General features: G+C 61.0%; 53 protein-coding genes and 3 tRNA genes (1 of these 56 only partly in view). 24 read left to right on the plus strand and 32 right to left on the minus strand.

Features of this window, described 5'->3' with window-relative positions; translation table 11 throughout:
• On the plus strand, positions 1-429 hold the final stretch of the coding sequence (locus J2Z75_RS21915) for a PleD family two-component system response regulator (RefSeq protein ID WP_209854896.1). The gene continues 939 nt to the left of window position 1, outside the view; only the last 429 of its 1,368 coding nucleotides appear in the window; its start codon lies off the left edge, out of view; it ends in the stop codon at positions 427-429.
• A gap of 783 nt (positions 430-1,212) precedes the next feature.
• Here the strand turns inward: J2Z75_RS21915 and rpmG are convergent.
• The 11 genes from rpmG to J2Z75_RS21970 form a co-directional block, all read right to left on the minus strand.
• A complete protein-coding gene (gene rpmG / locus J2Z75_RS21920) occupies positions 1,213-1,380 on the minus strand; it encodes a 50S ribosomal protein L33 (RefSeq protein ID WP_209854897.1) in 168 nt (55 codons plus the stop codon).
• A gap of 94 nt (positions 1,381-1,474) precedes the next feature.
• On the minus strand, positions 1,475-2,659 hold the full coding sequence (locus J2Z75_RS21925; protein ID WP_209854898.1) for an MFS transporter: 1,185 nt from the start codon (positions 2,657-2,659) through the stop codon (positions 1,475-1,477).
• 13 nt (positions 2,660-2,672) lie between these two features.
• Positions 2,673-3,293 carry an NUDIX hydrolase gene (locus J2Z75_RS21930; RefSeq protein ID WP_234937487.1) on the minus strand — a complete coding sequence of 207 codons (621 nt, stop codon included), beginning with the start codon at positions 3,291-3,293 and terminating at the stop codon, positions 2,673-2,675.
• An 86-nt stretch (positions 3,294-3,379) separates the two neighbouring features.
• The gene (locus tag J2Z75_RS21935) at positions 3,380-3,841 is read right to left on the minus strand and encodes a DUF983 domain-containing protein (protein WP_209854900.1); all 462 of its coding nucleotides are present in this window, start codon (positions 3,839-3,841) and stop codon (positions 3,380-3,382) included.
• A 43-nt stretch (positions 3,842-3,884) separates the two neighbouring features.
• A complete protein-coding gene (gene rnr / locus J2Z75_RS21940; protein ID WP_209854901.1) occupies positions 3,885-6,260 on the minus strand; it encodes a ribonuclease R in 2,376 nt (791 codons plus the stop codon).
• 2 nt (positions 6,261-6,262) lie between these two features.
• Positions 6,263-8,941: a type I DNA topoisomerase gene (gene topA, locus J2Z75_RS21945; protein ID WP_209854902.1), complete on the minus strand. Its 2,679-nt coding sequence runs from the start codon at positions 8,939-8,941 to the stop codon at positions 6,263-6,265.
• A gap of 280 nt (positions 8,942-9,221) precedes the next feature.
• A complete protein-coding gene (gene dprA / locus J2Z75_RS21950; RefSeq protein WP_209854903.1) occupies positions 9,222-10,373 on the minus strand; it encodes a DNA-processing protein DprA in 1,152 nt (383 codons plus the stop codon).
• Between the two features lie 7 nt (positions 10,374-10,380).
• Positions 10,381-10,995, minus strand: a complete 615-nt coding sequence (gene plsY, locus J2Z75_RS21955) for a glycerol-3-phosphate 1-O-acyltransferase PlsY (RefSeq protein WP_209854904.1) — start codon at positions 10,993-10,995, stop codon at positions 10,381-10,383.
• A 42-nt stretch (positions 10,996-11,037) separates the two neighbouring features.
• The gene (locus tag J2Z75_RS21960; RefSeq protein ID WP_209854905.1) at positions 11,038-11,298 is read right to left on the minus strand and encodes a DUF7660 family protein; all 261 of its coding nucleotides are present in this window, start codon (positions 11,296-11,298) and stop codon (positions 11,038-11,040) included.
• Positions 11,299-12,597 (minus strand): dihydroorotase, encoded by a 1,299-nt coding sequence (locus J2Z75_RS21965; RefSeq protein WP_209854906.1) that lies wholly within the window; start codon positions 12,595-12,597, stop codon positions 11,299-11,301.
• Complete coding sequence (locus J2Z75_RS21970; RefSeq protein WP_113005646.1) at positions 12,594-13,535, minus strand: aspartate carbamoyltransferase catalytic subunit; 942 nt, start codon at positions 13,533-13,535, stop codon at positions 12,594-12,596. Before J2Z75_RS21970 ends, J2Z75_RS21965 begins: the two co-directional genes overlap by 4 nt.
• A 201-nt stretch (positions 13,536-13,736) precedes the next feature.
• Here J2Z75_RS21970 and J2Z75_RS21975 point away from each other — a divergent pair, with 201 nt between their 5' ends.
• Positions 13,737-15,386, plus strand: a complete 1,650-nt coding sequence (locus J2Z75_RS21975) for an acyl-CoA dehydrogenase family protein (RefSeq protein WP_209854907.1) — start codon at positions 13,737-13,739, stop codon at positions 15,384-15,386.
• Here J2Z75_RS21975 and J2Z75_RS21980 read toward each other — a convergent pair.
• Entirely contained in the window at positions 15,368-16,303 is a 936-nt protein-coding gene (locus J2Z75_RS21980; RefSeq protein ID WP_209854908.1) for an AEC family transporter, read from the minus strand. The two genes, J2Z75_RS21975 and J2Z75_RS21980, sit on opposite strands and share 19 nt — an antisense overlap.
• A gap of 174 nt (positions 16,304-16,477) precedes the next feature.
• On the opposite strand from J2Z75_RS21980, the gene J2Z75_RS21985 reads away from it, so the two are divergent.
• Entirely contained in the window at positions 16,478-16,633 is a 156-nt protein-coding gene (locus J2Z75_RS21985; RefSeq protein WP_209854961.1) for a hypothetical protein, read from the plus strand.
• Positions 16,630-16,974 carry a DUF6105 family protein gene (locus J2Z75_RS21990; RefSeq protein WP_209854909.1) on the plus strand — a complete coding sequence of 115 codons (345 nt, stop codon included), beginning with the start codon at positions 16,630-16,632 and terminating at the stop codon, positions 16,972-16,974. Before J2Z75_RS21985 ends, J2Z75_RS21990 begins: the two co-directional genes overlap by 4 nt.
• Here J2Z75_RS21990 and ruvX read toward each other — a convergent pair.
• Complete coding sequence (gene ruvX / locus J2Z75_RS21995; protein WP_209854910.1) at positions 16,911-17,405, minus strand: Holliday junction resolvase RuvX; 495 nt, start codon at positions 17,403-17,405, stop codon at positions 16,911-16,913. The two genes, J2Z75_RS21990 and ruvX, sit on opposite strands and share 64 nt — an antisense overlap.
• 96 nt (positions 17,406-17,501) lie before the next feature.
• Here ruvX and J2Z75_RS22000 point away from each other — a divergent pair, with 96 nt between their 5' ends.
• From J2Z75_RS22000 to gatA, 3 genes are all read left to right on the plus strand, one after another.
• Complete coding sequence (locus J2Z75_RS22000; RefSeq protein ID WP_209854911.1) at positions 17,502-18,206, plus strand: metal-dependent hydrolase; 705 nt, start codon at positions 17,502-17,504, stop codon at positions 18,204-18,206.
• Between the two features lie 84 nt (positions 18,207-18,290).
• Positions 18,291-18,578 carry an Asp-tRNA(Asn)/Glu-tRNA(Gln) amidotransferase subunit GatC gene (gene gatC, locus J2Z75_RS22005; protein WP_209854912.1) on the plus strand — a complete coding sequence of 96 codons (288 nt, stop codon included), beginning with the start codon at positions 18,291-18,293 and terminating at the stop codon, positions 18,576-18,578.
• Between the two features lie 47 nt (positions 18,579-18,625).
• On the plus strand, positions 18,626-20,107 hold the full coding sequence (gatA, locus tag J2Z75_RS22010; RefSeq protein ID WP_209854913.1) for an Asp-tRNA(Asn)/Glu-tRNA(Gln) amidotransferase subunit GatA: 1,482 nt from the start codon (positions 18,626-18,628) through the stop codon (positions 20,105-20,107).
• Between the two features lie 157 nt (positions 20,108-20,264).
• Here the strand turns inward: gatA and J2Z75_RS22015 are convergent, their stop codons facing one another.
• A complete protein-coding gene (locus tag J2Z75_RS22015) occupies positions 20,265-21,881 on the minus strand; it encodes a calcium-binding protein (protein ID WP_209854914.1) in 1,617 nt (538 codons plus the stop codon).
• Positions 21,882-22,290: 409 nt separating this feature from the next.
• Here J2Z75_RS22015 and J2Z75_RS22020 point away from each other — a divergent pair, with 409 nt between their 5' ends.
• Positions 22,291-22,800 (plus strand): GNAT family N-acetyltransferase, encoded by a 510-nt coding sequence (locus tag J2Z75_RS22020; RefSeq protein ID WP_209854915.1) that lies wholly within the window; start codon positions 22,291-22,293, stop codon positions 22,798-22,800.
• A gap of 78 nt (positions 22,801-22,878) precedes the next feature.
• Here J2Z75_RS22020 and J2Z75_RS22025 read toward each other — a convergent pair whose 3' ends face one another.
• From J2Z75_RS22025 to J2Z75_RS22040, 4 genes are all read right to left on the minus strand, one after another.
• On the minus strand, positions 22,879-23,136 hold the full coding sequence (locus tag J2Z75_RS22025) for a YjhX family toxin (protein WP_209854916.1): 258 nt from the start codon (positions 23,134-23,136) through the stop codon (positions 22,879-22,881).
• A 194-nt stretch (positions 23,137-23,330) separates the two neighbouring features.
• Positions 23,331-24,236 carry an NAD(P)/FAD-dependent oxidoreductase gene (locus tag J2Z75_RS22030; RefSeq protein ID WP_209854917.1) on the minus strand — a complete coding sequence of 302 codons (906 nt, stop codon included), beginning with the start codon at positions 24,234-24,236 and terminating at the stop codon, positions 23,331-23,333.
• A 77-nt stretch (positions 24,237-24,313) separates the two neighbouring features.
• Positions 24,314-24,766 (minus strand): Rrf2 family transcriptional regulator, encoded by a 453-nt coding sequence (locus J2Z75_RS22035; RefSeq protein WP_209854918.1) that lies wholly within the window; start codon positions 24,764-24,766, stop codon positions 24,314-24,316.
• A 72-nt stretch (positions 24,767-24,838) separates the two neighbouring features.
• Complete coding sequence (locus J2Z75_RS22040) at positions 24,839-25,147, minus strand: DUF1294 domain-containing protein (RefSeq protein WP_209854919.1); 309 nt, start codon at positions 25,145-25,147, stop codon at positions 24,839-24,841.
• Positions 25,148-25,296: 149 nt separating this feature from the next.
• Here J2Z75_RS22040 and gatB point away from each other — a divergent pair, with 149 nt between their 5' ends.
• The 5 genes from gatB to J2Z75_RS22065 all read left to right on the plus strand — a co-directional run bounded on the left by gatB (position 25,297) and on the right by J2Z75_RS22065 (position 29,007).
• The gene (gatB, locus tag J2Z75_RS22045) at positions 25,297-26,799 is read left to right on the plus strand and encodes an Asp-tRNA(Asn)/Glu-tRNA(Gln) amidotransferase subunit GatB (protein ID WP_209854920.1); all 1,503 of its coding nucleotides are present in this window, start codon (positions 25,297-25,299) and stop codon (positions 26,797-26,799) included.
• Between the two features lie 62 nt (positions 26,800-26,861).
• On the plus strand, positions 26,862-27,359 hold the full coding sequence (locus tag J2Z75_RS22050) for a GNAT family N-acetyltransferase (protein ID WP_209854921.1): 498 nt from the start codon (positions 26,862-26,864) through the stop codon (positions 27,357-27,359).
• 88 nt (positions 27,360-27,447) lie between these two features.
• A complete protein-coding gene (locus J2Z75_RS22055) occupies positions 27,448-27,921 on the plus strand; it encodes a GNAT family N-acetyltransferase (RefSeq protein ID WP_209854922.1) in 474 nt (157 codons plus the stop codon).
• A gap of 107 nt (positions 27,922-28,028) precedes the next feature.
• A complete protein-coding gene (locus J2Z75_RS22060; RefSeq protein WP_209854923.1) occupies positions 28,029-28,424 on the plus strand; it encodes an NADH:ubiquinone oxidoreductase subunit NDUFA12 in 396 nt (131 codons plus the stop codon).
• A 217-nt stretch (positions 28,425-28,641) separates the two neighbouring features.
• The gene (locus J2Z75_RS22065; RefSeq protein ID WP_234937506.1) at positions 28,642-29,007 is read left to right on the plus strand and encodes a DUF2155 domain-containing protein; all 366 of its coding nucleotides are present in this window, start codon (positions 28,642-28,644) and stop codon (positions 29,005-29,007) included.
• A gap of 42 nt (positions 29,008-29,049) precedes the next feature.
• Here the strand turns inward: J2Z75_RS22065 and J2Z75_RS22070 are convergent, their stop codons facing one another.
• The 6 genes from J2Z75_RS22070 to J2Z75_RS22095 all read right to left on the minus strand — a co-directional run bounded on the left by J2Z75_RS22070 (position 29,050) and on the right by J2Z75_RS22095 (position 33,867).
• The gene (locus tag J2Z75_RS22070) at positions 29,050-29,982 is read right to left on the minus strand and encodes a DUF2167 domain-containing protein (protein WP_209854925.1); all 933 of its coding nucleotides are present in this window, start codon (positions 29,980-29,982) and stop codon (positions 29,050-29,052) included.
• Positions 29,983-30,067: 85 nt separating this feature from the next.
• Positions 30,068-30,682, minus strand: coding sequence for a leucyl/phenylalanyl-tRNA--protein transferase (gene aat, locus J2Z75_RS22075; protein WP_209854926.1), 615 nt, complete (start codon positions 30,680-30,682; stop codon positions 30,068-30,070).
• Between the two features lie 8 nt (positions 30,683-30,690).
• Positions 30,691-32,034 (minus strand): acetyl-CoA carboxylase biotin carboxylase subunit, encoded by a 1,344-nt coding sequence (gene accC, locus J2Z75_RS22080; RefSeq protein ID WP_209854927.1) that lies wholly within the window; start codon positions 32,032-32,034, stop codon positions 30,691-30,693.
• Positions 32,035-32,043: 9 nt separating this feature from the next.
• On the minus strand, positions 32,044-32,508 hold the full coding sequence (gene accB, locus J2Z75_RS22085; protein ID WP_209854928.1) for an acetyl-CoA carboxylase biotin carboxyl carrier protein: 465 nt from the start codon (positions 32,506-32,508) through the stop codon (positions 32,044-32,046).
• Positions 32,509-32,530: 22 nt separating this feature from the next.
• On the minus strand, positions 32,531-32,977 hold the full coding sequence (gene aroQ, locus J2Z75_RS22090) for a type II 3-dehydroquinate dehydratase (RefSeq protein ID WP_209854929.1): 447 nt from the start codon (positions 32,975-32,977) through the stop codon (positions 32,531-32,533).
• 122 nt (positions 32,978-33,099) lie between these two features.
• The gene (locus J2Z75_RS22095) at positions 33,100-33,867 is read right to left on the minus strand and encodes a DsbA family protein (protein ID WP_209854930.1); all 768 of its coding nucleotides are present in this window, start codon (positions 33,865-33,867) and stop codon (positions 33,100-33,102) included.
• A 264-nt stretch (positions 33,868-34,131) separates the two neighbouring features.
• Between J2Z75_RS22095 and J2Z75_RS22100 the strand changes: the two genes are divergently transcribed.
• A complete protein-coding gene (locus tag J2Z75_RS22100; RefSeq protein ID WP_407692803.1) occupies positions 34,132-35,244 on the plus strand; it encodes a pyridoxal phosphate-dependent aminotransferase in 1,113 nt (370 codons plus the stop codon).
• A gap of 164 nt (positions 35,245-35,408) precedes the next feature.
• Here J2Z75_RS22100 and J2Z75_RS22105 read toward each other — a convergent pair whose 3' ends face one another.
• Together J2Z75_RS22105 and J2Z75_RS22110 are read right to left on the minus strand one after the other, a co-directional pair.
• Positions 35,409-35,624 (minus strand): hypothetical protein, encoded by a 216-nt coding sequence (locus J2Z75_RS22105; RefSeq protein ID WP_209854932.1) that lies wholly within the window; start codon positions 35,622-35,624, stop codon positions 35,409-35,411.
• A gap of 161 nt (positions 35,625-35,785) precedes the next feature.
• Entirely contained in the window at positions 35,786-38,626 is a 2,841-nt protein-coding gene (locus J2Z75_RS22110) for an Rne/Rng family ribonuclease (RefSeq protein WP_209854933.1), read from the minus strand.
• A gap of 827 nt (positions 38,627-39,453) precedes the next feature.
• Here J2Z75_RS22110 and J2Z75_RS22115 point away from each other — a divergent pair.
• From J2Z75_RS22115 to prfB, 3 genes are all read left to right on the plus strand, one after another.
• Entirely contained in the window at positions 39,454-40,638 is a 1,185-nt protein-coding gene (locus tag J2Z75_RS22115; protein ID WP_407692804.1) for an N-acetylmuramoyl-L-alanine amidase, read from the plus strand.
• A gap of 373 nt (positions 40,639-41,011) precedes the next feature.
• A complete protein-coding gene (locus J2Z75_RS22120) occupies positions 41,012-43,465 on the plus strand; it encodes a penicillin-binding protein 1A (protein WP_209854934.1) in 2,454 nt (817 codons plus the stop codon).
• A 98-nt stretch (positions 43,466-43,563) separates the two neighbouring features.
• A protein-coding gene (gene prfB, locus J2Z75_RS22125) for a peptide chain release factor 2 (RefSeq protein ID WP_209854935.1) occupies positions 43,564-44,695 on the plus strand; the annotation gives its coding sequence in 2 pieces (ribosomal slippage) (positions 43,564-43,632 and positions 43,634-44,695; 1,131 coding nt in all).
• A 75-nt stretch (positions 44,696-44,770) separates the two neighbouring features.
• On the opposite strand, the gene J2Z75_RS22130 is transcribed toward prfB, so the two are convergent.
• The 5 genes from J2Z75_RS22130 to J2Z75_RS22150 all read right to left on the minus strand — a co-directional run bounded on the left by J2Z75_RS22130 (position 44,771) and on the right by J2Z75_RS22150 (position 48,529).
• A complete protein-coding gene (locus tag J2Z75_RS22130; RefSeq protein WP_209854960.1) occupies positions 44,771-45,319 on the minus strand; it encodes a hypothetical protein in 549 nt (182 codons plus the stop codon).
• A 242-nt stretch (positions 45,320-45,561) separates the two neighbouring features.
• The gene (locus tag J2Z75_RS22135) at positions 45,562-46,335 is read right to left on the minus strand and encodes an NAD kinase (RefSeq protein WP_209854936.1); all 774 of its coding nucleotides are present in this window, start codon (positions 46,333-46,335) and stop codon (positions 45,562-45,564) included.
• 216 nt (positions 46,336-46,551) lie between these two features.
• Positions 46,552-46,627: transfer RNA gene (locus tag J2Z75_RS22140), tRNA-Thr, on the minus strand.
• A gap of 133 nt (positions 46,628-46,760) precedes the next feature.
• Complete coding sequence (locus J2Z75_RS22145) at positions 46,761-47,489, minus strand: YoaK family protein (protein ID WP_209854937.1); 729 nt, start codon at positions 47,487-47,489, stop codon at positions 46,761-46,763.
• Between the two features lie 95 nt (positions 47,490-47,584).
• Complete coding sequence (locus J2Z75_RS22150; protein WP_209854938.1) at positions 47,585-48,529, minus strand: LysR family transcriptional regulator; 945 nt, start codon at positions 48,527-48,529, stop codon at positions 47,585-47,587.
• A gap of 145 nt (positions 48,530-48,674) precedes the next feature.
• On the opposite strand from J2Z75_RS22150, the gene J2Z75_RS22155 reads away from it, so the two are divergent.
• From J2Z75_RS22155 to J2Z75_RS29345, 4 genes are all read left to right on the plus strand, one after another.
• The gene (locus J2Z75_RS22155) at positions 48,675-49,301 is read left to right on the plus strand and encodes an FMN-dependent NADH-azoreductase (RefSeq protein ID WP_209854939.1); all 627 of its coding nucleotides are present in this window, start codon (positions 48,675-48,677) and stop codon (positions 49,299-49,301) included.
• 140 nt (positions 49,302-49,441) lie between these two features.
• Positions 49,442-50,182, plus strand: a complete 741-nt coding sequence (locus J2Z75_RS22160; RefSeq protein WP_209854940.1) for a hypothetical protein — start codon at positions 49,442-49,444, stop codon at positions 50,180-50,182.
• A gap of 83 nt (positions 50,183-50,265) precedes the next feature.
• Complete coding sequence (locus J2Z75_RS22165; protein ID WP_037169534.1) at positions 50,266-50,481, plus strand: alkylphosphonate utilization protein; 216 nt, start codon at positions 50,266-50,268, stop codon at positions 50,479-50,481.
• A gap of 104 nt (positions 50,482-50,585) precedes the next feature.
• Positions 50,586-50,864 carry a hypothetical protein gene (locus J2Z75_RS29345; RefSeq protein ID WP_234937488.1) on the plus strand — a complete coding sequence of 93 codons (279 nt, stop codon included), beginning with the start codon at positions 50,586-50,588 and terminating at the stop codon, positions 50,862-50,864.
• Between the two features lie 4 nt (positions 50,865-50,868).
• On the opposite strand, the gene J2Z75_RS22170 is transcribed toward J2Z75_RS29345, so the two are convergent.
• The gene (locus J2Z75_RS22170; RefSeq protein WP_209854941.1) at positions 50,869-51,750 is read right to left on the minus strand and encodes a TrmH family RNA methyltransferase; all 882 of its coding nucleotides are present in this window, start codon (positions 51,748-51,750) and stop codon (positions 50,869-50,871) included.
• 218 nt (positions 51,751-51,968) lie between these two features.
• Here J2Z75_RS22170 and J2Z75_RS22175 point away from each other — a divergent pair.
• The 3 genes from J2Z75_RS22175 to J2Z75_RS22185 all read left to right on the plus strand — a co-directional run.
• Positions 51,969-52,053 (plus strand) — tRNA-Tyr (locus J2Z75_RS22175).
• A gap of 23 nt (positions 52,054-52,076) precedes the next feature.
• A tRNA-Gly gene (locus tag J2Z75_RS22180) sits at positions 52,077-52,150 on the plus strand.
• A 263-nt stretch (positions 52,151-52,413) separates the two neighbouring features.
• A partial coding sequence (locus tag J2Z75_RS22185; protein WP_018010120.1) for a GTP-binding protein occupies positions 52,414-52,508 on the plus strand: 95 nt, incomplete at its 3' end.

Consider the following 52,508-nt stretch of genomic DNA (forward strand, 5'->3'; position numbering starts at 1 on the left):
CGCGCCCTTGTCCGCGGGCGGCCGCTGTCGATCTGCATCACCGATATCGATCGCTTCAAGAGCGTCAACGATACCTATGGTCATGACGCCGGAGACGAGGTCCTGCGCGATTTCGCCCATCGTGTCCGCTCCACGGTGCGTGGTGCCGACCTTGCGTGCCGGTTTGGCGGCGAGGAGTTCGTCGTCGTGATGCCGGACACGCCAGCCGACGCAGCCGCTGCTATTGCCGAGCGCCTGCGCATGATCGTCGAGGACAGGGCTTTTACCCTCCCGAATTCCGAGACGCCTCTGTCGATAACGGCGTCCCTCGGTATCGCCACGCTCAACCCGGAGGGCGATACGCCGGAGGCTTTGCTGAAGCGCGCGGATACGGCATTGTATCAGGCCAAGAACAACGGCCGGAACCAGGTGGTCGCCGCAGCCGCGTGAACTGTCCTGGCATGAAACTCCGTCTTTTTTGTCGTTTTCCACAGAAAAACGAGAGCCGCGCGCTACAGTTGCTATTTATCTAGCGTAAAAAGTGTAAAATTAAACAATCGCGCCATGGTCGCAAACCAGGTCTGCGGTTTCCGTCGTGGAATCGGCAGGGGAAGTAGCTTATTGTGTCGCAATTAAAAATTGCGTAGCTAAAACAGCCTATTAAACGTATGGAAGTTCTTGCTTGAATCTGTCGCATTGCCAATTCGTCATTTTATAAAACAACAATATCACTTTCGAGAAACAGTCATCCGGGGAACAGTTCAACCTGAAGTCAGTGCTGATCGCATATGAGACAATGGTAAATTAACCATGTCTGGGTGTGGTTGCGCGCCTTGGTTAAGAATTCATTGATTTTTTTTTATTTTCGGTCAATTCTCATCAATAAGGGAGAAACAAACTCCCGCCAGTTACCCCATGATGTCAGGTCCGCCGCATCTCCTGGGTCGTGGGGTTTGTCGGCTGATTTGTAACCAATGCGGTTCCTCGTGCCGCGGTTGCGGTCAGCCGACGCCCATTAAAACGCTGTCCCTGTCATGGGGGCGGCGTTTTTGATTCCTGGCTTTGATTCCTGGCAATGGGAACTGACAAGGCTGGAAAGCGCCAAGGTGCAACAGTCGGCTTCGTCGGCCGGCATTGCCGTTTGGAACCGGCATGGCCGTTTGGAGTAGACCACAACAAAAAGGCGCCGGACTTTTCAGTCGGCGCCTTCGTATTTCAAAAGGGAACCAGATCTTACTTGATCTTGGTTTCCTTGAATTCGACGTGCTTGCGTACGACCGGGTCGTACTTCGTGAACGACAGCTTGTCGGTCTTGGTGCGGCTGTTCTTCGAAGTCACGTAGAAAGTACCTGTGTCGGCCGTCGACAGCAGCTTGATCTTGATTTTTGCAGCTTTCGCCATGGTCGTCCTGCCTTTATAAAAAAACAAAGCCGCGGACTTCCAAGGGAAGGGTCCCGGCAAACTTGGCGCGAAACTACAAATCGCGCCCGAAAAGTCAAGTCCGTTTTGGGTTTAAAACGATTCTCACTACGGAAAGTACCACATAAAGCCCGAAGAAACCGGCGATTGCCCAGGCAAAACCGTCATTGCCGGAGATATCCATCGCGGCGCCGATCGCTTGAGGCCCGGCGACTGTTCCGACCGCATAGGAGAAGATGAAGGCGGCATTGGCGGCCGCGAGATCGGCGCCCGTGAGGCGCGAGCCGAGATGGCTCAAGCCCACGGTATAAAGGCCGGAGACGCTTCCGCCCCAGAACAGCAGCACGATAGCCATCAGCCACCAGTTGCCCTGCAGCAGGGGCAGGCAGAGGGCGCCGATCAATCCGACGACGGTCATCAGCGCGAGAAGATTGCGCCGGTCCTTCATGCGGTCGGACAGCATGCCCAAGGGAATCTGGAAGATCACATTGCCGATGCCCATGACCGTCAAAAGCAGGGCTGCCTGCGATTCGGTGAAGCCGCTGCGGGTTCCATAGATCAGAAAGAGCGAGAGGCCACCCGATTCGACCGCGCCGAAAATGAATACGGCCGCAGTGGCGGTAGGCACCAGGAACACGTAGCGCATGAAATGCAGCTCCGGTTTCTCATCGAGCGCCGGGCTTTCGTTGCGGGCAAGGAAGATCGGGATAGCCGCCAGAAGGATGACGCTGGCGCCAAACGCGAACGGCAGGATGCCGTCGCTGCCGAGGATGGAGAAGAGCAGGGGCCCGGCCGCAAACCCCAGCGACAGCACGGTGCCATAGATGCCGAGAACGAGCCCGCGGCGGCTCGGTGGCGCCGTGGCGTTGATCCAGAACTCGGAGAGCACGAACAGCACCGTGATGGCGCCGTGGAAGACCACGCGGAGCGGAAACCACAGCCAGAAGTTCTCGATGTAATAGAAACCGAGTGCGCTCATTGCGGCAAAGAGGACGGCGAGCAGCATCGTGTTGGCGACGCCGTGCCGATGGGCGATTTTCGCAGTCACGGTGGCTGCCGCCATCGAGGCAAGGCCCGCCATCGCCGAGTTTAGGCCGATCATCGTGGAGGAAATGCCGCGCTTTTCCATGATGATGCTGAGCAGCGGCAGACCGAGACCGATCGCGATGCCAACCGCCGTGATGGCGGCAATGGCGGCAATCAGCGATGGCCAGTGTATCTCCTCAACCGGCGCTGGCGTGCCGGACGGCGGCTGTGACATGCAATGAAATTCCTTAAAGGAGGTCGCGGACAAATCGTCCATGACGCGTGTAATAGAACGGCACCGGCCGTCCAAAGGGCAAAGACGCATCGGATTCAAGGCTTGCCCTCAAATCGCCGAGGATAATCCCGGTTATGTCCGGCATCCGTACCGCCGAAGCATCGTTCACATCAATCCACCTCAAATCTTCGAGCTCCCGGCTGTCACGGATATCGCCCGGCTCTACGCCCGCCTCGTCTGTGAAAACAGCGAAGAAGTGGGTGTCGAACCGGCGCGGATATCCCGGAGGGGTAATCGCCCGTGCCATATAGCGCAAGTTTGTCAGATCGGGAAGGAAAGGTAACGCTGTGTTTCCGCAGTCTTTGGCGCCAATCGCGATACTTGCCTCTTCGTGCAGTTCGCGAAGGGCGGCAAGCGCGAAGGCGCGAAGCCGGCTTTCGGAGGCGCGCTGACCGTAGCCGGTTTTCAGGCGCTCCAGCACGGCCGGGTGGATATCGCCGCTCCAGGGAAGTTTGTGGTCGTCCCTGTCCCGGCGCCCGCCGGGAAATACGTGCAGGTCCGGCATGAAGACATGCGCCTTGTTGCGCTTGCCGACCAGCACGCGAACACAGTCCTGCGAGCGGTCGAGCAGCATGATCGACGCAGCGTCGCGGGGCCGGGGCGGTCGAGGTTTTTGTACCCCTGGAAGCGGGGTGCGGGCCGGCACGTCGCTGGTACCCGTCACGCAGTACGGTCCGTCGCGGGCAAAACGTCTTCCGGCTTGTCGTCCTGGTCGCCGAAGCCATGCATCCGCAGTGCCCATTGCAGGCCGATGACGCCGCCCTTGACGGGCTGCAGCAGCCCGAGCGAGCCAAGGATGGTAACCGGCACCCAGATGGCGAGATGCCCCCAGTTGGACAATGGCAGGATCATCTCCGTCATCATGAAACCGCCGAGAACCAGATGGCCCATGATCGTCACGACGATATAGGGTGGAAAATCGTCGGCGCTGTGCCGGTCGAGATGTTCACCGCAGGACGAGCATGCTTCGACGGATTTCAGGAATCGACCGAAGAGCCTGCCGTCACCGCAGGCAGGGCAACGGTTCAAAAGCCCGCGTTTGATCGAGCGCCATACCGGACGGTCGCCCCGGTGCGTCTGCTCGAAGCGGATTGTCTCCGGATTGCTGCCAGTTGCCTGCATGTCCATATCCTCAACTCTGCGGACGCAGGTAAGCCCGCGTCCTCTATCGCCTGCCGCGCGGTGGCCGCGTTCCGGGAATCTTGCGAGCGCCGCCATGATCCCGGCGTCCGGACTTGTGGAACGACCGCGTTGCCGTCGGCATCTTGCGCCCTTCGCTGATCATTTCGAAGCGGAGCGCGCCGGCAAGCGGCACGGCTTCCACCAGTTTGACGCGGATCTGGTCGCCCAGGCGATAACCAAGCCCGGTCTTTTCACCGGACAGGGCCTGATGGGCCTCGTCATAGATGAAATAGTCGCGGCCCAGCGTAGATATAGGTACGAAACCGTCCGCACCATAGGCCGGAAGGGTGACAAATAGTCCTGCCTTGGTGACGCCCGATACGCGTCCGTCGAATTCCTCGTTGACGCGGCCGCTCAGGTGATGGGCGATCAGCCGGTCGACGGTATCGCGTTCGGCGGCCATCGCCCGGCGCTCGAAGGTGGAAATCTCCGCTGCAATATCGTTGAGCGCGGCTTCTTCGGCCGGCGTGATGCCGCCTTCGCCAAGGCCGAGTGTTCCGACCAGCGCGCGGTGCACGATCAGGTCGGCGTAGCGGCGGATCGGCGAGGTGAAATGCGCGTATTTCATCAGGTTGAGGCCGAAATGGCCGATGTTTTCCGGGCTGTAGATCGCCTGGCTCTGCGAGCGCAGCACCATCTCGTTGACCATGGTCTCGTAGGGCTGGTCCACAGCCTTCGACAGGATGCCGTTAAAGTGGTTGGAACGAAGATTGCCGCCCTTGACGAGCGAGAGGTCGAGCGTGGCGAGAAACTCGCGCAGCGTTTCCTGCTTGGCCAGCGATGGCGCATCATGGACGCGGTAGACCAGCGGCTGGCGCTTGATCTCCAGCGTCTCGGCGGCGGCGACGTTCGCCTGGATCATCATCTCCTCGATCAGCTTGTGGGCATCGAGGCGATCCGGCACGAAGACCCGGTCGACGGTGCCGTCTGGCTTCAGGACGATCTTGCGCTCGGGCATGTTGAGTTCGAGCGGCTGACGACGCTCGCGGCCGCGAGTGAGGGTCGCATAGGCGTCCCACAGCGGCTTCAGGATCGGCTCCAGCAGCGGCCCGGTCTGATCGTCCGGATTACCGTCGATCGCGGCCTGCGCCTGATTGTAGGAGAGCTTGGCGGCACTCCGCATCATGATGCGATGGAAGGTGTGGCCTGCCTTGCGGCCTTCCTTCGAAAAGCGCATGCGCACGGCAAGAGCCGGGCGGTCGACACCCTGCTTCAGCGAGCAGAGTTCGTTGGAAATCCGCTCCGGCAGCATCGGCACGACGCGGTCGGGGAAATAGACGGAATTGCCGCGTTTCAGCGCTTCCTGGTCGAGCGCCGATTTCGGCCGGACATACCAGGAGACGTCGGCAATGGCGACGGTGACGATCACGCCGCCCTCATTGTCGGGGGAGGGATCGGGCTCGGCATGCACGGCGTCGTCATGGTCCTTGGCGTCGGCCGGATCGATGGTGATCAGCGGCAGCGAGCGCCAGTCCTCGCGGTGCGACATGGTCGCAGGCCCTGCGGCGTCCGCTTCCTTGATGACGCTGTCGGGAAAGATATAGGGAATGCCATGGGCGTGGATGGCGATCATCGAGATCGCCTTTTCGGTGGCGACCGAGCCGATGACGGATTTGACCGCCGCGCGCGGCAGGCCGAACCGGCCGGAGCGGACGATCTCGACTTCGACGAGATCCCCATCCTTGGCCGGCCCCTGATGCTCGGCATCGACCTGCATCTCCTCGCCGCGCTTCTCGATCGGCATGATCCGGCCGCCGCCATCCGCGGATGCGCGGAAGACGCCGAGGGCGGCGTTGTTGTTGCGCTTGCGGTCGAGAACCTTGATGATCCGCGCCGTATAGGCCGGGCCGCCGCGATCCTTGGCCGGGAAGATCTTGGCCAGCACCCGGTCGCCGATGCCGCCGACGGGCATCTTGCCCTTGGACTGACCGACGCTCGACTGGCGAATCGACACGGCGGGTGCCACGCCCGCATCGTCGGGCCATTCGGCCGGCCTGCCGATCAGTTCGCCGTCCTTGTCGCGGGTGGTGATGTCGAGAACGGTGACGGGGGGAAGGGCGCCGGGGCGCACCAGTGAATTGCGCTTCTTTTCCAGAAGCCCGTCCTGTTCCATCTCGCGCAGCAGGGCCTTCAGCTCGATACGCGTTTCACCCTTCAGGCCGAAAGCCTTGTAGATCTCGCGTTTCGAGGCCTTGTCCGGATTTTCCGAAATGAAGCGCATCAGCACGTCGCGCGGCGGCACGGCCCCGTGAATGATCACGGTATCGTCTGCCGATGGGATGGCCTTCTTGCCCGCGCGTCCGATCCGGACTGCGGGTTTACCGGGCCGTTCGGGTCGATCGCGTGGGGTTCTGGTCACGTTCAGGCCTTCTTGGCTTTTGCTGCTGCCTTTGGCTTGGCAGCCGTCTTCGGTTTGGCTGCCGCTTTCGGCTTTGCCGATTTGGCTGCCGCGGTGCCTTCTGCTTTTGCAGTCTTCGGCTTTGCAGCCTTAGTCGCCTTGCCCTTGGCCGGCTTGATACCGCCCTTGGCAATGCGCTCGGCAATCAGCAGGAGCGATTCCTCAAGCGTCACCGACGCCGGATCCTTGCCCTTGGGCAGGGTCGCATTGACCTTGCCCCAGTTGACGTATGGACCGTACTTGCCGTCGCGCACGGTGATCGCGCCACCGTCCGGATGGTCGCCGACCTCCTTGAGGGCCGCGGCCGCTGCACCCCGTCCGCCCGGTCCCTTGGCTGCCTTGTCGGCAAGCACGGAGACGGCGCGGTTGAGACCGATCGAGAACACGTCCTCAATGCTTTCGACATTGGCATATTTACCGTCATGCAGGATGAACGGCCCGTAGCGGCCAAGGCCGGACGAGATCATCTTGCCACTTTCCGGATGCGCGCCAATATCGCGCGGCAGCGACAGAAGCGCCAAAGCCTTCTCGTGGTCGATGCTTGCCGGCGCCCAGCCCTTGGGCAGGCTCGAGCGCTTGGCTTCCTTGCCGTCGCCACGCTGGACATAGGGACCGAAACGGCCGGAGCGCAGGGTAATTTCCTCGCTCGTATGCGGATCCTTGCCGAGCGCCAGCGGCTCGTTGCTGACGCCAGCTTCGCCGTTTACCGCTTCCGCGCCGAACGGCCGCGTATACTTGCATTCCGGATAGTTGGAGCAGCCGATGAACGCGCCGTTGCGGCCGAGCTTCAACGACAGCTTGCCTGTACCGCAGACCTGGCAGGTGCGCGGATCGCTGCCGTCCTCGCGCTTCGGGAAGACCAGCGGTGCCAGTTCCTCGTTCAGCGCATCGAGAACATTGGTGACGCGCAGTTCCTTGGTGTCTTCGATCTGGGCGAAGAAATCCTTCCAGAAATCGCGAAGAACGTCCTTCCAGTTCAATTCACCGGCGGATATCTGGTCGAGCTTTTCTTCCAGCGATGCAGTGAAGTCATATTCCACATAGCGTGTGAAAAAGCTTTCGAGGAAGGCGGTGACTAGACGGCCCTTGGCTTCAGGGATCAGCTTACGCTTGTCCATGACGACATATTCCCGGTCGCTGAGCGTCTTCAGCGTCGCCGCGTAGGTGGAGGGACGGCCGATGCCAAGCTCTTCCATCTTCTTGATCAGCGTTGCTTCCGAATACCGCGGCGGCGGCTCGGTGAAGTGCTGGGTCGAATTGATCTTCTGCTTGGCGAGGTTTTCGCGCGCATTGATCTCGGGCAGGCGACCATCCTCGTCGTCGCCATCGCTCTGCTCGCCATCTTCCTTGGTATCGGTATAGGCAGCAATGAAGCCGTCGAAACGGATGACCGAACCGACAGCGCGCAGACCGGCTTTTTCGCCCTTGTTGTCGGCGATGATTTCCGCGGTGGTGCGCTCGATTTCGGCCGATGCCATCTGGCTGGCAATGCCGCGCTTCCAGATCAGGTCGTAGAGGCGCAGCTGGTCGGCATCGAGGAAACGCTTCACCTGATCAGGCGTGCGGGTGAAATCGGTCGGCCGCACGGCTTCGTGGGCTTCCTGGGCATTCTTGGCCTTGGTCGAGTAGAGGCGCGGCTTGTCGGGCACGTAGCGGCTGCCAAACTGGTCGCCGATGGCGCTGCGCGCGGCGTCGATTGCTTCGGCTGCCATCTGCACGCCGTCGGTACGCATATAGGTAATGAGACCGACGGTTTCGCCGCCGAGATCCACGCCTTCATAGAGTTTCTGGGCAACCTGCATGGTACGGGAGGCGGAAAACCCGAGCTTGGAGGATGCGGCCTGCTGCAGCGTCGAGGTGGTGAAGGGCGGCGACGGGTTGCGCTTGACGGGCTTCGCTTCGATGCTTTCGACCGTATAGGCAGCACCATCCAGCAGAGCCTTCAGCTTGCCGGCGTCTTCGCCATTGGTGACGCCCCGGGGCGGTAGGCGCTTGCCATCGGCGGAGACCAGGCGGGCCTCGAATTCATCGCCGCGCGGCGTCTTCAGCAGCGCGGAGAGGTTCCAGTATTCTTCCGAAACGAAGCGTTCGATCTCGGCTTCCCGGTCGCAGACGAGGCGAAGGGCAACGGACTGCACGCGGCCGGCCGAGCGGGCGCCGGGCAGCTTGCGCCACAGGACCGGCGACAGGTTGAAGCCGACGAGATAGTCGAGCGCCCGGCGCGCCAGATAGGCGTCGACCAGCGGCACGTCGATGTCGCGCGGATTGGCCATCGCGTCGAGCACGGCCTTCTTGGTGATGGCGTTGAAGACGACGCGGCTTACTGGCTTGTCGCCGATCAGCTTCTTCTTCTTCAACAGATCGAGCACGTGCCAGGAAATCGCTTCTCCCTCGCGATCCGGGTCGGTCGCGAGAATGAGGCCATCGGCGCTCTTGAGTGCGTCGCCGATGTCCTTCATGCGCTTGGCGGACGCGGTATCGACTTCCCAGAGCATGGCAAAGTCGTCGTCCGGAAGGACGGAACCATCCTTGGCCGGCAAGTCGCGGACGTGACCGAAGGAGGCCAGCACCTTGTAGCCTGGGCCCAGATACTTGTTGATGGTCTTCGCCTTTGCGGGCGATTCCACGACGACGACATTCATGGTCATATTCTCAAAGCAACCGTTCAAAGCTGTGCCAGGCCGGGGAGAGGCGGCACATTGGGAGATATCGATGCCCCGACATGGACAGGGATTCGTCTGCGGTCAAGTGCCGGACCGAAAATAAGCCCGCACGGCGCAATGCAATCTATAAGGGGTATCGTGTTGAATGCAATTCAGGATGGACGTGTTATTGCCTTTGAAGGATCGTTGCCGCGCGTGGGAAAGAGGCAGAAAAGACCTTTGTCGATACCGGCGATATCTTGTCGGGTGACGCCGGCAGTCATTCTCCGCTGCTGAGGGAAACAAGGCCGCCGGCATGCCGGTGCAGCCGTCCGGCGAGATCCAGTTCCAGAAGGAGAAGGTAGACGGCCGATGCGGAAAGTCCGGTATGCCGGATGATGTCGTCGATCTCGACAGGTGTAGGCCCGAGCGCATCGGTGATCCGTACGCGATCCCTCTCATTCGGCGGTGCCTCCGTCGTCCCGGCGTCATGTTCGCCCGGTTCCTCCACCCGTGGCGGCGTGAAGAGATCGATACGGCTGAGCGGGGCCAGCGCCTGCAGGATATCCTGCGGCTCCGTCGTCACGATTGCTCCGTCCTTCAAAAGTCCGTTGGTGCCGTGACAGCGCGGATCGAGCGGCGAGCCGGGCACCGCAAAGACCAGCCGGCCGAAATCGGCCGCGTAGCGCGCCGTGATCAGCGAGCCGGAGCGGGCGGCAGCTTCGACGACGGCAAGCCCGAGGCTGACGCCGGCGATCAGCCGGTTGCGGCGTGGAAAATCGCGGGCGCGCGGTTCCCAGCCGAACGGCATTTCGCTGATCGCCAGGCCGTTGCCCTCGGTGATCTCCTCCAGCAGGCCGACATTTTCCGGCGGATAGGGTTGGTCAAGGCCACCGGCGAGCGCGGCGATCGTTCCTGTGCCAAGGCTGGCGCGGTGCGCCGCCGTGTCGATGCCGCGCGCAAGCCCCGATATGATGGAGTAGCCCGCATGGCCGACGTCGCGCGCAATCATGGCGGCGAATTTCGTGCCGCTGATCGAGGCATTGCGCGAGCCGACGATACCGAGCGAGGGGACAGTGCCGAGGGCGGGATTGCCCTTGACGGCCAGCAGCGGCGGTGCGCCGTCGATCTGGCGCAGGGCAGGCGGATAGCCGGGTTCGCCGATGCCGAGGAAGCGGGCGCCGAAATGATGGGCGCTCGCAAGTTCCTTCTCCGCTTCCGCGACGGATGCGATGCGGATCGCGCGGGTGGAGCCGCCGCGGCGGGAAAGCTCGGGCAGCAGTTCGATCGCTGTCTCGGCCGAGCCGAATTGATTGATGAGATCGCGGAAGGTTGCAGGCCCGACATTGTCGCTGCGGATCAGTCTCAGCCAGGCAATCCTCTGTCGTTCCGTCAGCGCAATCCCGTTTCGTCCTGCGCCGGCGTTCGACATGCTTGTCCTATCCCTTTTCCCCGATCCGGCCTTCCGTGCCGGCCAAAAGCCGCTGGATGTTGGCCCTGTGCTTGATCCAGGTGATGATGCTCATCACCACGAAGAGCAGGCCGACTTTGCCGTATCCCGCTGCCAACAGTACAACCGGAACGACAAGCGTTGCAACCAGCGCCGAGAGGGACGAATAACGGGTGAGCTTGGCCATCGCCAGCCAGACTGCCGCGAACACGAGAACGATGACGGGGGCGAGCCCCAGCAGCACGCCGATATAGGTCGCAATGCCCTTGCCGCCCTTGAAACCGAGCCAGACGGGGTAGAGGTGACCGAGGAAGGCGGCGAAACCAGCAACAATACCGGCCTCCATCCCCCAACGTGAAGCAATTGCCGCAGCGGCAGCTCCCTTCAAGGCATCGAGCAGCAGGGTGGCAGCGGCCAGTTTCTTGTTGCCGGTGCGCAGCACATTGGTCGCGCCGATATTGCCGGAGCCGATCGAGCGGATGTCACCGAGCCCGGCCATGCGGGTAAGGATGAGGCCAAAGGGGATCGAGCCCAGCAGATAGCCGAAAACCAGACAGCCAAGTGTCAGCGGCAGTGCGAGCTGCCAATCAGCTATATCTGTCATCTAATGCCCCTCCCGAAGCGACTACGAAATTACCGGATCTTTTTATTCATACGCTCGTGCGGCAAGCAACATGTCGGCAAACCTTCGCCAGTCCGGTTCGGTCAAATCGACTTTACCCATATTTTGGTAATATCCATCGCTGTCTTTGGTCCAAGCCAGCATCGCCTGCAGGAACTTGGCCAACGTGGCATTTTCCCACTCTTCGCCATTCTCGCGACAATCCTGAAGAAACGAACTCAGAAACGAAACAAATTCGTCCTTCGTCTTTATCTGTCGGCTTTGGTCGCTCCAGTCATCGATCATTCAAAGGGGCTGTCCAGAGTAAACCAGTTTGCCCGCAACATAAGTGGCCACTGCCCGGCCGGTAAAGCGGGCATTTTCGAACGGCGTGTTTTTCGAGCGGGAGACGATCGCTTCTTTTGCGTAAAGCCAGGGCTCGTCGAGATCGATCACGGTGATGTCGGCCTTGGCGCCCGGCTTCAGCGTGCCGGCATCGAGCCCGAAAATCTGCGCGGGCCGCGTCGACAGCGCATCGATCAGGCGCATCAGAGGCACGGTGCCGTTGTGATGCAGGCGCAGGGCGGCTGGAAGCAGCGTTTCCAGCCCGATCGCGCCATCGGCGGCGTCGGCAAACGGCAGGCGCTTGGTGTCGACGTCCTGCGGATCGTGCGACGAGACGATGATGTCGATGGTGCCGTCGGCCAGCGCCTGGGTCATCGCCACCCGGTCGTCTTCGCCGCGCAACGGCGGCGAGAGCTTGAAGAAGGTGCGGTATTCGCCGATGTCGTTTTCGTTGAGCGTCAGATGGTTGATCGAGATGCCGCAGGTGACGTTGGCGCCGCGCTTGCGGGCGGTGGCAATGGCCTCGGCCGATTCGGGCAGCGAGATTTTCGCGGCATGATAGGCGGCCTTGGTCAGCCCGGCGATACGCAGGTCGCGCTCCAGCGGAATGATCTCGGCTTCGCGCGGCACGCCGGAGAGGCCGAGCCAACTGGCGAGCAATCCTTCGTTCATGACGCCGTCGGCGCCCAGATACCTGTCGCGGGTTTCGAGCGAAATGACTGCGCCGAATTCGCGGGCGTAGGTCATGGCACGGCGAAGGACGAGCGTGTCATGTACCGGGCGGCGGCCGTTGGTGAAGCAGACGGCACCGGCTTCGCGCAGCAGGCCGAACTCGGTCATCTCCTCGCCGTCGAGATGTTTGGTCAGCGCCGCCGCCGGATAGACATTGATCAGCGCCTTGTCGCGCGCGGTCTTCTGGACGAACTGCACCAAGGCGATATCGTCTATCACCGGATCGGTGTCCGGCATGGTAATGATCGAGGTGACGCCGCCGGCAGCAGCAGCCCGCGAGGCGGATTCGATGGTTTCGCGATATTCGCCGCCGGGTTCGCCGACGAAGACGCGGGCATCGACCAGGCCGGGCACGGCGACGAGGCCGTTGCAGTCCTTGACGGTTGCACCTTCAGGCATGCCCTGGTTCTGCGCCGTCTTTCCGGCAGCCAGGATCACGCCGTTTTCGACGATGATGGTGCCGATCTCGTCGAGATTACGGGAGGGGTCGATGATGCGAAGGTTTTTCAGGACGAGGGAGTTGGTCATGCGCGCGGCCCCTGGTTCTGCGAAAGAAGAAGCGTTTCCATCACCGCCATCCGCACGGCGACCCCCATCTCGACCTGTTGCTCGATGACGCTCTGCGGTCCGTCGGCGATCTCGGAGGCGATCTCGACGCCGCGGTTCATCGGGCCGGGATGCATCACGAGCGCGTCTTCCTTGGCAGCCTTCAGCTTTTCGGCATCGAGCCCGTAATAGCGGAAATATTCGCGCACTGACGGCACGAAGGAGCCGGCCATGCGCTCGCGCTGCAGCCTGAGCATCATCACGACGTCGGCGTCCTTCAGGCCTTCCTCCATCGAGTGATAGACCTCGGCGCCCATGTCGGCGATGCCGGAAGGCAGCAGAGTGGCAGGTGCGACGACGCGGACGCGGGCGCCCATCTGGTTGAGGAGAAGGATGTTGGAGCGGGCGACACGCGAATGCAGCACGTCGCCGCAGATGGCGACGATGATGCGCGACAGCTTGCCCTTGGCGCGGCGGATGGTCAGCGCATCGAGCAGCGCCTGCGTCGGATGTTCATGCTGGCCGTCGCCGGCGTTGACGACGGAGCAGGAGACCTTTTGCGCGAGCAGTGCGGCGGCACCGGCGGAGGAGTGGCGCACGACCAGCACATCCGGATGCATCGCATTCAGCGTCATCGCCGTATCGATCAGCGTTTCGCCCTTCTTCACCGACGAATTGCTCACCGACATGTTCATCACGTCGGCGCCGAGGCGCTTGCCGGCAAGTTCGAAGGAGGATTGCGTCCGGGTCGAGGCTTCGAAGAACAGGTTGATCTGCGTCAGGCCGCGCAGCGTCGAGGTCTTCTTTTCTCTCTGGCGGGAAATCTTGACGGCTTCGTCGGCCCGGTCGAGCAGGAGCGTGATGTCCTGTTCCGTCAAGCCCTTGATGCCGAGCAGGTGGCGATGCGGAAAGAAATCCATGGGGAGCCGCCTCATTTTTTCAAAGTTGCGTGGGTCTATAATGACTGTAGCGTGAACCGGCAAGGCGGCGGTGGCCCAAACGAGGCACATCCCCATGCTTTTGTGGCGGCTTTACAGCCTTGCGCAAATTGTTGCGGGAAGCATCGTTTATCCCGTCCCGGTGCTGTTCCTAAGCATCGGGACTTGGGTTAGAAACGCCACATGACTCTGAACCGAAATGAACAGAAACTTGCCGATCTGAACCAGCCGAAACCCTGGTCGGGGATCAATGCCTTTAGGTCCGATCCGCTGGTGGTCGATATCGCCGCGTCGATGCCGCGTCCCTTGCGCGACGACTTCGAATCGATCGGGCGCTACGTGACCTCGCCGGAAGCCCAGGATCTGGCGCGCATGGCCAATGAGGGCGTGCCGAAGCTGCGCACCCATGGGCCGCGCGGCGAACGCCTCGACGTGGTCGAGTTTCATCCCGCCTGGCATGCTCTGATGCGCCGGTCGATGACCTCGGGCCTGCATGCGTCCGCCTGGGAAGATCTGGCCGACGAGCGCGGCCGTTCGCACAAGGCGCGCGCCATCCGCTTCTACCTGACGGCACAGCTCGAATGCGGCCATCTCTGCCCGCTCACCATGACCAGCGCGTCGGTCGCGGCAATCTCCGCGTCGCCCGCCGTCCAGAAGGAATGGGCGCCGAAAATCCTGTCGCGCAAATATGATTCGACCAACCGTCCATGGATGCAGAAGTCGTCGGTGACGATCGGCATGGGCATGACGGAAAAGCAGGGCGGCACCGACGTGCGCGCCAATACCTCGACGGCCGAGCGGGTCGGCGAGGGGATCTACCGGCTGAACGGCCACAAGTGGTTCATGTCTGCACCGATGAGCGACGCCTTCGTCATACTGGCGCAGACCCGCGATGGCCTCGGCTGTTTCCTCGTTCCGCGTCTGCTGGAGGATGGATCGGCCAACGGCCTGCGCTTCCAGCGGCTGAAGGACAAGCTCGGCAATCGTTCGAACGCGTCTTCTGAAGTCGAATTCTCCGACACGTTCGGCTTCGTGCTTGGAGCGCCGGACGCGGGTATCCGCACGATTCTCGACATGGTGACGCTGACGCGGTTGGATTGCGCGCTGGCCTCCGCCGGCATGATGCGCGCCTCGCTGGCAGAGGCGGTGCATCACGTGCGCGGCCGCAAGGTTTCCGGCAAGCCGCTGATCGCCCAGCCGATGATGACGCGGGTGCTGGCCGATATGGCGCTCGACGTCGCCGCCGCCAGCGCTTTGTCCTTCCGCCTTGCCGAGGCCTTCGACAAGGCGCGCGATAGCGCCGAAGACGCGGCCTATGCCCGCATCATGACACCTGTTGCCAAATACTGGAGCTGCAAGATCGCGCCCGCGTTGATCGCCGAGGCGATGGAATGCCTTGGCGGCAGCGGTTATGTGGAGGAGCGCCCCATCGCCCGACATTATCGCGAAGCCCCGGTCAATGCGATCTGGGAAGGCTCCGGCAATGTCATGGCGCTCGACGTGTTGCGCGTGCTGACACGCGGCAAGGATCTGTTCGAACTGTTGTTCCAGGTGATCAGCCGCGATCTCGGTCCGGCTGCGAAAAAGACCGTCGATGTGCTGCGGGCGGCGATGTCGCTCTGCGAGCGCGACGAAGGTGCGGCTCGCATGCTGGTCGAGCAGCTGGCGCTGGCTGCCGCCGCCGCCGAACTTTACCGGCTCGGGGCAGGGCGCATTGCCGATGCTTTCCTCGAATCCCGGCTTGCCGCCGGCTGGCGCTCCACCTACGGCATGCTCGATTCGCGCTTCGATTCCGCCTATATCGTCGACCTGCTTTATCCGGCGGCGATATAGCCGGTCACGGTCAGTACCAGCGGAATGCTGAAGAACGAGGCGACGGTCTGGATTGTGGCGACGGCCGCGTAGAGCGGCGCGTCGCCGCCCATCTGCTTGGCGAGCAGGTAACCGTTCATCGCCGTCGGCACGCTGGCGCCGAGCGCGATCACCAGCAGGGCGTCGCCGCGAATACCCAGAAGATAACTCGTGCCGACCATGAAGACCGGCATGATGATCAGTTTCAGGAAGACGGCGAGAAGGGCGACAAGGCTCGGTTTCAGCGCGTCCGACACTTTCAGGCCTGCGCCCACCATGACGAGGCCGAGACTGAGCGAGGCGCTCGCCAGCATCTCGATGGCGCTGAGCACCGGGCCATAGACGGCAATCCCCAGATAATTGAGCGCGATACCCAGCACAGAGGCGACGATCAGCGGATTGGTGGCAATCTTGAAGGCGAAGAACCTGAGCCCCTTCGGTCCGCCATTAAAGCCGATGAGCACGCCGATATTGTAGAGATTGATCGGGATGATCACCAAAGTCATGACCAATGCCGTCAGGCTGAGACCGATCGGACCGTAAAGCTTCTGCGCGATGGCAAGCGCCATGAAGCCGTTCCAGCGTGTGGCCGTCTGGAAGATCGAGGTGAAGGATGCCGACGAAACGTGTCTCGCGCGCAAAACCGGCCAGAGCGACAGCAGTGCCACCGACATCAGCGTGATGCTGCCGATCGTCGCCAGTGCCGTCGCGTCGGGTTTCATGCCGGCGAAATTGGCTGTCGCCAGTGTCGAGAACAACAGAGCCGGGAACAGCACATAGTAGCCGAGCTGCTCCAGTCCTTCCCAGAGTGTGAGGTCGATCAACGGCGAGCGCTTCAGCCAGACGCCCAGCGAGACGAGCAGGAAGATCGGCAGGATGCTTTCGAAGATGATCGTCATGGGGGAAAGGCCTGAAGGAGGGAGGTGTTTCACCGATAGCCCCTTGTCCACAGGCCGGCAACCGGACCACGCGGAAATTAACCTTAACAAATGGTTTACGTTGCGCCGTCAGGGTTAACGGACAAGAGTAGGGCGTGAAGAGAAATTAACGATTTCCGGAATGGAGCACGTTCGGTGAGAACTGGCTTGACGATCATCATGATGATGTTTTTTGCGAGCCTCGCGCTCGATCTGGCTGTCCCGGCCCTTATCCTTGTGGGCCTGCTTGCGCTGGATTGGGCATCGGCCCGGTTCAAGGGCGGCGCGGTCATGCAGGGGAGGCCGGCATGAAGTGGTTCCTGATCCTCTGGGCGTGCCCCATCATAATTCTCACCGGCTGGTACGGCCTTTCCTACTACGACATGAGCTTCGGCATCTTCATGCTGACGCGCCAGGCGCACGATCTAGTCTTCGCCGTTTATGGCAATGTGCTCGGCCTGCCGCCTGAAACCATTCCGCCGCTGGTCGCCCGCGCCATCGCCTTCGATAGTCTGGTCGTCTTTGCGATCATCGCCTATCGCAAGCGCCGTGAAATCCGCGCCTGGTACAACGGGCGCTTTCCGGCAGCTCAGCCTTCTGAATCGAAGGCTGGACCCTTTGCCAAGGATGCCAACCTGTCCAGCGCGCCCTGAAGAATGAAGGAGGCGGCCGCCGAATCGATCCGGTCGGCCCGCTTCTTGCGCGATACGTCCATCTCGATCAGCACGCGTTCCGCCGCCACCGTCGACAGCCGCTCGTCCCAATAGACGAACGGCAGGTCCGTCTTTTGCTCCATGTTGCGCACGAAGGCGCGCGTCGCCTGGGCGCGCGGCCCCTCCGAACCGTCCATGTTGATCGGCAGGCCGATGATGAAGGCGGCGATCTTTTCTTTAGCGGCCATGGCGACCAGCGCTTGCGCATCGATGCCGAATTTCACCCGCCTGATCACCTCGCGCGGTGTTGCGAACCGTCGCCCGAGATCGGACACGGAAATGCCGATCGTCTTGGTGCCGAGATCAAGCCCGCAGATCGCCTGGCTGGGAGCAAGGGTGGATGCGAGATCTTCGACGGTGAGAACAGTCATGTGATTTGCCGATTCTGTCTTTAAGGATTAGTCGGGTGATCCATATCCGCATCCCGCCGGCAAATCATCCCCGCCGCTCAATCAAGGAGTATTTTCATGAAGATCAAATGGCTCGGACATTCCGCTTTTCATCTCGAGACCGCCAAGGCGAAAATCCTGATCGATCCGTTCTTCACCGGCAATCCGTCCTTCGACGAATCGTCCCGCAAGGATGCCGCGGCCGGTCTTACCCATATCCTGCTCACCCACGGCCACGGCGACCATGTCGGCGATACGATTGCGCTGGCGAAGGAAACCGGTGCCACCGTCGTCGCCAACGCCGATCTGGCGGCGTGGCTCGGATCGAAGGGCGTCAAGGCGATCGAGATGGGCAATACCGGCGGCACCATCCATCTCGGCGGCTTTTCCACCACCTTCGTCAACGCCCTGCATTCCTCGGCCCAGTTGACGGAAGACGGCGTGTCGCATTCGCTCGGCAGCGCCAACGGCCTGGTCCTGCATTTCGAGGACGAGCCGACGCTTTATCACATGGGCGATACCGACATTTTCTCCGACATGGCGCTGATCCAGGAGCTGCACCAGCCGGAAATCGGCCTCGTGCCGATCGGTGACCGGTTCACCATGGGCGGTGCCGTGGCGGCGCTTGCCTGCCGGCGCTTCTTCAAGTTCGGCAGCGTTCTGCCTTGCCATTACGGCTCCTTCGGCATCATCGACCAGACGCCGGAGACCTTTGTCGCCGGCATGGACGGCGCATCGACGAAGGTCGAGACACCTGCTGTCGGCGGTATTGTCACCGTCTAAACGGCCCAGGATGCATTCCCCCGTTGCGTGGCAGCAATCCGGCCATTATAGCGGGGGAAAGTTCCTTGAAGACCGGAGACACCCATGTCCGTAGACCTCGCCACCGTGAAGCGCGTCGCGCGCCTTGCCCGCATTGCCGTCACCGAAGAAGACGCACAGCGCATGACCGGCGAACTGAACGGCATCCTCGGCTTCGTCGAGCAGTTGTCCGAGGTCAATGTCGATGGCGTCGAGCCGATGACCTCGGTGACACCGATGGCGATGAAGAAGCGGGCGGACGTCGTCACCGACGGCAACAAGGCCGACGATATCGTCGCCAATGCGCCGAACGAGGACCGGAATTTCTTCCTTGTCCCGAAGGTTGTCGAATAAGCCTTCACTGCCGCCGCCCGAACGCACCCGATTGTTGAAAGCCTGCCATGACCGACCTGACCCGCCTGACCATCGCCGAAGCGCGCACCAAACTCGCCGCCAAGGAAATTTCCGCCGTCGAACTGACGGAGGCCTATATCGGCGCGATCGATGCGGCCAATGGCGCGCTGAATGCCTATGTCGTCACCACGCCGGACAAGGCACGCGACATGGCAAAAGCGTCTGACGCCCGTATTGCTGCCGGCAAGGCCGGTGCGCTTGAAGGCATTCCGCTCGGGATCAAGGATCTGTTTGGTACCGAAGGTATCCACACCCAGGCCTGCAGCCATATTCTCGACGGCTTCAAGCCGAAGTATGAATCCACCGTTACCCAGAACCTGTGGAACGATGGCGCCGTCATGCTCGGCAAGCTCAACATGGACGAGTTTGCCATGGGCTCGTCGAACGAGAGTTCCTATTACGGCCCGGTGAAAAACCCCTGGCGCGCCAAGGGCTCTAACGTCGATCTGGTTCCCGGCGGTTCCTCCGGCGGTTCGGCCGCAGCCGTTGCCGCGTTTCTCTGCGCCGGTGCCACGGCAACCGATACCGGCGGCTCGATCCGCCAGCCGGCCGCGTTTACCGGCACGGTCGGCATCAAGCCGACCTATGGCCGCTGCTCGCGCTGGGGCATCGTCGCCTTCGCCTCGTCGCTCGACCAGGCCGGCCCGATCGCCCGCGACGTGCGCGACGCGGCGATTCTTTTGAAGTCCATGGCGAGCGTCGATGCCAAGGACACGACCTCCGTCGATCTCCCGGTGCCGGACTATGAGGCGTCGCTCGGCCAGTCGCTGAAAGGCATGAAGATCGGCATTCCGAAGGAATACCGTGTCGACGGCATGCCGGAAGAGATCGAAACCTTGTGGCAGCAGGGTATTGCCTGGCTCAGGGACGCCGGTGCCGAGATCGTCGATATCAGCCTGCCGCACACCAAATATGCGCTGCCGGCCTATTATATCGTCGCACCCGCCGAAGCCTCATCCAACCTTGCCCGCTACGACGGCGTTCGCTATGGCCTGCGCGTCGATGGCAAGGACATTGCCGACATGTATGAGAAGACCCGGGCGGCCGGCTTCGGCACCGAGGTCAAGCGCCGTATCATGATCGGCACCTATGTGCTGTCTGCCGGCTATTACGACGCCTATTACCTGCAGGCCCAGAAGGTCCGCACCCTGATCAAGCGCGATTTCGAACTGGCCTTCCATGCCGGTGTCGACGCGATCCTGACGCCTGCGACCCCATCCTCCGCCTTCGGCATCGCCGACGAGGACCTCGCGTCCGATCCGGTCAAGATGTACCTCAACGACATTTTCACCGTGACGGTCAACATGGCGGGTCTGCCGGGCATCGCTGTTCCCGCCGGCCTCGACCACAAGGGCCTGCCGCTCGGCCTGCAGCTGATCGGCAAGCCGTTCGAGGAGGAAACGCTGTTCAGGACGGCGCATGTCATCGAGCAGGCCGCCGGCAAGTTTTCGCCTTCAAAGTGGTGGTGATTGGCGGATAACATTCGCTTCACAGGCTTGAGTTCGCATCGAAGGGACGTGTTTGGATTGCAACACGGCCCTTCGTCACTTCTACGGTGCGCGACATTGCGTTTGCAGCAATCCGTCACGGCGAATGAACCTGCGCTTGCGGGTGGACATTATGCAGTCACGCAAACCAGAAGTCGCTCGCACTCAGATCATTCACGCCGGCGATGGTGAGATCATTGTCAACATCGAAGTGAATGATGCTGCTCCCCCCGGATGAATCGATGTCCAGATCGGCAAAATTGTGAATGTCGATTGCCCCAAGGGCCTTTAGGTCGATGATATCCTTGCCCTTTTGAAAGTCGGCCATGTCGTGCCCATTTTGCGGGGCGAAGACGAACCGGTCGGCACCGCTTCCGCCGAGCAGGGTGTCGTTGCCAATGCCGCCAGTCAGCGTGTCGTTTCCGTCTCCACCCTTGAGGACATTCTGCGAGCCGCCGAAAACGGTGAGATGATCATTCCCCGAACCGCCATCCAGAAAGCTCGCTCCGACAGAGTTGCGCGCGACGGTGGCCAAGAGTGTGTCGTTGCCGGAGCCGCCGAACAGATGGTTTTCCGCTTGAGAACCATCTGTCACATCGGCTTCGGCCTTCACTGAGAGAAGGGCCTTGAGATGATCGTTGCCGGAACCTCCGTCCAGGACATTCGAAACGTCGTACAAGCTACGGTGTGGAAAGCTCGGCCCGCCGTGAGCATCGGCATCGAGGCACGCCGTCAGAGCGTCCTTTCCATCGCCGCCCTTCAGCTGGTTTAGCGCCTTGACAAATCCGCCACGCGCGGTGGAGGCTGCACTGAGACTGTCATCTCCCTTGCCTCCATCCAGGCGGTTGGTGACATCCGTGGCGGCGTTCTCGCCATCGGTGGAATGCGTCGCCTTCAGGACGTCATTGCCTCCATCACCCCAGAGTTCGTTGATGCCCACCGGTGCCCGCGAGTTTGAATCTGTCAGATTGTATGCTCGCAGCACGTCATTGCCCGTACCCCCGTGAAGGGCGTTCGACACCAGTTCGGTGGCATTGGACACCCCCATGGCTGAGGCATCGAGAACATCGTTACCGTTCCCGCCGCTGAGAGTGTTGATGGCCTTGGCGATGAAGCCGTTGAACTCTGTCTTGGCCAGAGCGGTGATGCGATCGTCACCCGAACCGCCTGCGACGGAATTCATCGCGATGTTGCCGTCAAGTGCGCCACGGGTGTCGGCAACGACATGGATCGTGTCGTTGCCGCTCCCGCCGAGAACGCGGGTCGCTACGGTCACATTGCCGAATACGGCGAACACGACATTGGCCTTTGCGGTGATAACATCGTTGCCCTGGCCGCCGTCGAGCAGGAGCTTCGCGGTCAAATCGTGATCCTGAATGGTCGCGTCTCCGCCCCGAAGGCTTACAATAGCATTGAGAGTATCGTTGCCTGCGCCGCCGCTCTGGATTGCACGTCCATGAACAGGTTGAGTGCCTTGTAGTGGTACGACGATTTTGGTCGTCAGCGTGTCGTTACCGCTGCCGCCGAAGAGCGTCGTTCGGTTGAACGTGCTCCTCAGTTCGTCATTGCCGCCAAGGCCGAAGACAATGTCGCCTCCTGCCTGTGCGCTGAGCGTGTCGTTGCGATTGGTGCCAACGATCACATTGTCTGGATCGATAAGGAATGGCCACTCAATCGTCGCAAGATCTGCAAGGCGCTGGTTGGTGCTCGCTGCCCGTTGAGCGAACAGGCTTTTCGTTTCGCTTAAAACCACCATCTTCTTCTCCGTCTTGGTAAATGCTGCCGGTATCCCAAACACTTCCCGAGCCTCCGGGGGTATGATCGTGTCTCTGGCAGGGGGCGGGATAGTTAGCGCTATGCAGGCAGGCCGAAGAGAGAATCATCGCCTAAAGCAGCGATGGTTTCCAGCAGCGCAATGGTTCTCATTTGGGTGCAATTTCATCTGAATTGATGAGCCGTGTAGGTCAAAAGTACTCAGTTCTCGGATGAGCCAAATGGAGAAAGCCGTAATGATAACGAATTGCGAGAAAATCTGAGGCGTCAGATTGGTCGATTGCGAGAACGGTGATGGCGTACGCGCGGCGGCTTCTGGAATAAAACCAGGACGTGTCTGCGACTCGCCAAGAATCGATTCGGATGGTTTCATGGGATGAGAGAGGTGCTTCATGATTGTCACCCGCCATGCCCGGCAGGAAGATGTATCCGCGCTCGTCGACATAGGTCTGCAGGCGTGGGAGAGGGCCGTGTCCGGCCTTGTCGACGCGCAGGGCATGCGCCGTGTCGCGGAACTGTCGTTTCTGTCCTTCCTGAGATCGAGTTGGTTTTCGGTCAGTGTCATCGAGAGTGGCGGTACCGTCGTCGGCTGGGCGGCCCGTGAAGATCGCGATGGCAACATCTCCGATCTCTGGATAGAGCCCGCGGCCCAGCGCAGCGGTCTCGGCTCTGCGCTGCTTGCGGAGCTGGAGAGCAGGATCCTTGCCGAGGGCTTTGGCGCTGCCGTCATCAAGACGCATGCGCAGAACACCCAGGCGATCGGGTTCTTTCGCAAGCATGGATATTCGATCAGCTCGCTCTCAACTGCCTACGCGCCCAAACTCGACAGGGACGTCGAAACGGTCGGCATGACCAAAACTCTGGAAGAGCCTGTTGTCCAATTGGGGCAGCAGTGGTTTTGAGCAGAACGCTCATATGCCCGGAATCATGTATCGATGTCCCGGCGAGAGCGTTCATCCGCTCCCGCCGGGATATCTCCGTCAGCGGTTGTTCAACTGCGCCCGCACAAGAACGAGGCCGCGTTGGGTGATCCGGTAGGGTCTGCCGCCGGAGGAGGAGATTGCCTTCTTGCGCTTCAGCTTGCGGAAAAGCTCCAGCCCGAAATCGGGATAGAGCCAGCCGTCGCGCGTGAAGCATCGGGCCTGGTCGATCGTTTTACCGTTTAAGCGGATGATTTCGATGCGCCCGCCCTGGGCCATGAGGTGAAGAATACGCTGTTCGTCGCGTGAAATGTCCATTGATGGTGAGATCCGAAAGGCGTTCGGTTGAACGCATGAAAACGGGTCTGGCGTTCGGTCGAACGTCAGGGCTTCGTTTTCCGGCCCGTGCGCGCAAAAGGTTTTGCGGGCAGGGCCCTCAGGCAATCTCAGACAAGGAGAACATCAAAACTCCATAAGGACGACCGCTTTTTAAGCGAAAGAGGAGAGCGTCGTCAAGAATGCGCTGGGAACATCAGCGACTGATGAAGCCCAAGCCCCGCCATCACGCCATCGGCGGAAACGAGCGTGATGTTGCCGAACGCGCGGGCAATGTCGCCGGCGGCGTAGACCCCCGCGACACTGGTCGCCTTCATGGCGTCCGTGGCGATGATCTTGCCGGCGGCGGTTTCCTCCAGCGCGCAGCCGAAGGTCTGGGCGATGGTGCCGCGCATATGTAGGTCCGGCCCGACGAACAGCGCCTTGACCTCGACGCTCCGCCCGTTCTCCAGACATACCCGCAACATCTCGCCCGTGCCCGTCTCGATGGCGCTGACAAGGCCTGCCTGCAGGCTGACCTTGCGTCTTTCGAGAAGAGCGAAGGCGCCCTCGTCCGGCTCCGGCATGCCGTTGGTAAACAGGGTGACATCGCCCCAGTCGGCAACCACGGCCGCCTGATGCGCCGACATCGGATGCGTTGCCAGAACGCCGAGCGGCCCGCCGCCGATTTCATAGCCGTGGCAATAGGGGCAATGCAGCACGGTCTTGCCCCAGCGTTCTTTCAGGCCGGGAATCTCGGGCAGGCGGTCTTCCATGCCGCTGGCGAGAAGCAAACGACGCGTGGCGATGCTGTCGTGTCCCGCAACGTGAACGCGGAAATCGTCGATCATGCCTTCCGCAGAGAGAGCCTCGCCTTCGATGAAGGTCACGGTCGGATAGGCGGCGAGCTGCGCCCGCGCATCGGCCAGAATCTCAAGACCCGATTTGCCGTCGAGCGCCAGAACGCCGTGTGAATGCGCGGCAAAACGGTTGCGCGGTGTTCCACTGTCGATGATTGTGACACGCCGTCGTGCACGGGCGAGAATGTAGGCTGCGGACAATCCGGCAAAACCGCCGCCGATGATGATTGCGTCCTGTTGCATGGTCTTTCCTTTCATGGCTCCGCCGGCCGGACGCCCGAGAGGGAAACCGGATGGCGAACGACTGGAGATGGTCAATGTCAGCCGAGCTGTTTCAGCGTGGCTCTGTGTTCGGCAAAGCGCCGCTTGAAGTCGTCGGCGAGCGTGGCAAGCGTGACTTCGCCCAGCCGCGCGATCAGCATCGCCTCGGCATCGCGGAATGCATCGTCCAGGGCATGATTGACCGCCTGTTCGACAAGGCAGCCGGGGCTTTCGCTGACATTGCCCATCTGGAACAGCATGGGCTCGCCAAGGGCGGCATAGATATCGCGCATGCTGACGTCTTCGAGTGCCCGGGCGAGCGTCCAGCCGCCGCCATGGCCGCGGACGGAGGTAACGAGCCCGGTCTCGCGCAGCCCGGCCATGGTGCGGCGGACGACGACGGGATTGGTGTGGAGGCAGGTCGCGAGCTCTTCCGACGTCATCGGACGATCGCGCTCTGCCATGTGCAGCAGCGCGTGCAGCACTGCGGAAAGGCGGCTGTTTCTTTTCATGTAATAATAATAGTTACGAATAGGATCGCGTGTCAAGCCGGATCGAAAATTCGAGAGACGGTGGGGCAGCAATTATCTGATGAAAGCGAGAGCGTATGGAAACCAGATAGGGGCTGAAAGCCATGCCGCAAGCGCGGCGATATGAAGGGTGACGATCAGCATGAGCTCGGTGCGAAACGGCTCTTTCCGCGTCTTGTGTCGAAGCAGCTCTTGTCCCGCGACAGCGCCGAGGCTGCCGCCGATCAGCGCGAGGCCGAGTAGTCTGCTTTCCGGCACGCGCCAATGCCCTTCGCGGGCCGCGTCCTTGTCCCACCAGAAGACGCAGAAGGTGATGATGTTGATCAGCAGAATGATCAGGACGATGGTCTGGCTCGTTGTCATGGTTTCATCTTGGCAGGCAGGTCTGAACGGACTGCAAACGCGCCGTCTCCGGCGGGTTTGCATGACCTTCACGCGCGACAAGCCTTGCACGCCATAGCCAATTGTTCTACCCAGAGAAACACGAATTTAAGCTTACAGAAGAGCATTCCATGACCCTCGTCGACGTCCGCATCTCCGAACCGAAACGCTATATTCCCGGCGCCACAGGCGACTGGGAAGTCATCATCGGCCTTGAAGTCCATGCCCAGGTGACCAGCAATTCGAAGCTGTTTTCGGGTGCGTCGACGACGTTCGGCAACGCGCCGAACTCCAACGTTTCGCTGGTCGACGCGGCGATGCCCGGCATGCTGCCCGTCATCAACGAGGAATGCGTCAAGCAGGCCGTGCGCACCGGTCTTGGCCTGAAGGCCCAGATCAACAAGCGCTCGATCTTCGACCGCAAGAACTACTTTTATCCCGATCTGCCGCAGGGCTACCAGATCTCCCAGTTCAAGGATCCGATCGTCGGCGAAGGCAAGATCATCATCTCGGTCGGGCCCGATCGTCAGGGCCAGTTCGAGGATATCGAAATCGGCATCGAACGGCTGCATCTGGAACAGGATGCCGGCAAGTCGATGCACGACCAGAGCCCGACCATGTCCTATGTCGACCTCAACCGTTCAGGCGTGGCGTTGATGGAAATCGTCTCCAAGCCGGACATGCGCTCGTCGGATGAAGCCAAGGCCTATGTCACCAAGCTGCGGTCTATCGTGCGTTATCTCGGCACCTGCGACGGCAACATGGACGAGGGCTCGATGCGCGCCGACGTCAACGTCTCCGTGCGCCGCCCCGGCGAGGATTTCGGCACGCGCTGCGAAATCAAGAACGTCAACTCCATCCGCTTCATCGGTCAGGCGATCGAATACGAAGCCCGCCGCCAGATCGGCATTCTGGAGGATGGCGGCTCGATCGACCAGGAAACCCGCCTGTTCGACCCGAACAAGGGTGAGACCCGCTCGATGCGCTCCAAGGAAGATGCGCATGACTACCGCTATTTCCCCGATCCGGACCTTTTGCCGCTGGAATTCGACGATGCTTTCGTCGCGGCGCTGAAGGCCGATCTGCCGGAACTGCCCGACGACAAGAAGGAGCGCTTCGTGCGCGACCTCGGCCTGTCGATCTATGACGCCTCCGTCCTGGTTTCCGAAAAGGCGATCGCCGATTATTTCGAGGCTGTCGCTGCCGGCCGCGACGGCAAGATCGCCGCCAACTGGGTGATCAACGATTTGCTCGGTGCCTTGAACAAAGCCGGCAAAGGCATTGAAGAGACTCCGGTTTCGCCCGCCCAGCTCGGAGCCATCCTCGACCTTATCAAGTCCGAAGTCATCTCCGGCAAGATCGCCAAGGACCTGTTCGAAATCATCTGGACCGAGGGCGGCGACCCGGCCGAACTGGTCGAGTCTCGCGGCATGAAGCAGGTGACCGACACCGGCGCCATCGAGAAGGCTGTGGATGAAATCATCGCCGCCAACCCGGATCAGGTCGCCAAGGTTCAGGCCAAGCCCTCGCTTGCCGGCTGGTTCGTCGGCCAGGTGATGAAATCGACCGGAGGCAAGGCCAACCCGCAGGCCGTACAGGCTCTGGTCAAGGCCAAGCTCGGCATCGAGGAATGAGCAATTCCAGGAAAAGTGTGAAGCGGGTTTCCGTCCGGAATTGCGATTGAAAGGCCCAAAACATGTTCTTCGTCCGCACAGCGTCAGAGCGTGATCTCGTAAAGGTGAGCGCGCTTCTCGGCGAAACCTGGCACGCGACCTATGACTCGCTCTATGGCGCCGACAAAGTGGCGGAGCTGACGGCGAAATGGCATTCGGTGCCGGCGCTGAAGATACGGCTGGCCCGCAAGAATGCCGAATTCGTGGTGGCGGACAACGGCAAGGACATCGGCGGTATGGGCTATGCCGCCATGTCCGAAACGCTGAAGAAGGGCGCGGTCCTGCATCAGCTCTACGTGCATCCCAGGTTCCAGCGCCAGGGTATCGGCCGCGACATGTTCGCCGAACTCGAAACCTGCTTTCCCGATGCCGAATTCATGCAGCTTGAGGTCGAGCCGCAGAACCATCCGGCCATCTCCTTCTACGAAGCGCACGGCTTTGTGAAAATCGGCGAGACCACGAACTGTGGCGACGGCCAGTCGGGTATCCCGGCGATCATCATGGAAAAGCCGCTCGGTTGAGCAGTTTGCAAACTGCGTTCCGCGCCGTTGTCACATTTCCTTCTTCATCCACTGGCAAGCCTCGGGACGAAAACGGGAATCTGATGAAATGCGCGGACCAGAACTGAGATTGTCGATCAGGAAGGCTTATCGGGGCGATCTGCCGGACATCATCGCATTGTTCGCATCGGACACCGTCGGCGGCCATGGCGACACGAACGATCCGGACGCTTTCGCTGATTATCTCGCGGCATTTGAGCGCATCACGGCAACACCCAACGAGGCGCTGTATGTGGCTGTGCTGGACGGAGAGGTGGTAGGCACTTTCCAGGCCACGATCCTGACGACGCTTGTCGGCCGTGGCAGCTCTAATTTGATGATCGAGGCTGTCCAGACGCGCCACGACGTGCGCGGCAGGGGGATCGGCGAGGCGATGATGCGGTTTGCTGTCGATGCAGCCCGTGCTCAAGGTTTTTCCAAGGTGCAGCTGACATCGAACAAGGACCGCAAGGACGCCCATCGTTTCTATGAACGTGTGGGTTTTGAGCCCTCCCATCTCGGCTTCAAGATGCGGTTGAAATGACGCTCCAGCAACGGAATCACTGGACAAGCGCCAGGCTGCGCGGCATAAGCGGAACAGCACTCTAGGATATCCCGCGCGGTTGTTTGGCGCGGTCAAGGACGGACATCATGAAGTCTCTGCTGCAGATTTTTACCTGGTGGAATGGACAGACGATCGGCACCCGCTTCCACACGTGGCGCTTCGGCAATCGCGTCGGTTCGGATGATGCCGGCAACGTCTACTATCAGGGCGGCAAGGATTCCGAAGGCCGCACGCGCCGCTGGGTGATCTACAACGGCTATGCCGACGCCTCCGCCATTCCGCCGGGCTGGCATGGCTGGATGCATCACCGCACCGATGTGTCGCCGGCCGACGAAAGCTACAAGCCGCGCGAATGGCAGAAGCCGCACCAGCCCAACGGCACCGGCTCCGCGCAGGCCTACCGGCCGCCGGGCTCGATCAGCGCCGCCGGCGAGCGTCCGCGAGTCACCGGCGACTACGATGCCTGGACGCCGCGCTCCTGAGCCGAATTTAACGGCAGGATCTTTTCCGGGATTGTTGATTGCACCGCAGGCATCATGCCTCGGCCACATTTGATGTTTAGCGCCTGATGCCCGGCAATTTGATCGGGAATCGCGCGGGAGACGGGCATTCATGGTAGTTTCAAGTCAGCGAATTCAGATGCGCCGGATTATTGCGGCCGCTTCCCTGTTCGCGATTGCCGGTGCCTCGCTTCTGTCGATGACAGCTTCCGTCGAGGCTGCGCGGATCACCAATCCGGTCGCGGTCTTTTCCGGTATCGACAAGATCACCGGCCGTATCACAACCTTCGACGTCTATATCGGCGAGACCGTCCAGTTCGGTGCGCTGCAGGTGACGCCGCGCGTCTGCTACAGTCGCGACGATACCGAGGCGCCGAAGACCGATACCTTCGTCGAGGTCGACGAAATCACCCTCGACCGCAAGATCCGCCGCATCTTTACCGGCTGGATGTTTGCCGACAGCCCGGGCCTTAACGCCGTCGAGCACCCGGTCTATGACGTCTGGCTGAACAGCTGCAAGGCAAAGTCCGACCTGCCGCCGCCGGATTCCGCTGCCAAGCAGTAGCCCGCAGAATGGTGGTCGCCCGGCTTACACCGGGCGATATGATCAGGCGGACGGGGGCGTTTTTTGTCCGAACAGGCCTTTGGCAAAACGGACGATGGCGCCGCCGGCGATTAGCAAGATCACGCCTCCCTTTTTCAGGAACGCCAATGCAATTGCCAGGAAGCCTACCTTCGCCGCGATCTTGGCGCCGGCGCCGGCGGCGATAAGGCCCGCCATGCCGTAGGCGGCCAGTTTGTCGCCATCGCGGAAATCTGTATAGGCTTTTCCGGAATCGAAGGTCGCGATCTTTGTCATACTCGGAATGCTGGCCTTGATCTCGGGCAGCTGTTCGAGGCCAGCGACGAAATTCAACTCCAGAATCCCTTCGCGTCCCAGGATGCGGAGCGAGTAGTTCAAGGTATGAGGTGAGTTCGCATCCTTGCCGAAAAGCAGATCGCGTGCCCAGTGCAAGGTGTGGGCGGATTTCTCGTAGAATGGCGGGGACGCCCAGCCGACCAAGGTGATCGGGTCGTAGCCATCCTTCTCACGCTGGAGATTTCCTTCGATCGCGGCTTGTTTCAGTTCGGTGAGAAGTGCGTCGAAATCAGTTGCCTGCGCGTCGATGTCCGAGACATAGCCATCATCCACGTAGTCGATGACGGACCCCCAGGAGTCCGATGATTCCGGTGCATACTTGACCGGGAAAATCATCCCCAGGCTGCCCTCGGCAGCAGCGGGCGGGTTGCCCCAAAGCTGGGTCAGGACGCGCGCTGTGTCGGCCTGATTGAGGAAGTAGAATTCCGCCGGGATGTTCAGCTTGGCGTGAGCAAGCGGCAGGTCGACGATGCCTTGCTTGTAGTCAAGAGATTCAACCAGTGTTTTCAACTCGGCCGGAAGCTCCGCTTCGCGTCCAAAAATTTCCCGGTAGGTCTTTGCTTCGGCAAAAGTGCACGACCACAGCAGCAAGGCGGCTGAAACAATAAGCTTTTTTGACATTCGATTGGTCCCCGATCTCCAAACTATCAATAGCTCAACGAAACGGAGAAATTCAACTGGAGGATGTCTCAATCAACATCATTGGTTAAAACTGGAGATGCGGCGACGCAATCGCCCGCGCCAGCATCTTTTCATAGCGCGCCTTCGGCACATCGACGGCGCCGAAGCTTTTCAGGTGTTCGGTGGTGAACTGGGTATCGAGCAGTTTGAAACCGCGTGTGCGCAGGCGCTCGACCAGATGCACGAGGCAGATTTTCGAGGCATCCGTCCGGCGCGAGAACATGCTTTCGCCGAAGAAGGCCGAGCCGAGGGATACCCCGTACAGCCCGCCGACGAGCTCGTCCCCGTCCCAGGCTTCGACCGAGTGAGCGTGTCCCATGTCATGCAGCGTGGCGTAGAGCGAACGGATCTTGGCGTTGATCCAGGTGGTCGGGCGATCCGGGGCAGGGGCGGCACAGCCCTTCATCACCTCTTCGAAGGCCGTGTCGAAGCGGATGTCGAAGGGCGCGCGGCGAATGGTTTTCGCAAGGCTCTTGGAAACGTGGAAATCGTCGAGCGGGATGATGCCGCGCAGTTCCGGCTCGACCCAGAAGAGTTCGGGGTCGTCAGCTGAATCGGCCATCGGGAAAAGCCCGATGGAATAGGCCCGCAACAGCAAATCCGGTGTAATGTCCGGTTGCCTGCTGCGGGTCCCTTTCATTCAAAACCTCATTCGACCGGCTGGGCCAGATAGTTTTCCAGCCAATGGATATCGTAGTCGCCGTTGGCAATGTCCTGATTGTTGATCAGGTCCTGGAACAAGGGCAAGGTCGTCTTGATGCCGTCGATGACGAATTCGTCGAGCACGCGGCGCAGGCGCATCATGCATTCGACGCGGGTGCGTCCGTGCACGATCAGCTTGCCGATCAGGCTATCGTAATAGGGCGGGATCTTGTAGCCTTGATAGGCGCCGCTATCGACACGCACGCCGAGACCGCCGGGCGCATGGAAATGCGTGATCGTGCCGGGTGAGGGCACGAAGGTGCGCGGATCCTCGGCATTGATGCGGCATTCGATGGCATGGCCGGAAAAGACGATTTCGTCCTGCGTCACCGACAGGCCGCCGCCGGAAGCGACGCGGATCTGCTCGTGAACGAGGTCGATGCCGGTGATCGCTTCGGTGATCGGATGCTCGACCTGCAGGCGGGTGTTCATCTCGATGAAGAAGAACTCGCCGTTCTCATACAGAAATTCGATCGTGCCGGCGCCGCGATATTTCAGCTTGCGCATGGCATCGGCGCAGATTTCGCCGATCTTCATCCGCTGCTCGACGTTCAGTGCAGGTGAATTGGCTTCTTCCCAGACCTTCTGGTGGCGGCGCTGCAAGGAGCAGTCACGTTCGCCGAGGTGAATGGCGTTGCCTTCGCCGTCGCCGACGACCTGGATCTCGATATGACGCGGCTTGCCGAGGTATTTTTCCATGTAGACGGCATCGTTGCCGAATGCGGCCAGAGCCTCGGAACGGGCGGTCGAAACCGCCTCGGACAGTTCCTCCTCGTTCTTCGCCACCTTCATGCCGCGTCCGCCGCCGCCTGCCGTCGCCTTGATGAGGACCGGGAAACCGATTTCCCGGGCGATTTCCAGGGCATTCTCGGGCTTCACTTCGCCGGCGGAACCGGGAACGACCGGAATGCCAAGCGACTTGGCGGTTTCCTTGGCCGTGATCTTGTCGCCCATGATGCGGATATGATCGGCGGTCGGGCCGATGAAGGTGATGCCGTGGGCGTCGAGGATATCGGCGAACTTGGCATTTTCCGACAGGAAGCCGTAGCCCGGATGCACGGCGTCGGCGCCGGTGATCTCGCAGGCCGCGACGATCTGGTGGATGTTCAGATAGCTGTCGCGCGACGGCGGTGGGCCGATACACACACTTTCGTCGGCAAGACGCACATGCATGGCATTGGCGTCGGCGGTTGAGTGGACCGCGACGGTCGCGATGCCGAGTTCCTTGCAGGCGCGCAGGACCCGAAGGGCGATTTCGCCGCGATTGGCGATGAGAATCTTGGAAATCATCTGTGCGGCCTATTCGATGACAACAAGCGCTTCGCCATACTCAACTGGCGCGCCGTCTTCAACGAGGATTTCGGTAACCTTGCCGGAGCGGGGCGCCGGGATCTGGTTCATCGTCTTCATGGCCTCGATGATCAGGATGGTCTGGCCTTCCTTGACGGTGGCGCCGACTTCGACGAAGGCGCGCGAACCGGGAGCCGGGGACAGGTAGACCGTACCGACCATCGGCGCGGTAACTGCGTTCTTGGAGGCTCTTGCGGTTTCCGCGGCGGCAGCAGCGGCAACGCCGGTTGACGCAACCTGAACCGGTGCGGCGGCCGGAACCGGAGCGGATACGTATTGCGGCGTACCGGCACGCGAAACACGAATGCGCAGGTCGTCCTGTTCCACTTCGATTTCGGTGAGATCGGTTTCGTTCAGGATGTTGGCGAGATCGCGGATCAGCGTCTGGTCGATCGCGGGTTTCTTGTCAGCCATGGATATGAGCCTCGTGTTCTTTTTATTTCGTGTGTTGCGTGAGTGTCTTTAGCGCATTGAGCGCGAGAATGTAACTGTCGGCACCGAAACCGCAGATCACGCCTTTGGCGGCAGGAGCCAGCATCGATTTGTGCCGGAATTCCTCGCGGGCATGAACATTGGAAAGGTGCACTTCGACCACCGGAATGCCGATCGCCTTTGCCGCGTCGTGCAGCGCGATCGACGTATGAGTATAGGCACCGGCGTTGATGGCGATACCCTGGGCCACGCTGCCGGCCTCGTGGAACCAGTCGACAAGATCGCCTTCATGGTTGCTCTGGCGGCAGACGACCTCAAGACCGAGCGTCTTGCCATGCTCCACGCACATCGCTTCAATGTCGGCCAGCGTCTGCCCACCATAGATGCCGGGCTCGCGTTTGCCGAGCGCGTTGAGGTTGGGGCCGTTCAGCACGAAAATAGTCGATGGCATAAGGGATCGGGTCCGATAATCGAGCGTTACCTATAGACGCATGGCCTGCCGAGGAAAAGCCCTTTGGTCTCCGGCGGAATTTGTCCACAAGCGATCACATTTCATCCTGCGCAAAGGACCGATCAGCAGACGGTCTTGCCGCAGGTACGGACATTGGTGACCTTGGTTTCGATCTCTTCAGCACCCACCGCGCCGTAAACGGCTTCCTTGCCGACGACGTAAGACGGCGTGCCGGTAATGCCGAGACTGTTGGCAAGCGTGTAGACTTCCTTGACGGCGTCGTCCTGGGTGTTCTCGCCCATCTTCTTGCGCAGGTCAGCCTCGGACACGCCAAGACCCGTGGCAACGGCCATCGCCGTCTCCTCGTTGGCGCGATCCTCGCCGCCGAGCAGCGCGCGATGGAAGTCGCCGTACTTCTCCGGTGCGATCGCCCGGAAGGCGGTGCTCACCTTGTGGGCCGCCATCGAATCCGGGCCGAGGATCGGCAGTTCCTTCAGCACGAAGCGGACATTCTTGTCCTTTTCGAGGATGGTTTCCATGTCGGACAGGGCGCGTTTGCAGTAGCCGCAATTGTAGTCGTAGAATTCCACGATGGTGACGTCGCCGTTCGGATTGCCGAGCGTGACGTCATAGGGCGATTGGAAAATCTCTTTTTCATTGTCGGTAATGGCAGCTTGCGCCTGCTGCAGCTGCTCGTCGGCCTGCTTTTTCTTCAGGGCCTGTTGCGCTTCCAGCAGGATTTCCGGATTGGCGACAAGGTATTCCTTGATGAAATCGCCGATCTCCTGCTTCTGCTTGGCGTCCAGCGCATTGGCACCCTGTGGCAGGGCTGCGGTCGCCGAAAGCAGGATGAGCGAAGCGGCGATGATCTTGCGAGCGTTGAATGCCATATAGTCCTCGTTGTCTTTCTTTGCTGCAGTCTGTCGTTCAAGTGTTAGGGCCGGGTCAACAGGCTTGTTTGAAAGACAACATGATTTCCGCGCCAGCATAGGATGGCGCGGCGCCAAACGAAACCGCAAAATCGGCGGAAATGCGGCGCTCGCGCACTTGTGAAGGCCTTTGCGATCAGGCACATGCGCTGACATGTCGAAAACACCGAGGATGTGCCGTTGAAGCCGCTTTCCGCCCGCAGTTCCGTCGAACCCTTCCACGCCATGGATGTTCTGGCCGAGGCCACCAAGCGCCGCGAAGCCGGTTATCCCGTCATTTCCATGGCGGTGGGCCAGCCGAGCCATCCGGCCCCCAAGGCGGCGCTCGAGGCGGCGCGAACGGCGCTCGATCACGGCCGGCTGGGTTATACCGACGCGCTGGGGACTTCGTCGCTGAGGATGGCGATCGCCCGGCACTATCGCACGCGGTATGGCGTCGATATCGATCCGCAGCGGATTGCCGTGACGACGGGATCATCGGCAGGCTTCAATCTGGCCTTTCTGGCGCTGTTTGATCCCGGCGATTGCGTTGCCATCGCCCGGCCAGGTTATCCGGCCTACCGCAATATCCTGGCAGCGCTCGGCCTGACCGTCGTCGAGGTCGAGGCGGGTGCCGAACGCGGGTTCACTCTCACGCCGGAAAGCTTGGAGGCCGCGGCGGTAAAAGCCGGCAAACCGCTGAACGGCGTTTTGCTCGCAAGCCCGGCCAATCCGACGGGAACCGTGACGGGCAGGGCGGGGCTGAAGGCCTTGGCCGATTATTGCCATGAGCGCGGCGTCGCCTTCATCTCCGACGAGATCTATCACGGCCTGACCTTCGCGGGCGAGGAGACGACGGCGCTTGCCGTGACCGACGAGGCGGTGATCGTCAATTCCTTCTCGAAATATTACTGCATGACCGGCTGGCGGATCGGCTGGATGGTGCTGCCGGAAAGCCAAGTGCGCGCCTTCGAGCGCATTGCCCAGAGCCTCTACATCTCGCCGCCGGAACTGTCGCAGATCGCGGCGGAAGCTGCCCTCGGCTGCGAGGCGGAGTTGGACGTCTACAAGGCATCCTATGCCGCCAACCGCGACCTGCTTTTGAAACGCCTGCCCGAGATCGGCTTTACCATCGCATCGCCGATGGACGGGGCATTCTACGCCTATGCCGATGTCAGCCGGTTCACCAATGACAGCATGGAGTTCGCCCGCAAGATGCTGGCCGAGATCAATGTCGCAGCAACGCCGGGGCTGGATTTCGACCCGTTGGAAGGACACCGCGCGATGCGGTTTTCCTACGCGGGCGCGCCAGTGGACATGGCTGAGGCGATGGATCGCATCGCCCGCTGGCTGGCATGATTGCCGAATGATGTCAGGCGATTGCACGGTTTTTCGGAATCGGTCTGTGACGATGTTGAATCAGGCTGTGAAGCGGACTTGTCTTTGCCGCGCGCGCCTTTCAGGCGCCGCTATGCCCGCCCGGCGAACGCCCATCGATCTGAGATCAGCTTGAACCGCTTGTCTTAGCGGCAAATGCGGACGGTCTTGACGGCAGGATTGCCCCACTCATCCGTTGTGCGGACTTTTCTGGTCACGCAGACCGGCTGGAAGGCTGTGTCGTAGCTCCTGTAGTAGTAGTCGTTGTAACGCTGGCGACTGCTAACGCCGGCATGAGGCGTTGCTGCAAGGGAAACCGCCGGAATGGCGGCAAGGGCTGCGGCGACAATGAAACGTCGCATGATTGTCTCCTCTGGTTGACGCCGGGCGAACCCATCTCGCCCAGTGTGGCGCACTCTCTCACAGTCGCGGTATTTTCACTGTTCCTTATGGAACAGGCGCTGAAACGAAAAAACCGGCCAATCGCTTGGCCGGTTTTTCATGTGTGATTGTCAGATGCGGCTCAGAAGAAGCCGCGCTTCTGCCACCAGCCGCCCTTCTTGGGCTTTGCCGGCTCGCCGTCGCCATCGTCCTTCTTGACGGTGGACGACTTGACCACGGGTTCGCTGGCGATCGTGTCGATATCGCGGTTGGCGCGCACCGGCTTCGTTTCGTCCAGCGAAGCGGCAGCCTTCTCGATCGCGGGCTCTTCGGCGACCGTAACCTCTTCCGGCTTTGCTTCCACTGCGGCCTGGGCATCTGCGTCAGCGCTCACAATCGCAGCATCCTCGACAGCTGTTTCTTCCACGGCAGCGACGGCCTTCTTGCGGCTGCGCTTGGGCTTGGCGGGTTTGGCGTCTTCCTCAACCACCGGCGCTTCAGCAACGTCTTCAGCGGCGACAACAACAACTTCCGTTTCGATGGCAGCCGGAGCTTCCAACTCGCTCGGAGAACCGTCTTCGCCGTTCGTTTCCCCGTCGGCTGCAAGGTTTTCACCTTCAGCCTCGTCCGGACGGTTGCGGCGACCACCACGCTTGCCACGGCGACGGCGCTTGCGCTTCTGGCGTTCTTCTTCGCTCAGGCCTGCTTCCTGTGCATCTTCGGCACCGGCCTGTGCGACAACCTCGTCGCCTTCGTCCTCGTCGTGGTCCCCATCCGACGCATCGTCGGCGCGGACGCCGGCCTCGGTAGCCTGGTCGCCACCCGGGCGGCCGCCACGCCGCCGCCGGCGACGCTTGCGCTTGCGGTTGCCCTGGTCGTCGCTCTGAGCAGCCGGTTCGCGTTCGGCCCGCTCCGCCCGCTCGGGCTTGGCCTCGACCACGACTTCTTCCTCGTCGTCGATATCCTCTTCGATGACGATATCATCATCCTCGTCGATTTCAGGCTCGAACTGGATGATCTGATCGATCTTGACCGGGTTTTCGACGGCTTCGCCGCGATCGATGGCGAAATGCTGGGCGCCGACATGGGCGTCCGCCTCGATGATGATCTGAACGCCAAAACGTTCTTCGTAATCGACGATCGTGCCGCGCTTGTGGTTGAGAAGGTAGAGCGCGATATCCGGCGTCGTGCGCACGGTGATGTCGTGCGTCGTGTTCTTCAGCAGGTATTCCTCGACGCCGCGCAGGACATGCAGGGCAACGGAGGACTGCGAGCGAACGTGACCGGTGCCGTTGCAATGCGAGCAGACCTGCATCGTGCTTTCAAGCACCGATGCGCGGATACGCTGGCGCGACATTTCGAGCAGGCCGAAATGCGAGATGCGGCCGACCTGGATGCGGGCGCGATCGTTCTTGAGATGATCCTTCAGGCGCTTTTCAACAGAGCGGTTGTTGCGCTTTTCTTCCATGTCGATGAAGTCGACGACGACGAGACCGGCAAGGTCGCGCAGGCGCAGCTGACGGGCGACTTCTTCTGCAGCTTCCAGGTTCGTCTGGAGTGCTGTATCCTCGATCGAGTGTTCGCGGGTCGAGCGGCCCGAGTTGACGTCGATGGCCACCAGCGCTTCGGTCTGGTTGATGATGATGTAGCCGCCGGACTTCAGCGTAACCTGCGGTACCAGCATGCGGTCGAGCTGGGCTTCGATGCCCGAGCGCGAGAAGATCGGATGCACGTCGCGATAGGGCTGAACCACCTTGGCGTGGCTCGGCATCAGCATCTTCATGAAAGCCTTGGCTTCCTTGTAGCCTTCCTCGCCGGCAACGATGATCTCGTTGATATCCTTGTTGTAGAGGTCGCGGATCGAGCGCTTGATCAGGCTGCCTTCCTCATAGACGAGGCAGGGTGCGGTCGAGGACAGCGTCAGCGTGCGGACGTTTTCCCACAGGCGCATCAGATATTCGAAGTCGCGCTTGACCTCGACCTTGGTGCGGTTGGCACCGGCGGTGCGCAGGATGACGCCCATGCCCTGCGGCACGTCGAGCGCGCGGGCAATTTCCTTCAGGCGCTTGCGATCCGGCAGGTTGGTGATCTTACGGGAAATGCCGCCACCGCGCGCAGTGTTTGGCATCAGAACCGAATAGCGGCCTGCGAGCGACAGGTACGTGGTCAGCGCCGCGCCCTTGTTGCCGCGCTCTTCCTTGGCCACCTGCACCAGCAGGATCTGCCGGCGCTTGATGACTTCCTGGATGCGGTACTGCTTGCGCGGACGGCGGTTGACCTGCCGGTCCGGCACTTCTTCCATGGCGTCTTCGGCGCCGACGGATTCGATGATTTCCTTTTCCTCGTGATGACCATCGTCATCATCGTCGTCATCGCTGTTGCGGCGACCGCCGCGGGTCTCTTCGGATATGCTGTCGGTATCGACCATGGCAGCCATTTCGCCGCCCGAACCCTCTTCGCCGTCAGCGTCCGGGGTCGTCTCGGCAACTTCGGCAGCGGCCTTCTTGGTCCGGCGCGGGCGCTTTGCCTTGGTCTTCGGCTTTTCTTCTTCCGCAGCGACGGCAACAGGCTCGTCCGCGGTCTCGACGATTTCGACCACGTTGTTGTCCGCAGCCGTTTCCGCCAGTTCCTCTTCGGAATCCGGGCCAAGGTCGGTGCCCGTCTCGACATGCTCGATGTCGTCGTCGCGGCGCGCTTCCTCGGCTTCCTGCCGGAGCAGGGCCTGCCGATCGGCCAGCGGGATCTGGTAATAGTCGGGATGGATTTCGGCGAAGGCCAGGAAGCCGTGGCGATTTCCGCCATAGTCAACGAAGGCCGCCTGCAGCGACGGCTCTACGCGCGTGACTTTTGCGAGATAGATATTGCCGCGTATCTGTTTCTTGTGTTCGGATTCGAAGTCGAATTCTTCTATGCGGTTTCCGCGTACGACAACGACGCGCGTCTCTTCAGCGTGAGACGCGTCGATAAGCATTTTCTCTGCCATGTAGGTGGTGCTCCTCGGCGCACCCTGGAAACCGCAGGAAAATAGCGTCCCGAAGGAGACTTTCCAGACAGCTCAGGTTTTTCGCCGGATGTAGATGTTCCTGTAGGGGCGAGGAGGTGGTCCAACAGCCAGACGGCAGCCGGAACGGTTTCGTTCCGTGGCCTGTTTACTTCTGACCGATACTGCTGGGACAACGTCAATGACCAAACAAGAATGCCAATATATTAGGCCCTGAAGGCCCGATGAATGTGCCCGGTCACGGGCCTTCGGTGATCGTCACCATAAACGCTCCGGCCACCGCCGGAATTTCACGATTCAGCATGCGAGGAAAAAGTGGAGCGACGGCGGATGAAGCGCGACTGCTTGTCCGAGACGTGATCTGTATAGAAACGGTTTTACCCGTCCCGATCACGCTCTGGCGCCAGGGCTTAAAAAACCCTTTGGCTGCCGGTCGTCGATTCTATCCCGTCAACACTTTCTCCCTGTGAAGCTTTTATGTTTTCTATGTCACAATGGCAAGGGAAAAGCCGGAACGGCCATAATATTGATTGATTCGCTTGTCGGTGTGTGTACTGCCGGAGTGCGGGTTTTTGGCTGCCTCAATGTCTGTTTCTGGAGTTGGATGACGACAGCGGGCGTGCCTTGTGCGCGGCAGGCAAGGTTCGGTTAACCATATGGCGTCATGGATAGTCGGAGCGGCGGCTCGCCATGTGCACCGGCTATGCCTTGAGATGGAACGTCGCATTCGGGTTATCAATGATGCGTTCATCGGGTGTTCGATGAGATATTGGCGACAAGGGATAGCGGATTTGATCCTATCTGCGATGATGCGACGGTGCCTTGTTGGCCTTTTCTTGCTGGGTTCGGGTCTGGTTACCCATGCCGCGGATGCGCCGTTGCTTGCCTATGGCGCGCGGATCGCCGGCGACGACGCCCGCACCAGGGTGGTGATCGATTTCGATCGCAAGCCGGTTTTCTTCGTCCACTATGTCGCCAATCCCACGCGCGTCATCGTCGATCTGCCCGAGACATCGTTCGGATTGAAGCCGGAAGACCTGAAGGCGAGGGGCCTGTTTACGGAAATTCGCTATGGCGCCATGGGTGCCGGTAGTTCTCGTGTCGTCCTGACGGCGAAAAAACCGGTGGCGATCACCGTCGCCGACGTGAAGGCGGACGAGGGCGGGAAGGGATTCCGCCTCGTGCTCGACGCGGAGCGAGTGACCGAGGAGCGTTTTTCCGGCCTTCTCGAAGAGCAGAAATGGACCGGTACCGTTGCGTCCACGAAGACCGGGCGGCTGGTTGAGCCTCCGACCGCAGGCTCGTTCGTCGTCGCCGTCGATGCCGGGCATGGCGGTATCGATACGGGCGCGATCGGCAGCGATACCAAGATGGAAGAAAAGAGCGTTACGCTCGCTTTCGCAGGCGAACTGGTCGAGACCCTCAACAAGGAGAGCGGTATCAAGGCTTTCCTGACGCGGGACAAGGACGAATTCCTGTCCCTGCCGGAGCGGGTGCAGATCGCCCGGCAGCACGGTGCCAACCTGTTCATCTCAATTCATGCCGATACGCTCAGGCAGCACGATATTCGCGGCGCAACCGTCTACACCATTTCCGATAAGGCATCCGACCATCTGGCCGCCAATCTTGCCGAGCGTGAAAACCTGTCCGACGAGATTGCCGGCGTCTCCTTCAAGACCGAACCGGCAGAGGTCGCCGACATTCTCATCGATCTGACGCGACGCGAGACACAGGCGTTCTCGGTCAATCTGGCACGCTCCGTCGTCTCCTCGTTCGAGGGGCAGATCAACCTGATCAACAATCCGCACCGTTATGCCGGCTTCAGGGTCTTGCAGGCGCCTGACGTCCCGTCGATTCTGCTCGAGCTTGGCTTTTTGTCCAACAAGCAGGACGAGAAACTGCTTGTCGATCCGGCCTGGCGCCGGAAGGTCGCGGGTCTTCTGGCTGTTGCCGTGCGCAGCTATCGCAGCGGGGCAGTGGCAAACGGCGGTTGAAACGGCTTTTGTGGGTGTTGCCCGTCGTAATTCCGTAGCTTTGACCGGCAATAACGTTTGTTGTAATTTGTGTCGCCGGGGTAACAGCGATATCGTTTTCAAGGGGATGGGATGCGTTTAATGCGCCGCAAGCCCTATTTTGCTCACAATCCGGTCGCTATCCGGAAACCTGAAGTGTGCGATGGGTGATCTGGAACACGATGGCCGATCGTAAGCGTGCAACGCGCAAGAGGTGCGGCCGGCTTTCCAGCGGCGACCTTCATTCGCAGTTTAATTTGTCGGCGTGATTGCATTCGGGCAAGGTGCGGGGTAGGCCCACCGGGAACGTGTGCTGCGCACAGGGAAACGATAACAGGGTACCGGTAGCTGGCTGATGATCAGACTGATTGGATATTTTTTCGGCATTGGCGCATTTCTGGTGCTCGGCGTTGCCGCGGCCGCTGCCATCTACCTCGGCCATGTGACCAAGGATTTGCCGGACTACGAGGTTCTCAACAGCTATGCGCCGCCGGTAACGACGCGCGTGCATGCCGGCAACGGCGCGCTGATGGCCGAATATGCGCGCGAGCGTCGCCTTTATCTGCCGATCCAGGCCGTTCCGGACCGCGTCAAGGCCGCCTTCATTTCGGCTGAAGACAAGAATTTCTATCAGCATCCCGGCGTTGACATCACCGGTCTCGGTCGCGCCATTTTCGTCAACCTGCAGAATTTCGGCTCCGGCCGCCGCCCCGTTGGCGCCTCGACGATCACGCAGCAGGTTGCCAAGAACTTCCTGCTTTCCGCCGACCAGACGATCGACCGCAAGGTCAAGGAAGCCATCCTGTCGTTCCGCATCGAGCAGGCCTACAGCAAGGACCGTATCCTCGAACTCTATCTCAACGAGATTTTCTTCGGGCTGAATTCCTACGGCATCGCCGGCGCAGCGCTGACCTATTTCGACAAGTCTGTCACGGAACTGACGATTGCGGAGACGGCCTATCTGGCCGCTTTGCCGAAGGGACCGTCGAACTATCACCCGTTCCGCCGCGAAAAGGCTGCGCTTGAGCGCCGCAACTGGGTTATCGACCGCATGGTTGAAAACGGCTACGTCACCAAGAGCGACGGCGATGAGGCCAAGACCCAGCCGCTGGGCGTGACCGTCCGGCGTGGCGGTTCCCATCTGTTCGCGTCGGATTACTTCGCCGAAGAGGTCCGCCGCCAGATCATCCAGCGTTATGGCGACAATGCCCTCTATGAAGGTGGCCTGTCGGTCCGCACGTCGCTCGACCCGCGGCTGCAGGTGGAAGCCCGCAAGGCGCTGCAGAACGCGCTGGTCAGCTATGATGAGCGCCGTGGTTTCCATGGCGCGCTGAAGACGATCGAGATCGGTGGAGACTGGGGCGAGCCGCTTGGCAAGCTCGAGGCGCTGTCCGACGTTCCCGAGTGGAAACTCGCGGTCGTACTCTCCGTGGACGACAATGGCGCCGAAATCGGTATCCAGCCGGAAAAGGATGGAGCCGGCAAGGTTGGCACCGATCGCCTGACCGGTCACATTACCGCAAAGAACATGCAATGGGCCTATCGCTCTTCGACCGGAGATCGCAAGTCGGCGAAGTCGCCGGACGGCGTCGTCGGTCCCGGCGATGTCGTCTATGTCGAAGCGACCGACGAAGCCGGTGAATATCGCCTGCGCCAGCCGCCGAAGGTCCAGGGCGGCCTTGTCGCCATGGATCCGCAGACCGGCCGCGTTCTCGCCATGGCCGGCGGCTTCTCTTACGGCCAGTCGGAGTTCAACCGTGCGACGCAGGCGATGCGCCAGCCGGGATCATCCTTCAAGCCATTCGTCTACGCGGCAGCGCTCGACAACGGTTACACGCCCGCATCCGTCATTCTCGACGCACCCTTCGAGCTCGTCACCGGCGGCCAGGTCTGGCGTCCGGAAAACTACGGCGGCGGTTCGGCCGGGCCTTCGACACTGCGGCTCGGCATTGAAAAATCGCGCAATCTGATGACCGTGCGGCTTGCCAACGACATGGGCATGAACCTCGTTGCCGAATATGCCGAACGCTTCGGCATCTACGACAAGATGCTGCCGGTGCTGGCCATGTCGCTCGGTTCGGGCGAAACGACGGTGCTGCGGATGGTGTCCGCCTATGCCGTGCTTGCCAACGGCGGCAAGCAGATCAAGCCATCGATGATCGACCGCATCCAGGACCGCTACGGCAAGACGATCTTCCGTCATGAGGAGCGGACCTGCGACAATTGCAACGCCACCGATTGGGAAGATCAGGAAGAGCCGGTCATTACCGACAATCGGGAGCAGGTTCTGGATCCGATGACTGCCTACCAGATCACCTCGATGATGGAAGGCGTCATCCAGCGCGGTACGGCGGCCGGCAAGATCAAGCTTGACCGTCCGGTTGCCGGCAAGACCGGCACGACCAATGACGAGAAGGATGCCTGGTTCGTCGGCTATACGCCGGACATGGTCGCAGGCCTTTATCTCGGATTCGACAGCCCGGCGCCGCTCGGACGTGGTGCGACCGGCGGTGGTCTCGCAGCTCCCGTGTTCAACGACTTCATGCAGGCGGCGATGCAGGGGACGCGCCCGGTCAAGTTCGTCGTGCCTGATGGCATGAGCCTCATTCCGGTCAACCGCAAGACCGGCATGGCGGCTGCGGACGGCGATCCGGACACGATCATCGAGGCGTTCAAGCCAGGAACCGGTCCGGCCGACACCTTCTCCGTGATCGGCGGTGCCGACCAGTATATTCCGCCTGAAGAAATCCTGAAGGCGTCGCCGCAAGCGAATGACGCGATCAACCGCGGTTCAAGCGGCCTGTTTTAACGTCATCTTCCACCTTTCCCGCCGCCCGCCGTCTTTACATAAGCGGCGGGCGTCGCTATTCACGGCGCACATTCCATAAGAGCGCAAGAAGCAGGACCATGCGGACCGAAATCGAGAATATCGTCGACGAAATCAAGCAGGCCATAAGCCTGCTGAGGAGGCATCTTTGACTGGGATCAGGCGGTAAGACGACTGGACTGGTTGAACAACAAGTCGGAGGATCCGAACCTCTGGAACGATGCGGCCGAAGCTCAGAAGCTGATGCGCGAGCGCCAGCACCTCGATGACGGCATCAACAGTGTTCGTTCCTTCGAACAACAGATGCAGGACGCCATCGACCTCATCGAGCTCGGTGAGGAAGAGGGCGACGCCGGCATCATCAAGGAAGCCGAAGATTCGCTGAAGGTGCTGCGCATCGAAGCGGCCCGCCGCCAGGTGGAGGCCATGCTGTCGGGCGAAGCCGATGGCAACGACACCTATCTGGAAGTCCATTCCGGCGCCGGCGGCACCGAGAGCCAGGACTGGGCCAACATCCTGTTGCGCATGTATACCCGCTGGGCCGAACGCCAAGGCTACAAGGTCGAGCTCATGGAAGTCCATGACGGCGAAGAAGCCGGCATCAAGTCGGCGACGCTGCTCGTCAAGGGGCACAATGCCTATGGCTGGCTGAAGACTGAATCAGGCGTTCATCGTCTCGTGCGGATTTCGCCGTTCGACAGCAACGCCCGCCGTCATACCTCGTTCTCGTCCATCTGGGTCTATCCGGTGATCGACGATTCGATCCAGATCGACATCAACGAAAGCGATTGCCGCATCGACACCTACCGCTCGTCGGGCGCCGGCGGCCAGCACGTCAACACCACCGATTCGGCCGTGCGTATCACGCATATGCCCTCCGGCATCGTCGTGCAGTGCCAGCAGGAGCGCTCGCAGCACAAGAACAAGGCCAAGGCCTGGGACATGCTGCGCGCCCGCCTCTACGAAGCCGAACTGAAGAAGCGCGAAGAGGCAGCCAACGCCGAAGCAGCGTCGAAGAGCGATATCGGCTGGGGACACCAGATCCGCTCCTACGTGCTGCAACCCTACCAGCTGGTCAAGGACCTGCGCACGGGGGTGGCAAGCACCGCACCGGACGATGTGCTCGACGGCGACCTCAACGAGTTCATGGAGGCAGCGCTCGCCCACCGCGTCAATGGCGGCGCCGACGCTGTGGTCGACGATCTGGCCTGAGACTGAAGGACATTCCACGATATCGAAAAGCCGGGCACATTCATCGCCCGGCTTTCTTTTGGCGCTTGCAAGCCGTCAATTCGTTTCGCGCTCGACCTTGATGTCGCCGATGTCGTCGATCAGCACCGTCCAGGTCTCCGGCTCCGCCGCCGTCGGGTCGGTCTTCAGATAAACGGTCGCAAACAGCCCGGGCTGGTTTGCAACACCGTCTGATGTCTCGGGCCGAATGTCGGTGACATAGGCCTTCATCGCGGAAAATTCTTCGAGTTCTGCCGAAGAGACCACTTTCGGTCCCGCGGCGTCCAGGGCGATCTGCTGCAGAAAGATGTGGGCGTTGCCTTCGGGCTGGCGCACCGCGACAAGCTTGTAGTAGCCGCGCTGTGCCGGGTTCGATGAACCTGCTGCCGGTTGATTTTCCGCCGTCCTGGTTCCATTCGGATCGAGCACGTTCAAAGGATCGCCGCTTTCCTCCCAATATCCGGTACTGGTGACGAAAATGATATTGTCCGGCATCGGCACGGTATCGTCCGCGCGGGCCGGCGACCCCGCAGCGAGCAGCAGGGTCAGGCAGCAGGCGGCCAGAGAGAGGACAGTTGGAGAGCGGGCGGGAGACGAAATCCGCATCCGGCCGTCTTCGGCGATCGGTCGCGAGGCCACATCATGGTCAAGCGAAAGCGCACGGGCTGCGCTGGAGCATCGAATCTGGAGCATCGTCTTCGCCTTTGGTGAGCTCACTTGAAAAGCCGGATGCTCTGGTGCCCGTATCCCTGGCGGGCACCGAGGCACATTGGACTCTCGCACAAGTTTCGGCCGAAATCGATTCCCATTCAAGACTTTGCCGCAAAGCGCGGCACCGAATGCCCGTGTCAGTTCGAGAACTGCTCCGCAAGAATGCGGTCCGACCAGGAATAGTCGGGGTCGGACAGGATATGCGCCGTGATGTTTTCCGATTCGGCGATGCGGACCTGGACCACCGATTTGACCTCGACATGGTCGGCAACGGCGTTGACCGGACGTTTGTCGGGTTCGAGAATCGCGATATCGACGGTGACCTTGTTGGGCAGCAGCGCACCGCGCCAGCGCCGTGGCCGGAAAGGGCTGACGGGCGTGAGCGCCAGCAACGGCGCTTCGAGCGGCAGGATGGGGCCGTGGGCGGAGAGATTGTAGGCTGTCGAGCCGGCGGGCGTGGAGAGCAGAACGCCGTCGCAGATCAGCTCCTCGAGCCGCACCCGGCCATCGACGACAACCTTGAGCTTTGCCGCCTGGTAGGATTGGCGAAACAGGTAGACCTCGTTGATGGCGAGCGCCCGAAAGCGGTTGCCCTCCGTATCGACAGTCAGCATCTCTAGCGGCCGGAATGTGTTCTCGACGGCTTCCGCCAGGCGCTCGCGCAGGTTTTCGGTGCTGTAGCGGTTCATCAGGAAGCCGATCGAGCCGCGATTCATGCCATAGACCAGCTTGCCGGAGTTCATGGTCTGGTGCAGCGTCTGCAGCATGAAGCCGTCTCCGCCGAGGGCCACGATCACGTCCGCTTCCGCCGGATCCTCCTGGCCGTAAAGAGCGATCAGCTCCGCCGCAGCCGTCTGTGCTTCGTCGGTGGCGGAAGCGGCGAAGGCGATGGTTGTGAACGTGCGAGCCATGAAATGCCTGTATGGTGTGAAGTCGGATGCTCCGGATGCAGCGTCCTGAAAAAGCGGCCCGTCCGTCAGCCGGGCAACATGAAAGCATGCGCCGCCGCCGGCTATGCCAGCGGTATCATGCATAAAAGATCGCCGTGTGGAAGGGAAAGAATGGTGCGACGCCGTGGGGTGAAATCGAACTCGGGCAACGAGTAGGGTGCAATGGCGCGTAAAAAATGGTGCCCCCACCAGGACTCGAACCCGGGACCCCCTGATTACAAATCAGGTGCTCTACCAACTGAGCTATAAGGGCAGCACTTGCGGCAGGGAGTTAGCATATTCTGATCCTGTGTAAAGCAAAAATGCAGTGGGGCGGCTGCTTTTCCAGCTTCGACGCAGGCGTGCGTGCCGGGACAGCCGCAATCCGCCGTCCTCCAAGGGTGTGATCACGGAATGGGTTTTGTCCGGATGTTTGCCGGTGCGGGCGGCGGGCGATGGGCGTGGCGTTTCTGGAGCCTTGGTGGAATGAAGAAGACGGCGATGGCAATGGTCGCCGACAGGGCGCAGGCCAGCCAGAGCACGCCGGCGCCCAGCGCCCGTTCGAGAAATGCGCCGCAGATACCGCCCGCGGCCATTCCGAGCCAGGGGACGATTTGCATGGCCCAGTCGCGCCGGGGCGTGCCGACGATCCAGCTGCCGATGCCCCGGCCGAAGCGTGAAAGGCCGCCGGTCACATAGGTCAGTCCGATGGGCAATCCCTCGATGTGCTCGACGGCGGCATTGACCAGCCCCATGGCAAGCACGATCGCGTAGAACTGAAGCGTTGCGAAATCCGGGCCGGTGATCGTCGCAGCAAAGGCAAGCATGAGGGTGACCCAGGAAAGCACGCGGAAGGTGCGCCTGGCGGCATTGTGGGCGATGACGATGCCGAGCGCGTTGCCGGCGACGAACGTCAAGAGGGCGCCGAGCAGGATGACCGCATATCCCGCTTGCCCGTCGGCGAGCGCAACGGCGGCGCGGGTGGTATTGCCGCTCATGAAGGAAACGAAACTGCCGGCAATGAGCAGCCCTGCCGCGTCCGTCATGCCAGCGAGAAACGCGATGGCCGCGACAAGAGCGGTACCGATCGCGGTTCTTCGCCTGTGGATGATGCCCCGCCGCCGCTCTATCGTCATGATCCTGCCGCTCCCCGACGCCGCCGATTCGTTGATGGCATCAGATTGCGCGTTCCAGAACCGTCCGAACAGGGGGCGGTCGAAACGCCGTCATATTATTCCGCGGCCTCCAGCATCGCCGGGCGCGGGTCGATTTCCGTGCAGCGTGACATCGCGCCGGGCAGGTTTTCGGCGAGGAAGTCGATGAGCGCGCGAACCGAGGGCAGCATGCCGTGGCGCGAGGTGAAGACCAGATGGGCGATGGTGGCGTTCGAGGACCATTCGGGCAGCACCGGCATCAGGACGCCGGTCCGAAATCCCCGGCCGCAGATATGATCCGGCAGAAGCGCAATTCCAACCCCTTCGATGGCCGCGCGCTCGAGGATGCCGAAATCGCTGCAGCCGATGATCGGCTGGTGGACAATGTCGCGTTTCGTTCCGTCAGCATGGTTCAACTGCCAGGTATCGGAAAGATGCTGTTCGTTCATCGACAGCGTCGGCATCCTGCCCAGCGTGTCGATCGTCACGTTGCCGATCCGCGCCATCAGCGCCGGGCTTGCCGCGAGAAACTGGCGCGCCTCGCCAAGCTTGCGGACGATAAGGTTGTTGTCGGTATCCAGCTGGTCGCGCGCCCGAAGCGCGATGTCGATGCGTTCCTCGACCAGATCGATCCGGCGGTTGGTGGTTGTGATCAGCAGCCGCACGCCGGGATAACGCCGGTGGAAGGTAGGAAGAATATGCGCGACCATCGGCGTGAAGCCAATCGGGCAGGCGAGGCGCACGACACCCGTCGGCTCGCTCTTGGCCGCCGCAACAACTGCTTCGGCGGCCTCGACGCCGGACAGGATCGTTTCGCAGCGCTCGTAGAAGGCCTGGCCGATCTCGGTCACCCGCAGCTTGCGGGTCGAGCGTTCGAGAAGACGGACGTCAAGCTGCTGCTCCAGCCGCGCCACATGCTTGCTGAGCTTGGATTTCGGAATGTTGAGCACCCTTGCGGCCGAGGAAAAGCCCTTGTGCTTCACCACGGCGGCAAACAGCGCGAGATCGTTCAGGTCCTGCATGTCACACCTTCATTTCCATCGATGATCGACAATCATTGTTTCTATCAGGAAACGGCCTGTCGAAAAAGGGCCGGCTTATCGGCCGATTGTTTTAAATTCATATGTGATGCACCCCAACGCCACACAAGCACACGAAGGTGCCACCATGAACATTCTCCATATCGACTCCGGTATTCTCGGCGATCATTCCGTATCCCGCCGCCTGACGGCATCGATCGTCGCACGGATCAAGGCCGAGCGCCCCGGCGACAGCGTCACCTACCGCGATCTCGCCGCCCAGCCGCTGGCGCATCTCAACGGCTCGCACCTGATGGCGGCTTCCGCCAATCCGGAAGGGCTGGACGCGACACTGGTTTCCGAGCTGGATGCCGGCCGCGCCTCGCTCAATGAGTTTCTGGCTGCCGATGTGATTGTCGTCGGCGCGCCGATGTACAATTTTGCCATTCCGAGCCAGCTGAAGACCTGGATCGACCGCATCCTCGTTGCCGGAACGACGTTCCGCTACAGCGAGACCGGCGTCGAAGGTCTGGCCAAGGGCAAGAAGGTCATCGTTGCTTCGACCCGCGGCGGTCACTATTCCGGTGCTTCGCCGATCAGCGCCATGGATCATCAGGAAACCTATCTCAGCACCGTGTTCGGCTTTATCGGCATCACCGATGTCGAATTCGTCCGCGCCGAAGGCCTTTCCGTCAGCCCGGATTCGAAGGAAGCCGCGATCAGCGAAGCTGAAAAGGCCATTGCCGGCCGCGGTCATTTCGATATCGCCGCCTGATCATCCTTTGATTTGTTGAATCTCGAAAGCCGGGCACAGCGAGTGTCCGGCTTTTTGCGTCCGGTGAAGGACAGAAAAACGGCATTGTTCTTTTGCTGATCCATCGGCTACGGTCCACGGATATGCGGGAGGAGATTGCCGTGCGCCGAGTTCACGTTCTTGCCGGGCTGGTTCTGGCCATCCTGCAGCTTTCCCCCGCGGTCGCCGCCGCGGATCCGTTCGACAAGCCCATCGCCGTCGATATCGTCAAACTTCCCGCCGATCCGGACAACCCGTCGGCGGAACCGAAGATAACCTGCCGCCGCTATAGGGACTTCATGGTCAAGGAAGTCGATCTTGGCGAGGTCGGCGCCGAGACGCTGGCACTGATGGCACAGGACGCGGCATGTGGGCGGGAAGGGAGCGGCGAGCGGGTGATCCGAGACGACACCGCCGGATATTTTCTTGGTGTCGCCGGGCGTTTCGTCTTTTTCCGGGCAGCGGATGGATGGAATGGCGGTTTGTCATTTGTGGTCTACGACGGAAAGACGGCCATGAAACTCTTCGCCGATTCCCTGGCGATCGATAGCCTGTCGTCGATCAACGCCGGTGATGACCGTCTGTCCCTGCAGTTTCACCGCAACTTTACCTCGTCTTGCTCGCTCTATGCCGCGCCGCAACCATGCGCGAAACAGATTGGTACTGACACAGGTCTGGACCGTACTCGAATTCCAGATTGCGCAGCCGCTTACGAGGCGGAGATGAAGCGTACGCCGGACTATGCCGAAGCGATCAAGGCCTTGCCGAGCGTCATCGAGTATCCGGTAGAGCTTCGATGGGCAGCGAACGGGGCGACGGTGACACCGCGGGACGGGCCGACACGCTGCATGCTGCCGTCCTGACGCCGACTGGACAGGCTCGTCTTGAGCCGGTAGAGCCCGGATCACCGGCTCTTTCGGCCGACAGCACACGGATTGGAATCATAATGACGGATGTCAGGGACAGCAACGGTACAATTCTCGTCGAGGGTGACAACGTCACCCTGATCAAGGACCTCAAGGTCAAGGGCACGTCCGAGACCCTGAAGCGCGGCACGATGATCAAGGGCATCCATTTGACCGGCGATCCCGACGAGGTCGAATGCCGCCACGCCAAGATCAAGGGGCTGGTGCTGCGCACCGAATTCCTGAAGAAAGCCTGAGCGCACGGGATAGCGGCCTGCCGCAAGTCCGCTGTCGGCACACCCGTGGGGAGCGGCCACCTTTCGGGGCTGGACTGCCTGCGTTTTTGTATTAAACTTCGCTTATGAAAGGCGTTCCGGCACTCTTGATGGTCACGCTCGTTTCGGTCTTTGCCGGAACCTCTCCTGCTGCGTCCCTTGCGGCCCCTCCGGATGCGGGCTGCACATGCAGAAACCGCGATGGCTCGAAACTCGAACTCGGCCAGACTGTTTGTATCCGGGTCGGCGACACCGCCTATCTGGCGCGTTGCGAAATGGAACTCAACGTTACGACATGGCGCAAGCTCCGGGATGGTTGTCCCGAAGCGCGATTGTCTGTTGCCGTGCTGCCTTTGACGCAGTAGCCGCTCAGGCTTTGGCCAGGTGGCCGCGCGCAGCGTACATCGCTATGGCAGCGGCGTTCGACACGTTCAGCGACTTGATGGCGCCCGGCATGTCGAGACGCGCGAGCGCGTTGACGGTCTGGCGCGTCTTCAGCCGCAATCCCTTGCCTTCGGCACCGAGAACGAGGGCGATCTTTTCACCCGAAAGCGTCTGTTCGAGCGGTGCGGGACCTTCCGAATCAAGCCCGATCGAGACGAAGCCGAGCTTGTGCAACTCTTCCAGCGCGTCGGCGAGATTGGTGATCTGGATATAGGGGATCATCTCCAGCGCGCCGGAGGCGGACTTTGCCATCACACCTGATTCCGTCGGGCTGTGGCGTTGTGTGGTGATCAGCGCGCCGGCATTGAAGGCGACGGCCGAGCGCATGATGGCGCCGACATTGTGCGGATCGGTGACCTGATCGAGCACCAGAATAAGCGGGCTGTCTTTCAACGCCGAGAGACGGCGGACGGGCAGGGGCGCGGTTTCCAGCATCGCGCCCTGATGGATCGCATCGGGTCCGAGTATCTTGTCCAGATCCTGCGGCGTGACGATTTCCACGGGAAAGCCGAGGTCTTCGATCGGTCCCGTTTCCAGACGGATCAGAGCATTCTGCGTCACCGAAAGCTTGGTGATCTTGCGCTCGGGATTGTCGAGTGCCGCGCGTACTGTGTGGATGCCGTAAAGCAGTACCTGATCGGGTGCCAGCTGCGGTGCCTTCCAGTCGGGTGCGGCGCTCTTCTTGCGCTTGTCCTGTACGGGGGTTGGAATTTCACCACGCTCGCGCCGGGCATCGCGGTGGGCGCGCCGGAGGGTTGCGTAGTGGGTGTCTTTGGCGGGTCTGTCGCCGGGATTATCTTTGCTCATGCCCGTCTTATACTGAGGATAGGCCGCCCGTGGAACCGTTTTTCGCGAAATCGGGCGCTTGCGATCTTTATGGCGAATTTCGCAACTTTTTCTGAAGCGCCGTGTTGACAGGATGAAACGGGACCGTCATATACCCGGCGCAGATTGAAGGGCTGACTTGCCCCGGCAAACAACGCTTTGATCTGAAATGCTTGGTCGCTTGATCCCGACAGAATAATGGAGGGATGCCCGAGTGGTTAAAGGGGACGGACTGTAAATCCGTTGGCTCAGCCTACGTTGGTTCAAATCCAACTCCCTCCACCATTCTGTCAGACGGATCTTGACCCGCGGGTATAGCTCAATGGTAGAGCAGCAGCCTTCCAAGCTGAATACGCGGGTTCGATTCCCGCTACCCGCTCCAGCAAAGCCATCGATGGTCGCCATCCTCACGCTCGACTTCAAGACACGCTCGTAAGCCACGGATTTACGGCGATTTCCGTATTCTGCGACGTCGGCATTGGAATCGCGCCCGGCGATCCCCACATAGGCGTCATAAACGGGCTAAGGGCCTGGCGGGCCGCAAAACATTTAAGTCTTGCGCAATTCTTCCGAAACCCTTAAACGCCTCCCCAAACCGGCGCCGCCGGATGGTGCATTCTCATTGATCACAGGAAACTTGACCCCATGGCAAAGAGCAAATTTGAGCGCAACAAGCCGCACGTTAACATTGGCACGATCGGCCACGTCGACCATGGCAAGACGTCGCTGACGGCAGCGAT

The sequence above is a fragment of the Rhizobium herbae genome (assembly GCF_017873135.1).
GTDB lineage: Bacteria > Pseudomonadota > Alphaproteobacteria > Rhizobiales > Rhizobiaceae > Pararhizobium > Pararhizobium herbae.

Excerpts from the sequence above, each read along its gene's own strand:
- ruvX (WP_209854910.1), bottom strand. The coding sequence starts at position 17,405 with ATGACTGTTCTCACCGTCGAAGATCTCGCATCCACCCTTGCTCCCAGC.
- gatB (WP_209854920.1), top strand. The coding sequence starts at position 25,297 with ATGACCCTCGTCGACGTCCGCATCTCCGAACCGAAACGCTATATTCCC.
- J2Z75_RS21965 (WP_209854906.1), bottom strand. The coding sequence starts at position 12,597 with ATGACCAACTCCCTCGTCCTGAAAAACCTTCGCATCATCGACCCCTCC.
- J2Z75_RS22150 (WP_209854938.1), bottom strand. The coding sequence starts at position 48,529 with ATGCAGGACCTGAACGATCTCGCGCTGTTTGCCGCCGTGGTGAAGCAC.
- gatA (WP_209854913.1), top strand. The coding sequence starts at position 18,626 with ATGACCGACCTGACCCGCCTGACCATCGCCGAAGCGCGCACCAAACTC.
- J2Z75_RS22130 (WP_209854960.1), bottom strand. The coding sequence starts at position 45,319 with ATGCGGATTTCGTCTCCCGCCCGCTCTCCAACTGTCCTCTCTCTGGCC.
- J2Z75_RS21975 (WP_209854907.1), top strand. The coding sequence starts at position 13,737 with ATGACTCTGAACCGAAATGAACAGAAACTTGCCGATCTGAACCAGCCG.
- J2Z75_RS22135 (WP_209854936.1), bottom strand. The coding sequence starts at position 46,335 with ATGGCTCGCACGTTCACAACCATCGCCTTCGCCGCTTCCGCCACCGAC.
- dprA (WP_209854903.1), bottom strand. The coding sequence starts at position 10,373 with ATGTCGAACGCCGGCGCAGGACGAAACGGGATTGCGCTGACGGAACGA.
- J2Z75_RS22025 (WP_209854916.1), bottom strand. The coding sequence starts at position 23,136 with ATGGACATTTCACGCGACGAACAGCGTATTCTTCACCTCATGGCCCAG.
- J2Z75_RS21990 (WP_209854909.1), top strand. The coding sequence starts at position 16,630 with ATGAAGTGGTTCCTGATCCTCTGGGCGTGCCCCATCATAATTCTCACC.
- J2Z75_RS22170 (WP_209854941.1), bottom strand. The coding sequence starts at position 51,750 with ATGAGCAAAGATAATCCCGGCGACAGACCCGCCAAAGACACCCACTAC.
- gatC (WP_209854912.1), top strand. The coding sequence starts at position 18,291 with ATGTCCGTAGACCTCGCCACCGTGAAGCGCGTCGCGCGCCTTGCCCGC.
- accB (WP_209854928.1), bottom strand. The coding sequence starts at position 32,508 with ATGGCTGACAAGAAACCCGCGATCGACCAGACGCTGATCCGCGATCTC.
- J2Z75_RS22165 (WP_037169534.1), top strand. The coding sequence starts at position 50,266 with ATGACGGATGTCAGGGACAGCAACGGTACAATTCTCGTCGAGGGTGAC.
- J2Z75_RS22110 (WP_209854933.1), bottom strand. The coding sequence starts at position 38,626 with ATGGCAGAGAAAATGCTTATCGACGCGTCTCACGCTGAAGAGACGCGC.
- plsY (WP_209854904.1), bottom strand. The coding sequence starts at position 10,995 with ATGACAGATATAGCTGATTGGCAGCTCGCACTGCCGCTGACACTTGGC.
- J2Z75_RS22020 (WP_209854915.1), top strand. The coding sequence starts at position 22,291 with ATGATTGTCACCCGCCATGCCCGGCAGGAAGATGTATCCGCGCTCGTC.
- J2Z75_RS22120 (WP_209854934.1), top strand. The coding sequence starts at position 41,012 with ATGATCAGACTGATTGGATATTTTTTCGGCATTGGCGCATTTCTGGTG.
- J2Z75_RS21935 (WP_209854900.1), bottom strand. The coding sequence starts at position 3,841 with ATGCAGGCAACTGGCAGCAATCCGGAGACAATCCGCTTCGAGCAGACG.
- J2Z75_RS29345 (WP_234937488.1), top strand. The coding sequence starts at position 50,586 with ATGAAAGGCGTTCCGGCACTCTTGATGGTCACGCTCGTTTCGGTCTTT.
- J2Z75_RS21930 (WP_234937487.1), bottom strand. The coding sequence starts at position 3,293 with ATGCTGCTCGACCGCTCGCAGGACTGTGTTCGCGTGCTGGTCGGCAAG.
- J2Z75_RS22100 (WP_407692803.1), top strand. The coding sequence starts at position 34,132 with ATGGATGTTCTGGCCGAGGCCACCAAGCGCCGCGAAGCCGGTTATCCC.
- J2Z75_RS22060 (WP_209854923.1), top strand. The coding sequence starts at position 28,029 with ATGAAGTCTCTGCTGCAGATTTTTACCTGGTGGAATGGACAGACGATC.
- J2Z75_RS22155 (WP_209854939.1), top strand. The coding sequence starts at position 48,675 with ATGAACATTCTCCATATCGACTCCGGTATTCTCGGCGATCATTCCGTA.
- J2Z75_RS22115 (WP_407692804.1), top strand. The coding sequence starts at position 39,454 with ATGCGACGGTGCCTTGTTGGCCTTTTCTTGCTGGGTTCGGGTCTGGTT.
- J2Z75_RS22070 (WP_209854925.1), bottom strand. The coding sequence starts at position 29,982 with ATGTCAAAAAAGCTTATTGTTTCAGCCGCCTTGCTGCTGTGGTCGTGC.
- J2Z75_RS22030 (WP_209854917.1), bottom strand. The coding sequence starts at position 24,236 with ATGCAACAGGACGCAATCATCATCGGCGGCGGTTTTGCCGGATTGTCC.
- J2Z75_RS22105 (WP_209854932.1), bottom strand. The coding sequence starts at position 35,624 with ATGCGACGTTTCATTGTCGCCGCAGCCCTTGCCGCCATTCCGGCGGTT.
- J2Z75_RS22145 (WP_209854937.1), bottom strand. The coding sequence starts at position 47,489 with ATGACGATAGAGCGGCGGCGGGGCATCATCCACAGGCGAAGAACCGCG.
- aat (WP_209854926.1), bottom strand. The coding sequence starts at position 30,682 with ATGAAAGGGACCCGCAGCAGGCAACCGGACATTACACCGGATTTGCTG.
- rpmG (WP_209854897.1), bottom strand. The coding sequence starts at position 1,380 with ATGGCGAAAGCTGCAAAAATCAAGATCAAGCTGCTGTCGACGGCCGAC.
- J2Z75_RS22065 (WP_234937506.1), top strand. The coding sequence starts at position 28,642 with ATGACAGCTTCCGTCGAGGCTGCGCGGATCACCAATCCGGTCGCGGTC.
- J2Z75_RS22055 (WP_209854922.1), top strand. The coding sequence starts at position 27,448 with ATGCGCGGACCAGAACTGAGATTGTCGATCAGGAAGGCTTATCGGGGC.
- J2Z75_RS21960 (WP_209854905.1), bottom strand. The coding sequence starts at position 11,298 with ATGATCGATGACTGGAGCGACCAAAGCCGACAGATAAAGACGAAGGAC.
- J2Z75_RS22095 (WP_209854930.1), bottom strand. The coding sequence starts at position 33,867 with ATGGCATTCAACGCTCGCAAGATCATCGCCGCTTCGCTCATCCTGCTT.
- J2Z75_RS22040 (WP_209854919.1), bottom strand. The coding sequence starts at position 25,147 with ATGACAACGAGCCAGACCATCGTCCTGATCATTCTGCTGATCAACATC.
- J2Z75_RS21925 (WP_209854898.1), bottom strand. The coding sequence starts at position 2,659 with ATGTCACAGCCGCCGTCCGGCACGCCAGCGCCGGTTGAGGAGATACAC.
- J2Z75_RS22035 (WP_209854918.1), bottom strand. The coding sequence starts at position 24,766 with ATGAAAAGAAACAGCCGCCTTTCCGCAGTGCTGCACGCGCTGCTGCAC.
- J2Z75_RS21970 (WP_113005646.1), bottom strand. The coding sequence starts at position 13,535 with ATGGATTTCTTTCCGCATCGCCACCTGCTCGGCATCAAGGGCTTGACG.
- J2Z75_RS22000 (WP_209854911.1), top strand. The coding sequence starts at position 17,502 with ATGAAGATCAAATGGCTCGGACATTCCGCTTTTCATCTCGAGACCGCC.
- aroQ (WP_209854929.1), bottom strand. The coding sequence starts at position 32,977 with ATGCCATCGACTATTTTCGTGCTGAACGGCCCCAACCTCAACGCGCTC.
- accC (WP_209854927.1), bottom strand. The coding sequence starts at position 32,034 with ATGATTTCCAAGATTCTCATCGCCAATCGCGGCGAAATCGCCCTTCGG.
- J2Z75_RS22015 (WP_209854914.1), bottom strand. The coding sequence starts at position 21,881 with ATGGTGGTTTTAAGCGAAACGAAAAGCCTGTTCGCTCAACGGGCAGCG.
- topA (WP_209854902.1), bottom strand. The coding sequence starts at position 8,941 with ATGAATGTCGTCGTCGTGGAATCGCCCGCAAAGGCGAAGACCATCAAC.
- J2Z75_RS21980 (WP_209854908.1), bottom strand. The coding sequence starts at position 16,303 with ATGACGATCATCTTCGAAAGCATCCTGCCGATCTTCCTGCTCGTCTCG.
- J2Z75_RS22050 (WP_209854921.1), top strand. The coding sequence starts at position 26,862 with ATGTTCTTCGTCCGCACAGCGTCAGAGCGTGATCTCGTAAAGGTGAGC.